Consider the following 40,713-nt stretch of genomic DNA (forward strand, 5'->3'; position numbering starts at 1 on the left):
ATTTACCCCCCCACCCCGCCACACGACATGTAACCGGGTCTGGGGGGCTCGGATATGTTTATACCCGCCCGGGCCGGGGCTGCGCCCCGGACCCCCGACCGCCCTGATTCGTCCGGCTGACGGCCGGCGGGGCGTGGGTAGGGCCCCGCCGCCCGGGGCTACGCCTTGCGGAGGCGGAAGGTGAGGGACAGGCCCTCGTCGGTGAACGGAGCGCCGTAGGTGTCGTCGGCCTCGCCCTGGGCGAAGTCGGTGGCGAGGACCTCGTCGGCGATCAGTGCGGCGTGCTCGTTCAGGGCGGCGATGACGGCCGGGTCGGTGGACGTCCAGCGCAGCGCGATCCGGTCGGCCACGTCGAGGCCGCTGTTCTTGCGGGCCTCCTGGATCAGCCGGATCGCGTCACGGGCGAGGCCCGCCTGCCGCAGCTCCTCGCTGATCTCCAGGTCCAGAGCGACCGTGGCACCCGAGTCGGACGCCACCGACCACCCCTCGCGCGGGGTCTCCGTGATGATGACCTCGTCCGCGGCCAGCGTCACCGTCTCGCCGTCGACCTCGACCGAGGCGGTGCCCTCACGCAGGGCGAGGGAGAGGGCCGCCGCGTCCGTCTCGGCGATCACCTTGGCGACCGCCTGGACGCCCTTGCCGAAGCGCTTGCCCAGCGCGCGGAAGTTCGCCTTGGCCGTGGTGTCGACCAGCGAGCCGCCCACCTCGGAGAGGGAGGCGAGGGAGGTGACGTTCAGCTCTTCGGTGATCTGTGCGTGCAGCTCCCCGTCGAGGGACTCGAAGCCGATCGCCCCGACCAGCGCGCGGGACAACGGCTGGCGCGTCTTGACGCCCGACTCCGCGCGCGTGGCGCGGCCCAGCTCCACGAGACGCCGGACGAGGACCATCTGCCTCGACAGCTCCGGGTCGATGGCGGACAGGTCCGCCTCCGGCCACGAGGACAGGTGTACGGACTCGGGGGCGCCCGGCGTCACGGGGACGATCAGGTCCTGCCAGACCCGCTCGGTGATGAACGGGGTCAGCGGGGCCATCAGCCGCGTGACCGTCTCCACGACCTCGTGCAGGGTCCGCAGCGCGGCCTTGTCGCCCTGCCAGAAGCGGCGGCGGGACCGGCGCACGTACCAGTTCGAGAGGTCGTCGACGAACGCGGAGAGGAGCTTTCCGGCGCGCTGGGTGTCGTACGCCTCCAGCGCCTGTGTGACCTGGTCGGTGAGCGCGTGCAGCTCGGAGAGCAGCCAGCGGTCGAGGACCGGACGGTCGGCCGGGGCGGGATCGGCCTCGGAGGGGGCCCAGTCGGAGGTGCGGGCGTACAGGGCCTGGAAGGCGACCGTGTTCCAGTAGGTCAGGAGCGTCTTGCGCACCACCTCCTGGATGGTGCCGTGGCCGACGCGGCGGGCCGCCCAGGGGGAGCCGCCGGCCGCCATGAACCAGCGCACCGCGTCCGCGCCGTGCTGATCCATCAGCGGGATCGGCTGCAGGATGTTGCCCAGGTGCTTGGACATCTTGCGGCCGTCCTCGGCGAGGATGTGGCCGAGGCACACCACGTTCTCGTACGAGGACTTGTCGAAGACCAGCGTGCCGACGGCCATCAGCGTGTAGAACCAGCCGCGGGTCTGGTCGATGGCCTCGGAGATGAACTGCGCCGGGTAGCGGCTCTCGAAGAGCTCCTTGTTCTTGTACGGGTAGCCCCACTGCGCGAACGGCATCGAACCCGAGTCGTACCAGGCGTCGATGACCTCCGGTACGCGCGTCGCCGTCCGCCCGCAGCCGTCCTGCGGGCACGCGAAGGTGACCTCGTCGATGAACGGGCGGTGCGGGTCCAGGTTCGACTGGTCGGTGCCCGTCAGCTCGGAGAGCTCGGCGCGGGAGCCGACACAGGTGAGATGGCCCTCCTCGCAGCGCCACAGCGGGAGCGGGGTGCCCCAGTAGCGGCTGCGGGACAGCGCCCAGTCGACGTTGTTGTTCAGCCAGTCGCCGAAGCGGCCGTGCTTGACGGAGTCCGGGAACCAGTTGGTCTTCTCGTTCTCCTGGAGGAGACGGTCCTTGATGGCGGTGGTGCGGATGTACCAGGACGGCTGCGCGTAGTAGAGGAGCGCGGTGTGACAGCGCCAGCAGTGCGGGTAGCTGTGCTCGTACGGGATGTGCTTGAAGAGCAGACCGCGCTGCTGGAGGTCCTCGGTGAGCTTTTCGTCCGCCTTCTTGAAGAAGACACCGCCGACGAGCGGGACGCTCTCCTCGAAGGTGCCGTTCGGGCGGACGGGGTTCACCACCGGCAGTCCGTACGCCCGGCAGACCTTGAGGTCGTCCTCGCCGAAGGCGGGGGACTGGTGGACCAGACCCGTACCGTCCTCGGTCGTCACGTACTCGGCGTTGACCACGTAGTGGGCCTCGGCGGGGAACTCGACCAGCTCGAACGGACGTTGATAGGTCCAGCGCTCCATCTCGGCGCCGGTGAAGGTCTCACCGATGGTCTCCCAGCCCTCGCCGAGCGCCTTCTCGACGAGCGGTGCGGCGACGACGAGCTTCTCCTCACCGTTCGTCGCGACGACGTAGGTGACCTCGGGGTGCGCGGCGACCGCGGTGTTGGAGACCAGCGTCCACGGGGTCGTCGTCCACACCAGGAGCGCGGCCTGGCCGGCCAGCGGACCGGAGGTGAGCGGGAAACGGACGTACACGGACGGGTCGACGACCGTCTCGTAGCCCTGCGCCAGCTCGTGGTCCGACAGACCCGTCTCGTCGCGCGGGCACCACGGGGCCACGCGGTAGTCCTGGACCAGCAGACCCTTGTTGAAGATCTCCTTGAGCGACCACCACACGGACTCCACGTACTCGGGGTCCATCGTGCGGTAGGCGTCGTCGAGGTCGACCCAGTAGCCCATGCGGTTCGTGAGCTCGGTGAACGCGTCGGTGTGACGGGTCACGGACTCGCGGCACTTGGCGTTGAACGCGGCGATGCCGTACGCCTCGATGTCCTGCTTGTCGGTGAAGCCGAGCTCCTTCTCCACCGCGAGCTCGACCGGGAGGCCGTGGCAGTCCCAGCCGGCCTTGCGGGCCACGTGATAGCCGCGCATGGTGCGGAAGCGCGGGAAGACGTCCTTGAAGACGCGCGCCTCGATGTGGTGGGCGCCCGGCATGCCGTTCGCGGTGGGCGGGCCCTCGTAGAACACCCATTCAGGGCGGCCCTCGGACTGCTCAAGGCTCTTGGCGAAGATCTTCTGCTCGCGCCAGAAGTCGAGCACGGCGTGCTCAAGGGCGGGCAGGTCGACCTGGGCGGGCACCTGGCGGTACGTCGGCGTTGTCATCAGCGAGCTTCCTCCGGCGGACTTTCTGCCTTCCGTCCGGAGGGACGAGAGCCTGAGCAGCCATCTCCTGGATGCTGCGGACGCCGTGCGCGGCGCGCTCCCGCGGTACCACCCTCCTTGGCTCCCCAGTGCGTGCTGTGCACCAGTGAGCCCCCTCATTGGGGTCGCGATGCCGGTTCTACCGGCCGCTGCTCGCTCGCTGCGGCTTTCTTCCGGCGGCTCCGGGGTGATCTTCGCGTCGCGCTCGCCCCCGGGCTTCCACCGTCCCCGGGTCGCTCTTGGCTGCGTACGCCGCTACTCGTCCCCATCCACGCTTCTCGCTGCGCCCAGTGTACGGCGCCGTGCGGACAGCGGCCGACCGGTTTTCCGGGGTACGCCGCCGGGGCCGCCCGGGGTGGTGCCGCGGCCTGCGCGGTGACCCGAACGGCGAGGTGCGGGCGTCCGGATCCTGGGACGCCGGACCTGGCGGATTACCCGGCGGGGAGCTGGGCACAACGCATGAAGGTTCGTCGCGCGGGACCCGCGGGGCGGACGAAACGTTGGTGGGCCCGGTTGCCGCGGGCCAGAAGTCGATTTATCGTCCCAGCACGATTTGCGCGCAAAATCACAATATGTGAAGGGGCCGCGGCCATGGTGGCGAAGAAGACCGCCGTACAGCAGTCGGCGTCCGGCAGATCCACGGGTCCGGCGGCCAAGGACGTGGGTGGGAAGAAGAGCGCGTCGGTGGCGTCGGTGGCGCACGCAGCGGCCAACCCGGTGAAGACCGCCACGAAGACCGTCACCAAGGCGGCCACGAAAGCCGCTGTCGGCAAGAAGGCGGCGGCCACCGGGAAAGCGGCTGCCGGTAAGGCCGCCGGAGTCGGGAAGACGGCCGCTCCGAAGACCACCACCGGCAAAGCGGCCGCTACGAAGGGAGCCACCAAGAAAACGGTCGCCAAGAAAACGGTGGCCAAGAAAGTGGTGGCCAAGGAAGCCGTGGCTCGGAAGGCGGTGGCCAAGAAGGCCGACGGGAAGAGCGTGGCCAGGAAGAGCACCGGCACGGCAAGGAAAAGCACCAGTACGGCGAAAAAGTCGGTCGCTTCCGCGGCCGAAGGCGCGGCCAAGGCCGCGAAGACGACGGGAGCCACGACGGTGGTTGCGAAGAAGACTCCTGGCACGGCCACGGCGGCGCAGAACCCCACCGCGGTTCCCAAGGCACGGATCGCCGCGGTGGAGCCCGGCGAGCTCGCGGTGCGCCCCGGCGAGGACCCCTGGACTCCGGAGGAGGTCGCGGAGGCGCGCACCGAACTCCAGTCCGAGGCGTTGCGGCTGAGTACCGAGATCTCGTCGTCCGAAGAGGCGATCGCGGGCCTGATGCGCGACTCCGGCGACGGCGCGGGCGACGATCAGGCGGACACCGGCACGAAGAACATCACACGCGAGCACGAGATGGCCCTGGCGGCCAACGCTCGCGAGATGCTGGAGCAGACCGAGCGAGCGCTGGAGCGGCTCGACGCGGGCACGTACGGGCTCTGCGAGAACTGCGGCAACCCCATCGGCAAGGCGCGGATGCAGGCCTTCCCGCGGGCGACCCTGTGCGTCGAGTGCAAGCAGAAGCAGGAACGCCGCTACTGAATGACGCGGGAGGGCTCCTGCGCACGTGGGCGCCGGGGGGTGTGCCGTACCCTCGTCCTCAGTCAGGCACCTAGGTCGAGGGACTCACTCACGTGGCAGAGGCGGAGCGCATCATCGGTACGCCGGATACCCCAGGAGCGGGCGGCGCCGAGCCGGAGCAGTCCGGCGTGGAAGGGGCCGGGGCCCCGGCCGAGGGGCCCAGGGGCAGGCGCAGGATCGCCGTCCTGTTCACCGTCGCCGCCCTGGCGTACGCCCTCGACCTGGTCAGCAAGCTGATCGTGGTCGCGAAGCTGGAGCACCACGCGCCGATCCAGATCATCGGGGACTGGCTGAGGCTCGAGGCGATCCGCAACGCGGGAGCGGCCTTCGGCTTCGGCGAGGCGTTCACGATCATCTTCACGGTGATCGCCGCGGCCGTGATCGTGGTGATCGCGCGGCTCGCGCGCAAGCTCTACAGCCTGCCCTGGGCGATCGCGCTCGGTCTGCTGCTGGGCGGTGCGCTCGGCAACCTGACCGACCGGATCTTCCGCTCGCCCGGGATCTTCGAGGGCGCGGTCGTGGACTTCATCGCGCCCAAGCACTTCGCGGTCTTCAACCTGGCCGACTCGGCGATCGTCTGCGGCGGCATCCTGATCGTGCTGCTGTCCTTCCGCGGGCTCGACCCGGACGGCACGGTCCACAAGGACTGATCCGTCCACAAGGACTGATCGGCCCGCACGGAGTGTCGTACGGGGGCGTCTGGAAGGACTCTGGAAGGACGTCTGGAGGCAGGTCCACGGGCACTGCTGTTCGGGCGATGGTCCGGCGGTGTCCGACCCGTCCGGCATACTCGACGGGTGAGCACCATTCCCGAGATCCGCAACCTGCCCGTGCCCGACGGCCTGGAGGGCGAGCGCGTCGACGCCGCCATCTCCCGCATGTTCGGCTTCTCCCGCACGAAGGCCGCCGAGCTCGCCGCGGCGGGGAAGGTCACGGTCGACGGCTCGGTGGTCGGAAAGTCCGAGCGGGTGCACGGCGGCGCCTGGCTTGAAGTGGAGATGCCGCAGGCTCCCGCCCCCGTGCAGATCGTCGCCGAGCCCGTCGAGGGCATGGAGATCGTGCACGACGACGACGACATCGTCGTGATCATCAAGCCGGTCGGTGTGGCCGCGCACCCGAGCCCCGGCTGGAGCGGTCCGACGGTGATCGGCGGCCTCGCGGCGGCCGGATACCGGATCTCGACCTCGGGTGCCGCCGAGCGGCAGGGCATCGTGCACCGGCTGGACGTCGGCACCTCCGGGCTGATGGTCGTGGCCAAGTCGGAGCGCGCGTACACCTCGCTGAAGCGGCAGTTCAAGGAACGCACGGTCGACAAGCGGTACAACGCGCTGGTCCAGGGGCACCCCGACCCGATGAGCGGCACCATCGACGCGCCCATCGGCCGGCACCCGAACCACGACTACAAGTGGGCGGTGACGGCCGAGGGCAAGCCGTCCGTCACGCACTACGACCTGATCGAGGCGTTCCGCGCGGCCAGCCTGCTCGACATCAAGCTGGAGACCGGCCGAACCCATCAGATCCGTGTCCACATGGCGGCCCACCGCCACCCCTGCGTGGGCGACCTGACCTACGGCGCGGACCCGACGATCGCCAAGCGGCTCGGTCTGACCCGGCAGTGGCTGCATGCGGTGCGGCTCGGCTTCGAGCACCCCGGGGACGGGCAGTGGGCGGAGTTCGAGAGCGACTACCCCGAGGACCTGCAGAAGGCGCTCGACAAGGTGCGTGAGGAGAGCTACGCGTGAGCGGCTCGGGCGGGGCGCGGGGCGGCTCCTACGCGGTGCGGGTGGCCGAGGACGCCGTGGACCGCGAGGCGTGCTTCGCGGTCCGCAAGGAGGTCTTCGTCGGCGAACAGGGCGTCCCTGAGGACATCGAGTACGACGCGTACGACGCCGGTGCCCTGCATGTGCTGGCGATCCGCGAGGACGGGGTGCCGCTGGGCACCGGGCGGCTCCTGTACGGCCCGGAGGCCGCCGCCAAGACCGGCGGCGACCTGACGGTCGGCTCGCTCGGCCGGCTCGCCGTGACGAAGGCGGCGCGCGGGCTCGGCGTCGGCGTGGCCCTCGTGGGGGCCATCGAGGACGCGGCACGCGCGCGTGGGCTCGCCGTGGTGGACCTGCACGCGCAGACGCAGGCGATGGGGTTCTACGAGCGGCTCGGGTACGTGGCGTACGGCGCGGGGTTCCTCGACGCCGGGATCGATCACCGGGCGATGCGCAAGGCTCTGTGAGACGGGGTTCGTCGCACGCGGGTTGCCGGAAGGGCATTGTCGTAGGCGCGTGGCACGCTTGAGGTCTGGCTCTTCCTTGATCGCCCAGACCTAGCCGGAGCGCTGACCGTGGATCAGTTGGCCCTGTTGTTCGTGCTGCTGCTCGGGGCCGTGGTGAGCGTCCCGGTGGGGGACCGGCTCAGGTTGCCGGCGCCCGTCCTGATGACGCTCCTCGGGATCGTGCTGGCCGTCCTGGACTTCGTGCCCAATGTGGACGTCCCGCCTGACCTGATCCTGCCCCTGCTGCTGCCTCCGCTGCTGTACGCCTCGGTGCGGCGCACCTCGTGGAGACAGTTCACCGCCAACAAACGGCCGATCTTCCTGCTCGCCGTGGCGCTGGTGTTCGTCACCACGGCGGCCGTGGCCTTCGTCGCGGGCGCCATCGTGCCGGGGCTGCCGATCGCCGCCGCCGTCGCCCTGGGCGCGCTGGTGGCGCCTCCCGACCCGGTCGCCGCGACGGCCGTCGCGGGACAGCTCGGGCTGCCCCGCCGACTGGTGTCGATCCTGGAGGGCGAGGGGCTCTTCAACGACGTGACGGCCATCGTGCTCTACCACGTCGCGATCGCCGCCGCGGTGAGCGGCACCTTCTCGCCGTGGCGGGCAGGGCTCGATCTCGTGCTGTCCGCCGTGGTCGCGGTCGCCGTCGGGCTGGCGCTGGGGTGGGCGGCGAACAAGCTGATGTCGCTGCTCGGTGACGCCACGTTGCAGATCGGGCTGACGCTGCTGGTGCCCTTCGCGTCGTACGTCCTGGCGGAGGAGTTGCACGGGTCCGGGGTGCTCGCCGTGCTCACCACCGCGATGTTCCTCGCGGAGTACGCCACCGATGCCGACGACGTCATGACACGGCTCGCCGGGTACACGTTCTGGGACGTGGTGGACACGCTCGTCACCGGGGTCGCGTTCGGGCTGATCGGTCTCGAGCTGCACAACGCGATCAGGACGGCGTCCGGGCGGTGGGGGGAGATGCTGGGATGGGCCGCCGCGGTCGTCGCCGTCGTGGTGCTCGTACGGCTGGCGTATCTGATGCCGGCGACGTGGCTGACGAAGCGGCTGCATGCGAAACGGGACTACGACGAGGAGATTCCGACCTCGTGGCGGGAGACCGTGATCATGTGGTGGTCGGGGATGCGCGGGGTCGCGTCCGTGGCCCTCGCGCTGGCCATTCCGCTGAAGATGGACGACGGGTCGCCGTTTCCCGACCGGGACGAGATCATCTTCATCGCGTTCGGGGTGATCATGGCGACGCTGGTGCTCCAGGGGCTCACGCTGCCGTGGCTGGTGCGCAGGCTCGGGGTGCGGGCCGACGAGGATGTCGAGAAGGCGTTCGAGAAGGAGTTGGCGGTTCGGGCCGCGAAGGCGGCGAAGCGGAGGCTCAAGGAGATCGAGGAGGTGGAGGAGCTGCCGGAGGAGTTGTCCGAGCAGCTGATCCGGCGGGCCTTCGACATCGGGACGCGGATCAGTCCGGACCTGGGGGACGAGGAGCGGCGGGAGGCGTATGAGCAGCGGACTCGACGGGTGAAGCGGTTGCGGCGGATTCAGGGGGAGATGTTGAGTGCGGCGCGGCATGAGGTGTTGTCGGCGCGGAGTGAGCCGGGGGCGGATCCGGAGATCGTGGACCGGGTGCTGCGGCACCTGGACGTTCGTAGCCTGCGGTGACGTTGCACTGGGCCTGGGCTGAGCCTGTTCTCCCGCCCGCGCACCGCCCGTTTCCACCCCGCTGACAAGTGACGGTCGCCTGTGGGGGTGATTCGCCGTCGGCGGCTGCGGGGGAGAGATAAATGGATACTCTGCGCGGCCTGCGGGCGGTGCGGGCGGTGCGGAGGGTGCGGGGGTGGGGCCCTGGGGTGGTCAGCCTCGGCCTGGGCCCGTTCGTGGGGGGTCGGGGGTGTGGGGGGTCGTGGAGGCGGCTATCGCGCCGTCGGTGTCGTCGCGGTCCGGGCGGTGGGGGCGGCCGTTGGGCCAGCCCAGGGGCAGGATCGCCTCGGCCGTGTTGACGCGGGGGAGGGCGTAGGGGTGTTCGTCGGTGAGCCAGCGGATCATGCGCTCGCGCACCGTGACCCGTACCGTCCAGATGTCGTCCGCGTCCTTCGCGGTCACCAGGGCGCGCACCTGCATGGTGTTGGGGGTGGAGTCGGTGACGGCGAGGCCGTAGTCGCGGCCGTCCCAGGCCGGGCACTCGCGCAGGATGTCACGGAGATGCTCGCGCATCGCCTCCACGGGCGCCGAGTGATCGACATGGAAGAAGACGATGCCGGTCATCTGGGCGGTGCCACGGGACCAGTTCTCGAAGGGCTTGGAAGTGAAGTACGAGACCGGCATCGTGATCCGGCGCTCGTCCCATGTGCGTACCGTCAGGAACGTCAGTGTGATCTCCTCGACGGTGCCCCACTCGCCGTCCACCACGACCGTGTCACCGAGGCGCACCATGTCGCCGAAGGCGATCTGCAGCCCGGCGAAGAGATTCGCCAGTGTGGACTGGGCGGCGACACCGGCGACGATGCCGAGGATGCCGGCCGAGGCCAGCAGCGAGGCACCGGCCGCGCGCATCGCGGGGAAGGTGAGCAGCATCGAGGCGACGGCCACCACGGTGACGATCGCGGACACCACCCGTTGGATCAGGGTCACTTGTGTGCGCACCCGGCGGACCCGCGCCGGGTCGCGGTGGGCGTTCGCATAGCGGGTGTAGGAGGTCTCGACGATCGCCGTCGCGATGCGGATCACGAGCCACGCGGCGGACCCGATGAGGATCAGGGTCAGGGTGCGGCCGACGCCGACCCGGTGTTCCACGAGCAGCTTCGCCTGGTCGTACGAGCCGCGCAGCAGGGCGGCGAACAACACGAGCTGGAAGGGGACCCGTGCGCGACGCAGAAGGCCCCACAGAGAGGTTTCCTGGTGCCGGGCGTCGGCCTTGCGCAGTACGCGGTCCACGGCCCACCCGATGAGCAGCGTGAGGACGACCGAGCCGCCGACGACGATCAGGGGACGCAGTACGTTCTCCATGCCTGAGACCGTAACCGGCTCGGGGCCGCTCTGAACATGTCGTCCTGGTCCCTGGGCCTCGATCCGGTGTTGTCGGTCCTGGCTGGCACCATGGGGCGCATGAACATCATGCTCTTTCACTCGACCTACGGGCCCCGGCCCGCGGTGCGCGCGGCGGCCGACCGGCTGCGTGCCGCGGGGCACGAGGTGTGGACCCCGGACCTCTTCGAGGGACGCACCTTCGAGACCGTGGAGGAGGGCATGGCCTTCAACGACGGGATCGGCAAGGAGGAGCTGCTCAGACGAGCCGTCCTGGCCGCCGCTCCCTACTCCGAGCGCGGCCTGGTGTACGCGGGATTCTCGCTCGGCGCCTCCATCGCGCAGACCCTGGCGCTCGGCGACGAGAAGGCCCGTGGGCTGCTGCTCCTGCACGGCACGTCGGACATCGCCGAGAGCGCGTCGGTGGACGAGCTGCCGGTCCAGCTGCACGTCGCGGAGCCCGACCCGTTCGAGACGGACGACTGGCTGAGCGCCTGGTACCTGCAGATGGGCAAAGCGGGCGCCGACGTGGAGATCTACCGGTACGCGGGCGCCGGGCACCTTTACACCGACCCCGACCTGCCCGACTACGACGAGGAGGCCGCCGAGGCCACCTGGCGGGTGGCGCTCGGCTTCCTCGACTCGCTGTAGCGGTCCGCCGCACCGGGGCGACAGGCTTCCGACAGACGGGCCCGGGCCATTTGTCGGATGACCCGGGCCTGCCTGTTCACCTTCGACCAGCTGCGACTACCGGCGTTGTGGAACGTCGGAGACCCTAGCCCGGGAAGCACTCCTTGGGCGGGTGCACCTGCGACGGGAAGTGACCGGACCACACCCAGGACGTCGGCTTGGAGTCGTAGATCCTGAACCACCGTTCCCCCGAGGGGGTCTTGGTGGTCGAGCACTGGATCCGCAGGGTCGTGCCCCGCGGCTCCGTGCGGTACCTCGTCGACGAGGAAGTGGGCTGGGCGTATATGGGAGAGCTCTCCGCCGTGGTCAGGTTGACGAACGCCGGTGCCGCTGCCGCCGTGGCTTCCTGCGCCTCGGCGGATGTGGCGGTGAGTCCGGCGAGGGCCAGGGCGGCGCCGAGCACTGCGGTCTTCGTCAGGACACTTTGGGGGGTGGCCATGTGACTCCAATCCTCATGGAACTGACGGATCGTCAGTGTGACGATCCGACAATGCGTGCGACGCTATCAAGATCCTCCTGGCCGCACCCGGAATTGTTTTCTATACCGGGTCGTAGGTGCGCTCGACCTTCTGCGTGCCGGTGCGCGTGCGGTACGAACGAGCCCAGGCCGAGGTCGCGTTGGCGTTCGTGCGGTCGGACAGGACGTAGTAGTCCATCTGCGCGCGGTCGGCGGTGATGTCCAGGACGCCGTATCCGTGGCGGTCGGTGTCGACCCAGTGGACGTGCCGGTTGGCGATCTGGATGAGCGGGGCGGCGACCGCGGAGACCGTGCCCTCGGGGACCTTCACGATGTCGTCGAGGTTGTCCGAGGTCACCGAGGTGATCACGAACTCGGTGGCGGCCGACGCGGACAGCGGGTATGTCCCGGCGTCCACCGGCACGTCGTTGGCCCAGGACATGTGGATGTCGCCGGTGAGGAACACCGTGTTGCCGATCGCGTTCGAGCGCAGATGGGCGAGGAGTTCACGGCGGTCGTCGGTGTAGCCGTCCCACTGGTCGGTGTTGACGCCGATGCCGTCCTGCGGCAGGTCCAGCAGCTTGGCGAGCGGCTTGAGCAGGTCGGCGGTGAGCGAGCCGATGACGAACGGCGCGATCATCACCGAGTTGCCGACCAGTCGCCAAGTGGTGTCGGACGCCTTCAACCCGGCCTTCAGCCAGTCGAGTTGTGCGCGCCCGGTGATCGTACGGTTCGGGTCGTCGACCGAACCGCTGCCCGTGGACGCCTGCTGGGAGCGGAAGGAGCGCAGGTCCAGCAGGGACAGGTCGGCGAGCTTGCCGAAGCGCAGCCGACGGTAGGTGGTGCCCTCGATCGCCGGGCGTACGGGCATCCACTCGAAGTAGGCCTGCTTCGCGGCGGCCTGACGTGCGGTCCAGGTTCCCTCGGCGCCCTCGGTGTGGTTGACCGCGCCGCCGGACCAGGCGTTGTCGGCGAACTCGTGGTCGTCCCAGATCGCGATGACCGGCGCCTTGAGGTGCAGGGCTTGCAGGTCCGGGTCGGTCTTGTACTTGCCGTGCCGGGTGCGGTAGTCGGCGAGCGTGATGATCTCGTTCAGAGGCGCATGCGGCCGTACGACCGTGCCGCGGGCCGCGTACTCGCCGGACTTGTACTCGTAGATGTAGTCCCCGAGGTGCAGCCAGGCGTCCAGGTCGTTGCGGTTCGCGAGATGGCGGTACGACGAGAAGTAGCCCGCCTCCCAGTTGGCGCAGGTGACGACGCCGAAGCGCAGGCCGGAGACGCTCGCGTCCGCCGCCGGCGCGGTGCGGGTGCGCGCCACCGGCGAGTCGGTGCCGCCGGCCGAGAACCGGAACCAGTAGTCGGTGGCAGGCCGTAGACCACGGATGTCGGCCTTCACGGTGTGGTCGGAGGCGGCGGTCGCGGTGAGGGAGCCCTTGGAGACGACGTTCGTCAACGCCTTGTCCGTGGCGACGATCCAGCTGACCTCGGTGTCCGGGCCGAGCCCCGAGCCGGGTATCGCCTCGGAGTCGGGCGTCACCCGGGTCCACAGCAGGACACCGTCGGGCAGCGGGTCGCCGGAGGCGACACCGTGCAGGAAGGCGGGAGTGTCCGTGGCGGCGCGGGCCGGGAGCGCGGCGGCGAGCGGGCCGGCCAGGACAGCGGTCGCCGCCGCGGCCTTGACGACCGTACGGCGGCGGGGCGAGGGAGAGTTGAGGCCCTGAGATGCCTCGGATGATCTGTATCGACTGGTCACGACCGAACAGGTTACTGATCGGTATGCGCGAGAGCGGGCGAACCTCGAAAGTTCGCCCGCTCTTCACGCGGAGGCCGGATTCCCCGTTGGCATCAGCCCTTGAGGGCCGCGTCCACCACCTTGTCGAAGTCGGCCACCGTCAGCAGCGGGGTGCCGCCGTTGAGCTGCTTGCCGTCCATGACGAAGCCCGGAGTGCCGGTCACGCCCTCCTTGTTGTCGTCGAAGGTCTTCGACATGGCCATCGCCCAGGCGTCGTAGGTGCCCTTCTTCACCGCGTTCTGGAACGCGGTGTTGCCCTTCAGCGCGGTAACGGTGTCGGCGACCTTGAGGAGGTAGGCGTCGTCCTTGAACTTGTCGGTCGTCTCGTCCGGGTGCCACTTCGTCGAGTACAGCGCGGTCTTGTACTCGAGGAACGCCTCGGGGCTGACGTTCAGCGCGGCGCCCAGGGCGCTCAGCGCGTTCTTGGAGCCCTGGCCGTTGTCCTTGTCGTCGATGAACGTGGCGCCGACGTACTGGAACTTGAACTTGCCGTCGTCGATGTCCTTCTTCACGGTCGAGCCGACGGTCTGCTCGAACTGGGCGCAGACCGGGCAGCGCGGGTCCTCGTAGACCTTGAGGGTCTTCTTGGCGGTGCTCTTGCCGATGACGACGGTGGTGCCCTTGGTGCCCGTGGTGTTGGCCGGGGCGACGACCTTGGCGTCCTTCAGGCCCGCCCAGTAGCTCGGCTTGTTGTTCTGCACGACCGCGTAGCCGACGCCGCCGGCTATCGCGAGGACGGCGACGATGGAGCCGGCCACGATGGCCTGGCGCTTGACCTTGTCGCGCTTGGCCTGGCGCTCGCGCTCGAGGCGCAGCTTCTCCCGGGCCGCCGTCTTCGCCGCCTGGCTGTTCCGCTTGCTCATGTTGGTGATCTCCATGGGGGACGCGTACACGTCGTACGCGGATACGTATGGGGGACTGCTGGTGCTCAAGGGCTTTCGCGCAGAAGCGATGGCTCAGGCGAAGGCGGCCGAGAGCGGCGGTCCACGCCGTCCCAGGGAGTGCACGAACAGGCGGGTGCGGGCGCCCGCGCTCCGGCGCGCGGGGCGCGGCAGCCGGCGTACCGGGGCGAGCCGTACGGTCACGGCGGCGACCGCGATCAGCAGGGGCCGGAAGGTGGCCGCGGCCACCGCGCGCAGCAGCTGGTCCAGGGCGCGGTCGCCGCGGCGCAGCCAGGCGGCCGCGAGCAGCCCCACGGCGACATGGGCGGCGAGCAGCAGCCAGGCGGCGGTCGGGTCGGTCTGCGCCAGCAGGGCGGCGGCACGGCCGCCGCTGCCGCCGGTCACATGGGCCAGCGGGGTGCCCACGCTGCCGCCGCACAGCACGTCGAATCCGACCGAGCGCAGCGGGCCCGCGACGGGGCCGCCCGCCCTGCCGTAACAGACGTGCTGGCCCGTGGTGAACACGGTGTCGGCGGTCAGCTCCAGCGGGATGAGCAGGGCGGCGATCCGGCCGAAGCCGCGCTCGCGGCCCGCCAGCGCGTACGCGATGACGAAGACGGCCGCGGCGATCGCCGCCACAGTGCCCAGCGGCAGCGGGACCCGGGACAGCAGCACGTGCGACGCGGTGGAGAGCGTCACGACGACAGCCGTGAACAATGCCGCGCGCACGGCTCTGAGCTGGGTCCCGGGTATGTCCATAGCGGAGCCGAGTGTCCCACGTGCTCCCGTAAGGGCCCCCTAAAGGGTTCCTATGTGTTACAGGAGCGTTGTGGCTCCGTCGTCCGGGGTGCCTACAGGCCCGGGATCCGGCCGTTGCGGAACAGGTCGACGAAGATCTGGTGGTCGGCACGCGCGCGTGCGCCGTAGCTGTGCGCGAAGTCCACCAGGAGGCCCGCGAAGCCGTCCTCGTCGGCGGCGATCGCCGCGTCGATGGCCCGCTCGGTGGAGAACGGGACCAGCTCCGAGTGGCCGCTCTCGTCGTCGGCCGCGGCGTGCATGGTGGCCGTGGCCCGGCCGAGGTCGGCGACGACCGAGGCGATCTCCTCCGGGTCGTCGATGTCGCCCCAGTCCAGGTCCACCGCGTACGGCGAGACCTCGGCGACCAGCTGGCCGGCGCCGTCCAGCTCGGTCCAGCCCAGCCACGGGTCGGCGTGCGCCTGCAGGGCGCGCTGGGAGATCACCGTGCGGTGGCCCTCGTGCTGGAAGTACTCGCGGATCGAGGAGTCCGTGATGTGCCGGGAGACGGCCGGGGTCTGGGCCTGCTTGATGTAGATCACGACATCGTTCTCCAGGGCGTCGCTGTTGCCCTCCAGAAGGATGTTGTACGAGGGCAGTCCGGCGGAGCCGATGCCGATGCCGCGGCGGCCGACGACGTCCTTCACCCGGTAGGAGTCCGGGCGGGCCAGGGAGGACTCGGGGAGCGTCTCCAGGTAGCCGTCGAAGGCCGCGAGCACCTTGTAGCGGGTGGCCGCGTCGAGCTCGATGGAGCCGCCGCCGGGCGCGAAACGGCGCTCGAAGTCGCGGATCTCGGTCATCGAGTCGAGCAGCCCGAAGCGGGTCAGCGAGCGGGCGTCACGCAGCGCGTCCAGGAGCGGGCCCTCGGCCGTGTCCAGGGTGAAGGGCGGCACCTCGTCGCTCTTGGCGCCGGTGGCCAGCGCGTGGATGCGCTCGCGGTAGGCGGCCGCGTACACCTTGACCAGCTCGGTGATCTGGTCGTCACTGAGCGCCTTCGCGTACCCGATGAGGGCCACGGAGGCGGCGAATCGCTTGAGGTCCCAGGTGAAGGGGCCGACGTACGCCTCGTCGAAGTCGTTCACGTTGAAGATCAGGCGGCCGTTGGCGTCCATGTACGTGCCGAAGTTCTCGGCGTGCAGGTCGCCGTGGATCCACACGCGGGAGGTGCGCTCGTCCAGGTAGGGTCCGCCGCGCCTCGGCCCGAACCCGATCTCCGCGGTGAGGTCGTGGTAGAAGAGGCCGGCCGTGCCCCGGTAGAACGCGAAGGCGGAGGCCGCCATCTTGCGGAACTTGACGCGGAACGCGGCCGGGTCGGCGGCCAGGAGCTCGCCGAAGGCGGTGTCGAAGACGGCGAGGATCTGCTCGCCGCGTTGCTCGGCGCTGAGCTGCGGGACCGACATCGCTGGGTGCCTCCTGGTGCAGGTGGTGCGTGACATGGGGGAAGGACGTGTCCGTCCGGCGGGACGGTTGCTTCCGTCCTGTCCCAACGGACGAAGGTACGCGGGAGTGCCCGCGCGCCGGGGACGAACGGTACGCGCGCGTGCCGCGCGCCCCGGATGAAGGTACGGGTGATCGGCCCGCCCGTCACCCGACCACCGCCCCTCATTGAGGCGCTTCGCGCCCAGTGTTCGTCTCCAGTGTCAGTGGCGCGTCATAGACTTCGACGCTGTCCCCCCAGACTGTCCGCAGCCTGTCGACGATTGTTCTCCTTGGAGGCCGAAGCCGTGTCAAAGCCGCCGTTCACGCACCTGCACGTCCATACCCAGTACTCGCTGCTGGACGGTGCCGCGCGGCTCAAGGACATGTTCGATGCCTGCAATGAGATGGGCATGACACACATCGCCATGAGTGACCATGGCAACCTCCACGGGGCGTACGACTTCTTCCACACGGCGAAGAAGGCGGGCGTCACGCCGATCATCGGCATCGAGGCGTACGTCGCCCCCGAGTCCCGGCGCAACAAGCGCAAGATCCAGTGGGGTCAGCCCCACCAGAAGCGCGACGACGTGTCCGGTTCGGGTGGTTACACGCACAAGACGATCTGGGCGGCGAACCGGACCGGCCTGCACAACCTCTTCAAGCTCTCCTCGGACGCGTACGCCGAGGGCTGGCTCCAGAAGTGGCCCCGCATGGACAAGGAGACCATCTCCCAGTGGTCCGAGGGGCTCATCGCCTCCACCGGCTGCCCCTCGGGCGAGCTCCAGACCCGCCTGCGCCTCGGCCAGTACGACGAGGCACTGAAGTCGGCCGCCGAGTACCAGGACATTTTCGGCAAGGACCGCTACTTCCTGGAGCTGATGGACCACGGCATCGAGATCGAGCGCCGGGTCCGCGACGGACTACTGGACATCGGCAGGAAGCTCGGCATCCCGCCCCTGGTGACGAACGACTCGCACTACACGTACGCGCACGAGGCGACCGCCCACGACGCCCTGCTGTGCATCCAGACCGGCAAGAACCTTTCCGACCCGGACCGCTTCCGCTTCGACGGCACCGGCTACTACCTGAAGTCCACGGACGAGATGTACGCCGTCGACTCCTCGGACGCCTGGCAGCAGGGCTGCGCCAACACCCTCCTGGTGGCCGAGCAGATCGACACCGCAGGCATGTTCGAGGCGAAGAACCTCATGCCGAAGTTCGACATCCCCGAGGGCTACACCGAGGTCACCTGGTTCCAGGAGGAGGTGCGCCTCGGCATGGAGCGCCGCTTCCCCGGCGGCGTCCCCGAGGACCGCCAGAAGCAGGCCGAGTACGAGATGGACGTCATCATCCAGATGGGGTTCCCGGGGTACTTCCTCGTCGTCGCCGACTTCATCATGTGGGCCAAGAAGCAGGGCATCGCCGTGGGCCCGGGCCGTGGCTCGGCGGCCGGTTCGATCGTCGCGTACGCCATGGGCATCACCGACCTCGACCCGATCCCGCACGGTCTGATCTTCGAGCGGTTCCTGAACCCCGAGCGCGTCTCCATGCCCGACGTCGACATCGACTTCGACGAGCGCAGGCGCGTCGAAGTGATCAGGTACGTGACCGAGAAATACGGCGCCGACAAGGTCGCCATGATCGGCACCTACGGAAAGATCAAGGCGAAGAACGCCATCAAGGACTCCGCGCGCGTCCTGGGCTACCCGTACGCCATGGGCGACCGCCTCACCAAGGCCATGCCCGCAGACGTGCTGGGCAAGGGCATCGACCTCAGCGGCATCACCGACTCCTCGCACCCGCGCTACAGCGAGGCCGGCGAGATCCGCTCGATGTACGAGAACGAGCCGGACGTGAAGAAGGTCATCGACACCGCCAAGGGCGTCGAAGGCCTGGTCCGGCAGATGGGCGTGCACGCCGCCGGCGTCATCATGTCCAGCGAGCCCATCGTCGACCACGCCCCGGTCTGGGTGCGGCACACCGACGGCGTGACCATCACGCAGTGGGACTACCCGCAGTGCGAGTCGCTCGGCCTGCTGAAGATGGACTTCCTCGGCCTGCGCAACCTGACGATCATGGACGACGCCGTCAAGATGGTGAAGTCCAACAAGGGCATCGACCTCGACCTGCTGGCCCTCCCGCTCGACGATCCGACGACCTTCGAACTGCTCCAGCGCGGCGAGACCCTCGGCGTCTTCCAGTTCGACGGCGGCCCCATGCGCTCGCTGCTGCGCCTGATGAAGCCCGACAACTTCGAAGACATCTCCGCCGTCTCTGCGCTCTACCGTCCCGGCCCGATGGGCATGGACTCGCACACGAACTACGCGCTCCGCAAGAACAAGCTGCAGGAGATCACGCCGATCCACAAGGAGCTCGAAGAGCCCCTCCAGGAGGTCCTGGCGGTCACCTACGGCCTGATCGTGTACCAGGAGCAGGTGCAGAAGGCCGCCCAGATCATCGCCGGGTACTCGCTCGGCGAGGCCGACATCCTCCGCCGCGTGATGGGCAAGAAGAAGCCCGACGAGCTGGCGAAGAATTTCACCATCTTCCAGGCCGGCGCCCAGAAGAACGGCTACAGCGACGAGGCGATCCAGGCCCTGTGGGACGTGCTGGTGCCCTTCGCCGGCTACGCCTTCAACAAGGCCCACTCGGCCGCCTACGGACTGGTCTCGTACTGGACCGCCTACCTGAAGGCGAACTACCCCGCCGAGTACATGGCGGGCCTGCTCACCTCGGTCAAGGACGACAAGGACAAGTCCGCGATCTATCTGAACGAGTGCCGGCGCATGGGCATCAAGGTGCTGCCGCCGAACGTGAACGAGTCGGAGCAGAACTTCGCCGCCCAGGGCGACGACGTGATCCTCTTCGGCCTCTCCGCCGTCCGCAACGTCGGCACGAACGTCGTCGAGTCGATCATCAAGAGCCGCAAGGCCAAGGGGAAGTACGCCTCCTTCCCGGACTACCTCGACAAGGTCGAGGCCGTCGCCTGCAACAAGCGCACCACGGAATCGCTGATCAAGGCGGGCGCGTTCGACACCATGGGGCACACCCGCAAGGGCCTCACCGCGCAGTTCGAGCCGATGATCGACAACGTGGTGCAGGTCAAGCGCAAGGAGGCCGAGGGCCAGTTCGACCTCTTCGGCGGCATGGGCGACGAGGACACCAGCGAGCCCGGCTTCGGACTCGACGTGGAGTTCACCACCGACGAGTGGGACAAGGCCTATCTGCTCGCCCAGGAGCGGGAGATGCTCGGTCTGTACGTCTCCGACCACCCGCTCTTCGGCCTGGAGCACGTGCTGTCCGACAAGGCCGACGCGGGCATCTCCCAGCTCACCGGAGGTGAGCACGCGGACGGCGCGGTCGTCACCATCGGCGGCATCATCTCGGGCCTCCAGCGCAAGATGACCAAGCAGGGCAACGCCTGGGCGATCGCCACGGTGGAGGACCTGGCCGGTTCCATCGAGTGCATGTTCTTCCCGGCGACGTACCAGCTGGTGTCGACCCAACTCGTCGAGGACGCGGTCGTCTTCGTCAAGGGACGCCTCGACAAGCGCGAGGACGTGCCACGGCTGGTCGCGATGGAGCTTCAGGTCCCCGACCTGTCGAACGCGGGCACCAACGCACCCGTGATCCTCACGATCCCGGCGCTGAAGGTCACCCCGCCGATGGTGAGCCGCCTCGGCGAGATCCTCAGCCACCACAAGGGCGAGAGCGAGGTGCGCATCAGGCTCCAGGGCCCGCGCAAGACCACCGTGCTGCGGCTCGACCGGCACCGGGTGAAGCCGGATCCGGCGCTGTTCGGTGACTTGAAGGTGCTGCTGGGCCCGTCCTGCCTCGCGGGCTGACGGGATCAGCTGACGGGATCAGATGATGTACGCGAGGGGCGCATCCGTTGTCGGATGCGCCCCTCGGTGTGTGCCTGGGCTTCAACAGCCCTTACGCATGGCCTCAGTTGTGGCCGAAGCGCTTCTGGTGCTTGCGGGCGACGTCCGCGGGGCTGCCCTGGGCCTGCGACATCGGCGTGTGAGCCTCCGTCGAGGACCGGTGCGCCTGCTCCTGCGCACGCTCGGCCTGCGAGGAGCGGTCCTGCTGGCCGCCCTGCTTGCGGTTCTTGTTCTTGGCCATGGTGATTGCCTCCTGTGGGGCCCTAGGGGTCAGGGCCGGATCCAGATTCACATAGCCTGACAAGCAGTGCATTTCGGAGAATTACCGTGCGTAATAAGGCCTGTCGGAGCGTTATCCCCCGATACGCCACGCCGAAGATCGAGTTCGGGCCGTTAACCTCCGCGCCGTCGGGCAGACTCGAAGGAAGCCCGAAGCGAATCTCCCGGAACCGGAAAGAGGGTGGACCGCGTGGACCGCTGCATCGTCCTGGTGGACGCCGGGTATCTGCTCGGGGCTGCCGCCAGTCTCCTCGCCGGGGAGCCTTCGCGATCCCGGATCACCGTCGATCACGCCGCCCTCATCCAGGGCCTGCGCGAGCGCGCCGAGTCCGACACGGAGCGGCCCCTGCTGCGCATCTACTGGTTCGACGGCGCCCCCGACCGCGTACCGCAACCGGAGCACCGCCGGCTGCGCGTGATGCCGCGGGTCACGGTGCGCCTCGGCGCGCTGACCCGCAGCGACGGGCGGTGGGCGCAGAAGGGCGTCGACGCCGCCATGCACGCCGAGCTGACCGAGCTGGCCCGCAACCGCGCCTGCTCCGACGTGGTCCTGGTGACCGGCGACGGGGACCTGCTGCCGGGCATGATGGCCGCCAAGGAGCACGGCGTCGCCGTACACCTGTGGGCCGTACAGGCCGCGGACGGCGACTACAACCAGTCCGAGGACCTGGTCGCCGAGGCCGACGAGCGCCGGGTGCTGGACCGGGCGTGGATCACCAAGGCCGTACGGGCCAAGGACCTCGGCGGGATCTGCGCGCCGCAGCCCGTGCCGCGCCCCGAGATCGCCGCGATCCTCTCCGCGCCGCTGCCCGACTCGTCGCTCGCCGGCGCGGCCGAGCGGCCCTCCGAGGCCGCGGAGCACAGCCCCGTCGCCGAGTCGCAGAACGGGGCCGAGGAGCGGGTTCCCGCCCCCAAGGGGGTGCCCACGCCGAAGGACCTGGCCGCACTGCGCGCACCGGGCGTCCAGGCCCCCCAGCACCCCGCCAGCGCGACGCTGCGGTGGTCGTCCGACAAGGGGTGGATCGAACGCCCCGGGGGTGCCACGGAGTCCACTGAGGCCGCCGCGCTGCCCACGCTCGCCCAGCTCACCTCCGCCGAGCAGCGATGGGCCGACCGCGAGGAGGACATCACCACGGTCGGCGGCGATCCCTACGAGGTGGGGCAGGTCTTCGCGCGCCGCTGGATGGAGCGGCTCACCGACCCGAGCCACCTGCAGAAGCTGTCCACGATGTACCCGCGGGTGCCGCACCGCGTGGACGGCGAGCTGCTGCGCTACGCCGCGCGCTTCGGGCTGCTCGCCCACAAGGACGACCAGATCGACGAGCACGACCGGTATGCGATCAGGGCGGGGTTCTGGCGGGAGATCGATGTGCGTACGGCGGCGGAGCATGCCCCTGCCGGGGAGTGAACCGGGGGAGCGGTTGAACCCCGGGTGTGTTCTTCCGGTACGGGTGGGTGGGAGCGCTTCTTCAGCGCGCCAGACCTTTGAGACCCGGGCCAGGACGGCTCGTGGACCGACTGAGGCGAGGGCCCCGGGCGCATAACGGGGCATCGGACCCCGTAGGCTCGTCCTTCGTGAGTACGCGCACGGCACAGGCAGTCCGGAACGGGCACAGGGGCGATGTCGTGTGCTCGGTGCGCGCGCTGACCAAGACCTACCCGGCGGTCCGTGGACGCCGTGGCAGCCCCGGTACGCCCGAGGTGCGGGCCACCGACGGGGTACGGCTGGACATCCGGCGCGGCGAGATCTTCGGACTGCTCGGGCCGAACGGCGCCGGGAAGTCGACCCTCGTACGCCAGCTGACCGGGCTCATGCGCCCCGACAGCGGCAGCGTCGAGATCCTCGGACACGACATCGTGCGTCACCCCGAACGGGCGGCGCGCATCCTCGCCTACCTCGGACAGGAGTCCACCGCCCTCGACGAGCTGACCGTGTCGCTGGCCGCGGAGACGACCGGGCGGCTGCGCGGGCTCGAACTGCGCGAGGCGCGGGCCGAGCGGGACGCCGTGCTCGACGAGCTGGGCCTCACCCCGATCGCCTCCCGCCCCCTGAAGAAGCTCTCCGGCGGGCAGCGGCGGCTGGCGTGCTTCGCCGCCGCGCTGGTCGGGCGGCGGCCGCTGCTCGTCCTCGACGAGCCGACCACCGGCATGGATCCCGTGGCCCGGCGGGCCGTGTGGTCCGCCGTCGACCGGCGCCGGGCCGAGCACGGCGCCACCGTGCTGCTGGTCACCCACAACGTCATCGAGGCCGAGACCGTGCTCGACCGGGTCGCCGTCCTCGACCGGGGCCGCGTCATCGCCTGCGATACGCCGGCCGGGCTGAAGGAGCGGGTCGCGGGTGAGGTGCGGGTCGAACTCGTCTGGCGCGAGAGCGCCCCGCTGGACGTGCCCGAGGTCGCCGCGCTGCGCGCCCGCGCCGTCGAGTCGGGCCGCCGCTGGACCCTGCGGCTCGCCCCGGAGGAGGCCCGCGCGGCCGTCGCCACGGTCACCGGAGGCGCCGCGTTCGCCGCGCTCGACGACTTCACACTGGCCACGCCGAGCCTGGAGGACGTGTACCTCGCGCTCGGCGGCAATGCGCAGGGGTTGGTGAAGGCGTGAGCGCGCGGGGTCTGGAATCCGTAGGGGAGTCTGTACGGACGGGGAGGGGCGTCGTGGGTGTGGGAGGCGGCGTGGGAATCGGCGTCGACTTTTACGTCGTAAACGTCGTAAACAGGGACAGGACGGCTGCCGGAGTGAAGAGGAGCAGCTCGACGTGAGTGTCGTACCCGCTGAGGTGCTGCCGGGCAGTGCGCTGTCCATGGCCGAGGACGCCGGTGACGCCGCCGAACTCGGGCCGAGGGCGCGGCTGTGGCCCTCCCTCGCCGCCATGTACCGGGCCCAGCTCTCCCGCGCGCGCGTGGCGCGGATTCCGCTGCTGTTCGTGGCCACGGTCCAGTCCGTCGGCATCATGGTCATGATGCGTGGCGTGGTGGACGGCGGGGGCGAGGCCCGGTCCATCGTGGCCGGGGCGTCGGTCCTGGTCGTCGCCTTCGTCGGGCTCAACCTGCTGGCGCAGTACTTCGGACAGCTGCGGGCCGGCGGCGGGCTCGACCACTACGCGACCCTGCCGGTGCCGCCGGCCGCCGTCGTGCTGGGCGTCGCCGGCGCGTACGCGTCCTTCACCGTGCCCGGGACCGTGGTCACCGCCGTCGTCGGCTGTGTCCTCTTCGGGCTGCCGATGGCGCATCTGTGGGTGCTCGTCGCGGTGATCCCGCTCGCCGGCGCCGCGCTCGCCGGGCTCGGGGCGGCGCTCGGACTGCTTGCGCCTCGGCCCGAACTCGCCACGCTGCTCGGACAGCTGGGGATGTCGGCGGCGCTGCTGCTCGGGGTGCTGCCGGCGGACCGGCTGCCCACGGTGGTGCAGTACGGCCGTGATCTGCTGCCCTCCACCTACGGCGTCGAGGCCTTCGCGCGGAGCTTCGGGGCGCACCCCGACTGGGCCTTCGTCGTCGGTGACCTCGCCGTCTGCGCGGGTGTGGGGGTGGCCTCGCTGGCGGTGGCGACCTGGGCGTACCGCCGGGCGGCCGTCCGGTGACGCGGCCGACAGCCGGGCCTGGCACGATGTCAGTGTGACCGCACCGCTGACTCCGCCTCCGCCGCCGCACCAACCGCCCTCCGACGACGCCCATGCCTGGCAGGCTCCGCCCGCCGGGGGCGGCGCGGGGACCGTCGGGTACGAACAGGACGGGCCCGGGATGAAGACCGAAGTGCGGGATGCCGCCGTCGTCACGGTGGCGGTGGCGCTCGCGGGAGTACTGCTCGGCGTGCTGTGGTGGTGGCTGGCGCCGCATGTGCCGCTGATCGCGGACGACAGCGCGGTGTATCTGAAGGACACCGAGGGTGAGCAGGCCATCGGGGTCGACGGGACGTTCACGTTGCTCGCGCTGGCGTTCGGTGCGGTCAGTGCGGTGGTGGTGTTTCTGGTGCGGCGGCGTGGGGGTGTGCCGCTCGTTGTCGCGCTGGCGGTGGGGGGTCTGCTCGGGTCGCTGCTCGCCTGGCGGATCGGGGTCTGGCTCGGGCCGACGCAGAACGTGGTCGCCCACGCCAAGCAAGTGGGCAAGGGGGTGACCTTCTCCGCGCCGTTGAAGCTCGGGGCGAAGGGGGCGTTGCTGGCGTGGTCCCTGGCGGGGCTGGTGGTTCATCTCGGCCTGACCGCGTTGTTCGGTCCCCGGGACCCGGATCCCTACGCGAGCCCGTACGGGGCTCCGACCCCACCGCAGCCGCCGACGGTCTGAACCGGGGGTAGGGGTGGCCTTTCCTCGCCCCCGCCGCCCCTACCCGTCCCATCCCCAGGGGGCTCCGCCCCCTCACCCCCGCCAGGGGCGCTGCGCCCCCTGGACCCCCGCATCGCCCGAAGGGCTCGTCCTCAAACGCCGGACGGGCTGAAGATGCCGGACGGACCGGAGACGCGGGGCGGAGCCCCGTCTCAGGGGCGCGGGGAACTGCGCGCTCAGCCCCCGCCGGGCGTCAGCCGACGGTCCTACCCCAGGGACCGGGCGCGTAGGTCATGGAGGTCGGTGGCCGTGGTTCGAGCGGCCCTTCTTCGTGCGCCACTTGCGTTTGCGGGTTCGTTTCGACATGCCTCTCGTGCTTAACGCAGGACGACGCATCCGTCGAGGGGTCACGCACGGGCGACCGGCGCGGACACCGCTTCCGTGAGGTGCGCCAAGTCGTCGGGGGAGACCTCCACCTCAAGGCCCCGGCGGCCGGCCGAGACGCAGATCGTGGCGTGCCGGAGGGCCGAGGCGTCCAGGACCGTGGGGAGCTTCTTGCGCTGGCCCAGGGGGGAGATGCCGCCGCGGACGTAGCCCGTGGTGCGTTCGGCGGCCGCCGGGTCGGCCATGGCGGCGCGCTTGCCGCCCACCGCCGTGGCCAGGGCCTTCAGGTCCAGGGAGCCCGCGACGGGGACCACGGCGACCACGAGGGAGCCGTCCACGTCCGCGACCAGGGTCTTGAAGACGCGGTCGGGGGAGACGCCCATCGCCTCGGCGGCCTCCTCGCCGTAGGACGGGTGCGCGGGGTCGTGCTCGTAGGCGTGGACCGTGTACGCGACGCCCGCCGCCGTCAGGGCCACCGTCGCGGGCGTGCCCCCGGACTGCTGCTGCTTCTTCGACTTCTTCGCCAAGGTGTCGATGCCTTACATCAATGACGTCGAGTGCGTCAGTTGAGACTTGTCGGGTTGCGCGTCAGTTCCGACGCCGGCAACGACGGCAGATTACGGATGATGGCGGTCTCGGCGCGCAGGAGTTTCAGCTCTTCGTGGAGGCGGGTGGCCGTGTCGGGAGCCTGGAGCAGCTTCTGCTTGGCCGGGATGTCGAGCATCACGGCGGCCGCCACCAGGTAGGAGACCACCGCCGGGTCGTCCGGCAGGTCCGCGCCGGTGGACAGTGAGCGTTCGCGGGCGCCCGCCAGCCGCTTCTGGTACTGGCGGAAGGCCCGCAGGACGCCCTCGGCGAGTGCGCCGGCCTCCTCGCCGGGTTCCTCCGGAAGTTCCTCCAGCTCGGCCGTCAGGAACGGGCCGGTGGCGTCCACGGACAGGAGCCGTACCCGCGTGGTGCCGGTGGCCAGTACCTCGAAACTGCCGTCGGCGCGCTCCCGGATGGTGGCCGCGTCCGCGACGCAGCCCATCTCGTGGAAGGCCTTGAGCGGGTCGTCCCCGAACCCGGCCGTGGGACCGCGCTGCGGCAGCGCCGTCTGGTCCGGCATGCCGGGTGCGGAGGGCGCGACCTCGTGGCCGTCGCGGATGGCGACGACGGCGAACCGGCGCGGTTCGTCCTCGGGGGTCTTCAGCAGTTCGCGCATCATGGCGCGATAGCGCTCCTCGAAAATGTTCAGGGGAAGCACGAGACCCGGGAAAAGTACCGAGTTCAGGGGGAAGAGCGGGAGCCGGACGGTGGTCACGACGCGAAAGCCTAATGGTCGCCGGAGCGGGCACGTCCGCCGTGCTCACTCCGTGGATGGAGGGGGATGTTCGAGGCGACCTCCAGGCGGACTCCGTCGCGCAGCTCCAGGAACTGGCCCAGCGGGTCGTCGGAGACCCGGTCCCAGGGGAACGAGGTCGCGTACGGGCCGATCAGACGGAGCTGGTCCAGGGCGTCCTGCCAGCGCTCCAGCCTGATCAGGACGTAGGTGAGGAGGTTGCGTACCTCCGCGGGCCACGGGTCGGCGGGCGCGTATGCCGCCGAGACCGCGATCGCGAGGTCGGCCGCCTCGTCGAGCCGCTCACGCGGGATGACGGCCCGGCCGCCCTCGGTCAGATAGGCGAAGGCCGCCCGCACCGGAAGCGCCTGTACGAGTGAGCCGGGCAGCGCGTCCTGCGCGGCCCGCTCGGCGAAGTCGAAGCACTCGCGGTGCGAGCCGTACCAGGCGGCCGACAGGTACTTCAGGGCGGCCACATGGCAGCCGTAGTGGTGCGGGGAGCGGCGTACGGCCTCGCCCCACAGCTTCTCGAACTCGGTGTGTCCGGCATTGGTGCCACGGGCGTGGTCGAGCGCGATCCGCCAGGGCACCGGGTCGCGCGGGTCGCCCTCGGCGGCGGCGGCGATCAGCGGGCCGACCTCGCGCAGCAGCTCGGAGCGGGCGGGCGACTCCCACCAGCGGCGCACTGAGAGCTCGGCCTTGACCAGGAGCGCGTCCGGGTCGTGCGGGGACCCGCTCTGCCAGGTCTGGAGCCATTCGTCGCGGGTGCACGCGAAGGCGGCGAGGCGTCTCGCGTAGCGGTCGCGGTTCTCCCACTCGGCGGCCTCGCGGGTGGTGGCGAGCAGTTTGGCCGCGATGTCGTACTCACCGCGGGCCGCCGCGACGAGGGCCGGGGCGAGCCGTTCGTCCGGGGCGTCCAGCAGTACCTCGTCGTCGGCGGGCAGTCCGGCGGCGAGGCGCGAAGTGTTCTTGACCATCCGGGCCGTACGGATGAACGCGCGCAGCAGTGCCATGGTGTCGACCATTGAAAGCCGCAGGTCGGAGCTGTACCAGAGGGTGTGCGGTGACACTTTCGTAACCCTCGTTTGGTTGTATGTCAGTTGGTCAAGGATAGGTAAAAAGTGACTGTTGTTCTACTATTGAACACCTGTCAACAGTATGGCCGGATGCTGTCCCACGGGGCCCCTCAGCTGCGGCGCAGCAGCCGCGTCGCCCCCGCCGCCACCGTCGTCGCCAGGATCCAGCCCAGGAGGATCACCACCGCGGCCAGCCACTGCCAGCCGCCGCGCAGCTGCCAGACGTCCACCTGGCCGAGGTCGATCACCGGCAGCAGCAGGTCGAGGGCGAACAGCGCGGCGTTCCACGGCGGATGCCCGCCGTTCACCGGGGTGCGGGTCGCGTGCGAGAAGGCGATCGAGGAGGCTGCCCACAGCACCGCCATCCACAGGGCCGCCCGGCCGGGCCGGTACCCGTAGGCGACCGTCCAGTCCTGCGCGTACCCCCACAGCTTGGCCGCGAGCGGCAGGGTCTCGCGGCGGCGGCGCTGCTTGGCGAGCAGCACCTCGCGCGCGTCCTCGTCCTCGCCGGAGTCGCGCAGCACGGTGGCCAGCCGCTCGTACGGCTCCGGGCTGTACTCGGCGGTCGCCGCCGCCACCCACTCCAGGCGCCGGGTCAGCGGGAAGGCGCCCTGCGGTACGAGGTTCTCGTAGCTGAAGCCGCCCATGTGGAGGTTGCCGGGGCCCGGCCAGCTGTCCGCCAGGTCGACGAGATTGACGATCCGCGCGCCCGACAGGACCACCTTGCCCCGCTCGGGGCGCTCCCCGAGGAAGCGCAGCTCGGGCGTCTGCACCCGCAGCAGGGACAGCTCCTGGTCGTCGTCGAAGGTGAAACGGGCCCGCTCGAGATCGAGGGCGTCCCCGAACCGTCCGTCGTCGAGGCGGATCCCGCCCTGGCACTCGAAGCGCTGCACCAGCGTCCCGCGCGCCGGGGTGGTGCCGCTGGTCAGCAGGGGATTGCCGAGGCCCGCGGGGGTCATGTAGAGCGTGCGGTTGACGGTCAGCTGCGGAGCGTTCAGAGCCAGCCGCGAGTACGGGTTGTTCAGCTTGCTGCCGCGCAGGCTGAGCGAGACGCCGACGGTGGCGCCGCGCAGGCTCAGCTCGCCGTGCGACTCCAGCATCTCGGCCTGCAGGTCCTGTCCCACGGTCATACCGTCGCCGGTGAGCGAGCGGCCGCGCCGGTCCCGGTAGACCACGGCCTGGTTGAGCAGCAGATCCGTACCGATGTGCGCGTCGGTCAGCCGCACCCCGTTGTGGAAACGGCAGCGGGGCAGATGCAGATCCCCCTCGGTGTGGACCCGGGCCGCCTCCAGGCGCGGCACCGAGCAGTTGACCAGGCGCACGGTCGTGAAGTGCGCCTCCGGCAGCAGGATCTCCTTCTCGAACCGGCAGCCCTTCAGCTCCACGTACGGCACCACCGTGCCGCCCGCGAGGTCGAGGACGTCCGTGATCTGCACGCCGGTCAGCTTCAGGGAAGCGACCCGGCCCTGGAGGGCGGGCGGCCCGTCGAGCAGCAGCCACGCCACGATCCGGGCCCGGACACTGCGCTCGGGCCCCCAGGGATGGCCGCCGTGCGGATCGTCCACGGTCATGTCCCCGCCGCGCAGGTCGTACACGGTGCCGTTGCGGAAGGCCTGCCACATCCCGGCCTCGGCGGCGGTCAACTCGTCCGGCAGGTCCCCACTGCGGAGGCCGGCACCCTCGGTCACGTCACGTCCCTCCCTCCCCAGCTACTCGCGGGTTTCGTACAGCCGTTCATGCCCGCTGTGTGACGGGTCGAACGCTACTGGTGACGGAGATCTCCAGGGGGAGCCTGGGACGGCTTGTATCAGCCATTGATACAGGCGTCCGGCGTCTTATCGCCGTCTGAGAGAATTGGGACCGTGCTGCAATCTCTTCGTATGGCCCGAATCGATCTGCGCGGCGACGCCCTCCCCGAGGGCTCCGCCCTGCGCGACCTGCTGCCCCGAGCCGACTTCGACGTACAGGCCGCCCTGGAGAAGGTGCGTCCGATCTGCGAGGCCGTGCATCATCGTGGGGACGCGGCGCTCATCGACTACGCGGAGAAATTCGACGGGGTGCGGCTGGCATCCGTACGGGTTCCGGCCCAGGCGCTCACCGACGCGCTGGAGCAGCTCGACCCGGCCGTGCGCGCGGCCCTGGAGGAGTCCGTCCGCCGCGCCCGCCTGGTCCACCGCGAGCAGCGCCGCACCGCGCACACCACCCAGGTCGTGCCGGGTGGCTCGGTCACCGAGAAGTGGGTGCCGGTCGAGCGCGTCGGCCTGTACGCGCCCGGTGGACGTTCGGTCTACCCCTCGTCGGTGATCATGAACGCGGTTCCGGCGCAGGAGGCCGGAGTCGCCTCCATGGCGCTCGCCTCCCCGCCGCAGAAGCCCCGTTTCGAGAATGATCCAGCCGGGGGTCTCCCGCACCCCACGATCCTCGCCGCCTGCGCCCTCCTCGGCATCGACGAGGTGTACGCGGTCGGCGGTGCCCAGGCCGTCGCGATGTTCGCGCACGGAACCGAGTCCTGCGCCCCGGCCAACATGGTCACCGGGCCCGGCAACATCTGGGTCGCCGCCGCCAAGCGCTACTTCACGGGCAAGATCGGCATCGACACCGAGGCCGGTCCCACCGAGATCGCGATCCTCGCGGACGAGACCGCCGACCCGGTGCACGTGGCCTCCGACCTGATCAGCCAGGCCGAGCACGACCCGCTCGCCGCCGCCGTCCTCGTCACGGACTCCGTCGAGCTGGCGGAGGCGGTCGAGAAGGAGCTGGAGGCGCAGGTCGCGGCCACCAAGCACATCGAGGACCGGATCGTCCCCGCGCTGCGCGGCAGGCAGTCCGCGATCGTCCTCGTCGACGGCGTGGACGAGGGCCTGCGGGTCGTCGACGCGTACGGCGCCGAGCACCTGGAGATCCAGACGGCGGACGCTGCCGCCGTCGCGGACCGGGTGAAGAACGCGGGCGCGATCTTCGTGGGCGCCTGGGCGCCGGTGTCGCTCGGCGACTACTGCGCGGGCTCCAACCACGTGCTGCCCACCGGCGGCTGCGCCTGCCACTCCTCGGGGCTGAGCGTCCAGTCCTTCCTGCGCGGGATCCACATCGTGGACTACACGCGCGACGCCCTCGCCGAGGTGGCGCACCACGTGGTGACGCTCGCGGAGGCGGAGGACCTGCCGGCCCACGGGGCGGCGATCAAGGCTCGTTTCGGGTGGAAGGTTCCAGAGAGCAAGTGACCGGTATCGACGATCTTCCCGTACGGGACGAGCTGCGCGGCAAGTCCCCCTACGGCGCGCCCCAACTCGACGTGCCCGTACGGCTGAACACCAACGAGAACCCGTACCCGCTGCCCGAACCGCTCGTCGAGCGGATCGCCGAGCGGGTCCGCGAGGCCGCCCGCAACCTCAACCGCTACCCCGACCGCGACGCGGTGGAGCTCCGTACCGAGCTGGCCAAGTACCTGACGAGGACCGGCGGGCACCGGGTCGGCGTCGAGAACGTCTGGGCGGCCAACGGCTCGAACGAGGTCATCCAGCAGCTGCTGCAGACCTTCGGCGGCCCCGGCCGTACGGCGATCGGCTTCGAACCCTCGTACTCGATGCACGCGCTCATCGCGCGCGGCACCGGCACGGCCTGGATCTCGGGCCCCCGCGACGAGGACTTCACGATCGACCTGGCGGCCGCCACACGCGCCATCGCCGAGAACCGCCCGGACGTCGTCTTCATCACCACCCCCAACAACCCCACGGGCAACGCGGTGCCGCGTGAGACGGTCCTCGCGCTGTACGAGGCGGCGCAGGCCGCCAGGCCGTCCATGGTCGTGGTCGACGAGGCGTACATCGAGTTCAGCCACGGCGACTCGCTGCTGCCGCTGATCGAAGGCCGGCCGAATCTCGTCGTGTCGCGGACGATGTCGAAGGCGTTCGGCGCGGCCGGACTGCGCCTCGGCTATCTCGCCGCGCACCCCGCGGTCGTCGACGCGGTCCAGCTCGTACGGCTGCCCTACCACCTGTCGGCCGTCGCGCAGGCCACCGCCCTGGCCGCCCTGGAGCACACCGACACGCTGCTCGGGTACGTCGAGCAGCTGAAGGCCGAGCGGGACCGTCTGGTCGCCGAATTGCGTGCGATCGGGTACGAGGTGACCGAGTCCGACGCGAACTTCGTCCAGTTCGGGCGATTCGACGGCGAGGGTGGCTCCCACGAGGCCTGGCAGAAGATCCTCGACCGGGGCGTCCTGGTCCGGGACAACGGCGTACCGGGATGGCTGCGGGTCTCCGCCGGCACCCCGGCCGAAAACGACGCGTTCCTGGACGCGGTCCGTGAGTTGAAGAAGGAGCAGAGCGCATGAGCCGCGTCGGAAGAGTGGAGCGGACGACCAAGGAGACGTCGGTCCTCGTCGAGATCGATCTCGACGGGTCCGGCAAGGTCGAGGTGTCGACGGGCGTCGGCTTCTACGACCACATGCTCGACCAGCTCGGCCGGCACGGTCTGTTCGACCTGACCGTGAAGACCGAGGGCGACCTGCACATCGACTCGCACCACACCATCGAGGACACCGCCCTCGCGCTCGGCGCCGCCTTCAAGCAGGCACTCGGCGACAAGGTGGGCATCTACCGCTTCGGCAACTGCACGGTCCCGCTGGACGAGTCCCTCGCCCAGGTGACCGTCGACCTGTCGGGCCGCCCGTACCTCGTGCACACCGAGCCCGAGAACATGGCGCCGATGATCGGCGAGTACGACACGACGATGACCCGGCACATCCTGGAGTCCTTCGTCGCCCAGGCCCAGATCGCACTGCACGTGCACGTGCCCTACGGGCGCAACGCGCACCACATCGTGGAGTGCCAGTTCAAGGCGCTCGCCCGGGCGCTGCGGTACGCCTCCGAGCGCGACCCGCGCGCCGCCGGCATCCTCCCCTCCACGAAGGGCGCGCTGTAAAGCCATGACAGGCCTCAACACCATCCTCATCGTCGTCGGACTCTTCCTCCTGGGCGGCGTCTACTCCTTCGTCAAGCAGAAGATGCCCGCGAGCCTCATCGTGCTGCTCTCCATCGGCGCCGCGATGTGTCTGATCGCGGGCGTCATGAGGCTGGAGGTGTGGAATTGACCGCTCCTAAGAAGGTCGTCGTTTTCGACTACGGCTTCGGGAACGTGCGTTCCGCCGAGCGTGCCCTCGCGCGCGCGGGCGCCGAGGTCGAGATAACGCGTGACTTCGACAAGGCCATGAACGCGGACGGGCTGCTGGTGCCCGGCGTCGGCGCCTTCGCCGCCTGCATGAAGGGTCTCAAGGACGCCCGCGGCGACTGGATCATCGGCCGCCGTCTGTCCGGCGGCCGCCCGGTGATGGGCATCTGCGTCGGTATGCAGATCCTCTTCGCGCGCGGCATCGAGCACGGCGTGGAGACCGAGGGCCTCGACGAGTGGCCCGGCACGGTCGAGCCGCTCCAGGCCGACATCGTGCCCCACATGGGCTGGAACACGGTCGACGCCCCGGCCGGCTCCCGGCTCTTCACGGGGCTCGACCCCGAGGCGCGCTTCTACTTCGTGCACTCCTACGCCGTCCACGACTGGTCCCTGGAAGTGGGCAACCCGGCGCTGCGCGCACCCCTGGTGACCTGGTCGACGCACGGCAAGCCCTTCGTGGCGGCCGTCGAGAACGGCCCCCTGTGGGCCACGCAGTTCCACCCCGAGAAGTCCGGCGACGCCGGAGCCCAGCTCCTCACCAACTGGATCGGAACACTGTGAGCAAGCTCGAACTCCTCCCCGCCGTCGACGTCCGCGACGGCCAGGCCGTCCGGCTCGTGCACGGCGAGTCCGGGACGGAAACTTCTTACGGCTCCCCTCTTGAGGCCGCCCTCGCCTGGCAGAGCTCGGGCGCCGAGTGGCTGCACCTCGTCGACCTGGACGCCGCGTTCGGCACCGGCGACAACCGCAAGCTGATCGCCGAGGTCGCCGGCGCCATGGACATCAAGGTCGAGCTGTCCGGCGGCATCCGCGACGACGACACGCTCGCCGCAGCCCTCGCCACCGGCTGCACCCGGGTCAACCTCGGCACCGCCGCCCTGGAGACCCCCGAGTGGGTCGCCAAGGTCATCGCCGAGCACGGCGACAAGATCGCGGTCGGTCTCGACGTACGCGGCACGACGCTGCGCGGCCGCGGCTGGACCCGCGACGGCGGCGACCTCTACGAGACGCTGGAGCGCCTCAACGCCGAGGGCTGCGCGCGCTATGTCGTCACGGACATCGCCAAGGACGGCACGCTGCAGGGCCCGAACCTGGAGCTGCTGCGCACTGTGTGCGCCGCGACGGACCGCCCGGTCGTCGCGTCGGGCGGGGTCTCCTCCCTGGACGACCTGCGCGCCATCGCCGAGCTCGTGCCGCTGGGCGTCGAGGGTTCCATCGTCGGCAAGGCCCTCTACGCCAAGGCGTTCACCCTGGAAGAGGCCCTGGAGGCGGTAGCCAAGTGAGCGACGTACGACGTGTCACGACCGGCGCACCCTGGGAGGACGCCTTCGGCTACTCCCGCGCGGTGGAGCTGCCGAACGGCCTGGTGCTGGTCTCCGGCTGCACCTCCGTGATCGACGGAGCGATCGTCGACGGCGACCCGTACGAGCAGGCGGTCAACTCCTTCAACGTCGCGCTCGCCGCGTTGTGGGAGCTCGGCCTCGGCCGTGACGACGTCGTCCGTACGCGCATGTACATCACCCACGCCCGGGACGTGGAGGAGGTCGGACGCGCCCACAAGGAGCTGTTCGACACCGTCCGCCCCGCCGCGTCCATGATCATCGTCTCCGGCTTCGTGGACTCGCGACTGGTCGTCGAGGTCGAGGTGGAGGCGTTCCGCTCCGGCGGAGAAGACGGAGTGTCCGCAGCATGACCCTTGCCGTACGAGTCATCCCCTGCCTGGACGTGGACAACGGCCGGGTCGTCAAGGGGGTCAACTTCCAGAACCTGCGCGACGCGGGTGACCCCGTCGAGATGGCCAAGGTGTACGACGCCGAGGGCGCCGACGAGCTGACGTTCCTGGACATCACCGCGTCCTCGGGCAACCGCGAGACCACCTACGACGTGGTGCGCCGTACGGCCGAGCAGGTCTTCATCCCGCTCACCGTGGGCGGCGGTGTACGCACCGCCGAGGACGTCGACAAGCTGCTGCGGGCGGGTGCCGACAAGGTCGGGGTCAACACGGCGGCGATCGCGCGGCCCGAACTCATCCGGGAGATCGCGGAGCGGTTCGGGCGGCAGGTGCTGGTGCTGTCGGTGGACGCACGGCGCACTCCCGGGGGGACCTTCGAGGTCACCACCCACGGCGGGCGCAAGGGCACCGGCATCGACGCGATCGAGTGGGCACACCAGGCCGCCGAGCTGGGCGCGGGCGAGATCCTGCTCAACTCGATGGACGCGGACGGCACGAAGGACGGCTACGACATCGAGATGATCGAGGCCGTCCGCAGGCACGTCACCGTGCCGCTCATCGCCAGCGGCGGCGCGGGCCGGCTCGCCGACTTCCCGCCGGCCATCGCCGCGGGCGCCGACGCGGTGCTCGCCGCGTCCGTCTTCCACTTCGGGGATCTGCGGATCGGCCAGGTGAAGGAGGCGCTGCACGGGGCGGGGCACCCCGTTCGCTGACGCGTGGCGGTGCTGCAGGCAGTGTGCTGAGCCCCGGTCACTGGGTGGCCGGGGCTCACTTGTGGGCAGATGCAAAAGATAAGTTGCGCAAAATATGTTGTGCAATTTTTCTTTCGTATCTACGGTCGGGGGCATGGCAAGCAAGGAGAACCGCCGGATCACGGACATGGGCACGCTCAAGGCGCTGGCCCACCCGTTGCGGATGAAGCTCTACCGGGGGCTCATCGTGGCCCGGGTCGCCACCGCCTCCCAGCTGGCGGAACAGGTCGACGAGGCCGTCTCACTGGTCAGCTACCACCTGCGCAAGCTGGCCGAGCACGGCGTGATCGAGGAGGCGCCGGCACAGAGCGCCGACGGCCGGGAGCGCTGGTGGCAGCCCGCCTCGGACGGGGTCAGCATCCGCGACGAGGACTTCCGCGGCGCGCCCGAGAAGGCCGCTGTGTACACCGCGGCCAGTCGGCTCTTCTCCGAGCAGCGCACCGACCTTTACCGCCGGTACCTCGACGAACGCGCTCACTGGACGCCCGAGTGGAACCGCGCCGCAGAGTCCTCCGAGTCCGCGATGCGGCTGACGGCCGGTGAGCTTGCCGAGCTGGTCGCGGACATGCAGGCCCTGTTCAAGGCCTACACGGAGCGGGGCCGGGCCGCCGAGGAGGCCGGTGAGACCGAAGGCCGCGAGAACGTCGCGGTGCACACGTACGCCTTCCCGTTCCGCGTCTGAGACGCAACTCGGCCGCGTCTGAGCCGGGTCTGATCCGCGTCTGAGCCGGGTCTGAGCCGGGTCTGAGAGGACACACTCCATGAGCGTCACCGCGCTGCGGTCGGGCGTGGCCGGCGAACGGCCCGCCCACCGTGACTCCAACGTGCTGCGCTGGCTAGGCGCGTACGCCTCGTCGGCGATCGGCGACAACGTCTACTACATCGCCCTGTCCTGGGCCGCCGTCCAGGCCGGGACGCCCGCGCAGGCCGGGCTCGTGTCGGCCGCCAGTGCCGTGCCCCGCGCCCTGCTGATGCTCGGTGGGGGAGTGGTCGCCGACCGGTTCGGGCCGCGTCGCGTGGTCGTCGGCAGCAGCGCGGTGCGCTGTGCCCTCGTCCTGACCGCCGCAGGGCTGCTCCTGGCGACCAGTCCCGGCCTCTGGGCGCTGGGTGCGGTGGCCGTGCTCTTCGGGGTCGTGGACGCGGTCTTCCTGCCCGCCGCGGGCGCTCTCCCCGCCCTGCTCGCCCCTCGGAGCCAGCTCGCCCGGGTCCAGGGCCTGCGGGGCCTCGCGACCCGGCTCGCCACCGTCCTCGGCGGTCCGCTCGGCGGCCTGGGCGTGGCCCTCGGCGGTACCGCCGGAGCGTTCGCACTGGCCGCGCTGCTGATCGGGGTGTCCCTGCCGATGCTGCTGACCATACGGGTCGGGCAGTTGCCCGTGGACGACGAGAAGGCGCGCGGAGCGGTCATGGCCGAACTCCGGGACGGGCTCCGGCGCATCCGCCGACACCCGGTGCTCCGCCCTTTGGTGCTCGCCATCGCCCTCTCCGACCTGGGGTTCGTCGGACCGATGAACCTCGGCCTGACCCTGCTCTCGCAGCAGCGCGGGTGGGGGTCGTCCGGAATGGGCTGGGTGCTCGCCGGGTTCGGGACCGGCGCCGGCGCCGCGTCCCTGCTGCTCGCCCTGCGGGGGCGGGTGCCCCGCGCCGGACTCGTGATGGCGGTGACGACCGTCGCGGGTTCGGTGGCCATCGGGGGGCTCGCGCAGGTGGCGTCCGTCGCCGCCGGGGCGTGTGTGGCCCTGCTCATCGGACTGCTGGCCGGGCTGGGCGGGGCCGTGAGCGGTGCGCTGGTGCAGGCGCAGACCGAACCCGCCTACGCCGGTCGGGTCATCTCGGTCTCGACCCTGGTCAGCTTCGGCGTCGCGCCGCTCACCTTCCCGGTGGTCGGCTGGGCCGTCGACCGGTGGGGCACCGGCCCGGTCTTCACGGCCTGCGCCGCGATCTGCGCCCTGAGCGGGATCATCGCCCTCTGCTCCCGTCCCCTGCGCCGCGCCGAGCTGCCGCGCTGAGCGGGCCGCTCGGATGCCTGGCAGGTCCGGCGGTTCGGAGCTGCTCCCGGTTCGGTGAGGCCGCTCAGAGACCCAGCTGCTTCGTCTCGCTCAGTTTCGCGATCGCGTCCTTGTCGCCCTCCAGCTCCACGTCGGCCGTCTTCTGCCGGCCGAGGACGAACATCAGCAGCTCCGAGGGCTCGCCGGTCACCGTCACGACCGGTGTGCCCCGGTGGGCGACCGCCGTCTGGCCGTCCGGGCGGCGCAGCACCAGGCCGGTCGGGGCGCCACGGCCGGCGAGGCGGGCGGTGCGCTCCAGGCGGGACCACAGGGCGTCCTGGAAGACCGGGTCCAGCGGGCGCGGCGTCCAGTCCGGCTGGGCCCGCCGCACGTCCTCGGTGTGGACGTAGAACTCGACCGTGTTCGACGCCTCGTCGATCTGCTTCAGCGCGAAGGGCGAGAAGCGTGGCGGGCCCGTACGGATCAGCTGGATCAGCTCCTCGTACGGCTTCTCGGCGAACTCCGCCTGCACCCGCTCCAGACGCGGCGCGAGCTGTTTGACCAGCAGCCCGCCCGCGGCGTCCGCGCGGCGCTCGCGCACCACCACGTGCGCGGCGAGATCACGGGTGTTCCAGCCCTCGCACAGGGTCGGGGCGTCCGGGCCCTCGGCCTCCAACAGGTCGGCGAGGAGAAGTCGTTCACGCTTGGCATGGGTCGACATGCCAGCAAGCCTACGACCGCCCCGGGAGCGCGCACAGTGGACACCGGCGGGCGGGGGAGCACGGTCCGGCCTGTGGACAACCGGCGGGTGCGTCCCACGGGCGCGGCACAATGGTCGGCATGACCAGCACGCCCCCGCCCAGCAGCCCCAGCGGCCTGGATCCCGAGATCGCCGCGCGTCTCAAGCGCAGCACCGACGGACTCGTCCCCGCCATCGCCCAGCAGTACGACACCGGTGAGGTGCTGATGCTCGGCTGGATGGACGACGAGGCGTTGCACCGCACCCTCACCACGGGCCGCTGCACGTACTGGTCGCGCAGCCGCCGGGAGTACTGGGTCAAGGGCGACACCTCCGGCCACTTCCAGTGGGTGAAGTCCGTGGCCCTCGACTGCGACGCCGACACCCTCCTGGTCCAGGTCGACCAGGTGGGCGCCGCCTGCCACACGGGCGCCCGCACCTGCTTCGACGAGGACGTGCTCCTCAAGGAGGCGGCCTCCGTGGACACCCAGGGCGCCGATTCCGGCGTACCGTCACTGGATCAGTAAGGTCAGCCGCCATGGACCTCGAGACGTTCCGCAAGCTGGCCACCGACCGCCGTGTCATCCCCGTCAGCCGCAAGCTCCTCGCCGACGGCGACACGCCGGTCGCGCTCTACCGCAAGCTGGCCGCCGAGCGCCCCGGCACCTTCCTCCTGGAATCCGCCGAGAACGGCCGCGCGTCCTTCTCGTGGTCCCGGTACTCCTTCATCGGCGTCCGCAGCCAAGCCACCCTGACGGAGCGCGACGGGCAGGCCCACTGGCTCGGCACCCCGCCCGTCGGCGTCCCCGCCGACGGGGACCCGCTGGCCGCCCTGCGCGCCACCATCGAGGCCCTGCACACACCGCACGGAGAGGGCCTGCCCCCGTTCACCGGAGGCATGGTCGGCTACCTCGGCTACGACATCGTGCGCCGCCTGGAGAAGATCGGCCCCGGTGAGCAGGACGACCTGAAGCTCCCCGAGCTGACCATGCTGCTCACCAGCGACCTCGCCGTCATGGACCACTGGGACGGCTCGGTCCAGCTGATCGCCAACGCCATCAACCACAACGACCTCGACACGGGAGTCGACGAGGCCTACGCGGACGCGGTCGCCCGTCTCGACGCCATGGAGGCCGACCTCTCCCGCGCGGTCTCCCAGCCGCCCGCCGCGCTCCCGCCCTCCGAGCTGCCCGAGTACACCGCCCTGTGGGGCGGCCCGGACTTCCAGGACGCCGTCGAGGACATCAAGGAGCGCATCCGGGCGGGCGAGGCCTTCCAGGTCGTCCCCTCCCAGCGCTTCGAAACGCCGTGCACGGCAAGCGCGTTGGACGTCTATCGCGTGCTGAGGGCGACCAATCCCTCCCCGTACATGTATCTCTTCCGCTTCGACGGCTTCGACGTCGTCGGCTCGTCTCCCGAGGCCCTGGTCAAGGTCGAGGACGGGCAGGCGATGGTGCACCCCATCGCGGGCACCCGGCCGCGCGGCGCCACCGTCCAGGAGGACCAGGCCCTCGCCGACGAGCTGATCGCCGACCCCAAGGAGCGCGCCGAGCACCTGATGCTCGTCGACCTGGGGCGCAACGACCTGGGGCGGGTCTGCGAGCCCGGCTCCGTCGAGGTCGTCGACTTCATGTCGATCGAGCGCTACTCGCACGTGATGCACATCGTGTCCACCGTGACCGGACGCGTCGCGGCGGGCCGTACGGCCTTCGACGTCCTCACCGCCTGCTTCCCGGCCGGCACCCTCTCCGGCGCCCCCAAGCCGCGCGCGATGCAGATCATCGACGAACTCGAACCGTCCCGGCGGGGACTGTACGGCGGTTGCGTCGGCTACCTCGACTTCGCCGGCGACTCCGACACCGCCATCGCCATCCGTACGGCCCTGCTGCGCGACGGCACCGCGTACGTCCAGGCGGGCGCCGGAATCGTCGCCGACTCGGACCCCGTCGCAGAGGACGACGAGTGCCGCAACAAGGCCGCCGCGGTCCTGCGCGCGGTGCACACCGCCAACCGGCTCGACCGGTAGAAGGCGGCGGAACCCGGGTCCTGCGGTACGAGTTCGGGCAATAGGACGAGGCTCACGTGAACCCCGGGTGACGGTTCGCCCGGGGTTCAGGCGATAGTGGAGTACGTGACAGCTGTACCTCCCCCCCGATCCGAAGCCGCGGGACCCGCCCGGTCCGGCCGCCGCAGCCTCGCCGTCGCCCTGCTCAGCGGCGCCCTCGGCGCGGCCGTGGCGCTGCTCTCCACCCGGCAGAGCTGGTCGGAGGGCACCGCGACGGTGGCCGGCGGCGCCTTCCCGCTGACCGCCAAGGGCAGCGACGTCACGGGCGTGCCCGCGGCGCTCGCCATAGTGGGCCTCGCCGCACTCGTCGCCGTCTTCGCCGTCCGCAGCTCCGGGCGCTTCCTCGTCTCCGCCCTGCTCGCGCTCTCCGGCGCGGGCACGGTCGTGGCGGCGGTGCTCGGCGCGAGCGACAACTCCGCCCTCGACGAGAAGGCCGCGGCCGCCTCCGGCGACACCGCCGCCACCGCGAGCGCCCTCAGCCACACCGGCTGGCCCTACGCGGCCGCGGCGGGTGGCGCGCTCATCCTCCTCGCGGGGCTGCTCGCGCTGCGCTACGGACGGCTGTGGCCCGCGATGTCCGGCCGCTACGAGCGCGACGGGACGCCCCGGCCGCGCAAGGCCAAGCCGGTCGACCCCGACCGGCCCGAGGACATCTGGAAGGCGCTCGACCGGGGCGAGGACCCGACGGGACCGGATCCGGCCGGGACCTAGGTCCTGTCGTCAAATTCCCGTCGTCCGCCCGGAGGGCGGGCCCTGCGGCGTCAGGTGCGTGCTCTCGGCGTGCCGGGCACAGGCCCTCGT

Annotated in this window: 37 protein-coding genes; 24 read left to right on the top strand and 13 right to left on the bottom strand. The window is 70.5% G+C overall.

All coding sequences use genetic code 11. The features are described from left to right. Positions 1–158 precede the first annotated feature (158 nt). Positions 159–3,302: an isoleucine--tRNA ligase gene (ileS, locus tag ACFVWD_RS35710; protein ID WP_389602181.1), complete on the bottom strand. Its 3,144-nt coding sequence runs from the start codon at positions 3,300–3,302 to the stop codon at positions 159–161. A gap of 630 nt (positions 3,303–3,932) precedes the next feature. On the opposite strand from ileS, the gene ACFVWD_RS35715 reads away from it, so the two are divergent. The 5 genes from ACFVWD_RS35715 to ACFVWD_RS35735 all read left to right on the top strand — a co-directional run bounded on the left by ACFVWD_RS35715 (position 3,933) and on the right by ACFVWD_RS35735 (position 8,877). Then, positions 3,933–4,916 carry a TraR/DksA C4-type zinc finger protein gene (locus tag ACFVWD_RS35715; protein ID WP_389602183.1) on the top strand — a complete coding sequence of 328 codons (984 nt, stop codon included), beginning with the start codon at positions 3,933–3,935 and terminating at the stop codon, positions 4,914–4,916. Between the two features lie 92 nt (positions 4,917–5,008). Beyond that, entirely contained in the window at positions 5,009–5,605 is a 597-nt protein-coding gene (gene lspA, locus ACFVWD_RS35720) for a signal peptidase II (protein WP_389602185.1), read from the top strand. A gap of 147 nt (positions 5,606–5,752) precedes the next feature. Continuing rightward, the gene (locus ACFVWD_RS35725) at positions 5,753–6,697 is read left to right on the top strand and encodes an RluA family pseudouridine synthase (RefSeq protein WP_097226191.1); all 945 of its coding nucleotides are present in this window, start codon (positions 5,753–5,755) and stop codon (positions 6,695–6,697) included. Beyond that, a complete protein-coding gene (locus tag ACFVWD_RS35730; protein ID WP_389602187.1) occupies positions 6,694–7,182 on the top strand; it encodes a GNAT family N-acetyltransferase in 489 nt (162 codons plus the stop codon). The genes ACFVWD_RS35725 and ACFVWD_RS35730 overlap by 4 nt, the downstream gene beginning before the upstream one ends. 108 nt (positions 7,183–7,290) lie before the next feature. Then, a complete protein-coding gene (locus tag ACFVWD_RS35735) occupies positions 7,291–8,877 on the top strand; it encodes a Na+/H+ antiporter (protein ID WP_389602188.1) in 1,587 nt (528 codons plus the stop codon). Between the two features lie 192 nt (positions 8,878–9,069). On the opposite strand, the gene ACFVWD_RS35740 is transcribed toward ACFVWD_RS35735, so the two are convergent. After that, positions 9,070–10,221, bottom strand: a complete 1,152-nt coding sequence (locus ACFVWD_RS35740) for a mechanosensitive ion channel family protein (protein ID WP_389602190.1) — start codon at positions 10,219–10,221, stop codon at positions 9,070–9,072. 99 nt (positions 10,222–10,320) lie between these two features. On the opposite strand from ACFVWD_RS35740, the gene ACFVWD_RS35745 reads away from it, so the two are divergent. Further along, positions 10,321–10,890, top strand: coding sequence for a dienelactone hydrolase family protein (locus ACFVWD_RS35745; RefSeq protein ID WP_101405659.1), 570 nt, complete (start codon positions 10,321–10,323; stop codon positions 10,888–10,890). 124 nt (positions 10,891–11,014) lie between these two features. Here ACFVWD_RS35745 and ACFVWD_RS35750 read toward each other — a convergent pair whose 3' ends face one another. From ACFVWD_RS35750 to ACFVWD_RS35770, 5 genes are all read right to left on the bottom strand, one after another. Continuing rightward, positions 11,015–11,368 (bottom strand): hypothetical protein, encoded by a 354-nt coding sequence (locus ACFVWD_RS35750; protein ID WP_054231476.1) that lies wholly within the window; start codon positions 11,366–11,368, stop codon positions 11,015–11,017. Between the two features lie 100 nt (positions 11,369–11,468). Next, entirely contained in the window at positions 11,469–13,139 is a 1,671-nt protein-coding gene (locus tag ACFVWD_RS35755) for an alkaline phosphatase D family protein (RefSeq protein WP_389602192.1), read from the bottom strand. Between the two features lie 92 nt (positions 13,140–13,231). Beyond that, on the bottom strand, positions 13,232–14,041 hold the full coding sequence (locus ACFVWD_RS35760) for a thioredoxin domain-containing protein (protein ID WP_389602225.1): 810 nt from the start codon (positions 14,039–14,041) through the stop codon (positions 13,232–13,234). A gap of 93 nt (positions 14,042–14,134) precedes the next feature. After that, positions 14,135–14,818 carry a hypothetical protein gene (locus tag ACFVWD_RS35765; RefSeq protein ID WP_389602193.1) on the bottom strand — a complete coding sequence of 228 codons (684 nt, stop codon included), beginning with the start codon at positions 14,816–14,818 and terminating at the stop codon, positions 14,135–14,137. 92 nt (positions 14,819–14,910) lie between these two features. Next, positions 14,911–16,254 carry a DUF2252 domain-containing protein gene (locus tag ACFVWD_RS35770; RefSeq protein WP_389602194.1) on the bottom strand — a complete coding sequence of 448 codons (1,344 nt, stop codon included), beginning with the start codon at positions 16,252–16,254 and terminating at the stop codon, positions 14,911–14,913. A 324-nt stretch (positions 16,255–16,578) separates the two neighbouring features. On the opposite strand from ACFVWD_RS35770, the gene dnaE reads away from it, so the two are divergent. Beyond that, positions 16,579–20,118: a DNA polymerase III subunit alpha gene (gene dnaE / locus ACFVWD_RS35775; RefSeq protein WP_389602196.1), complete on the top strand. Its 3,540-nt coding sequence runs from the start codon at positions 16,579–16,581 to the stop codon at positions 20,116–20,118. Positions 20,119–20,221: 103 nt separating this feature from the next. Here the strand turns inward: dnaE and ACFVWD_RS35780 are convergent, their stop codons facing one another. Then, the gene (locus ACFVWD_RS35780) at positions 20,222–20,398 is read right to left on the bottom strand and encodes a hypothetical protein (protein WP_389602198.1); all 177 of its coding nucleotides are present in this window, start codon (positions 20,396–20,398) and stop codon (positions 20,222–20,224) included. A gap of 228 nt (positions 20,399–20,626) precedes the next feature. On the opposite strand from ACFVWD_RS35780, the gene ACFVWD_RS35785 reads away from it, so the two are divergent. The 4 genes from ACFVWD_RS35785 (at position 20,627) to ACFVWD_RS35800 (ending at position 24,710) form a co-directional block, all read left to right on the top strand. Next, a complete protein-coding gene (locus tag ACFVWD_RS35785; protein ID WP_099925734.1) occupies positions 20,627–21,844 on the top strand; it encodes an NYN domain-containing protein in 1,218 nt (405 codons plus the stop codon). A 167-nt stretch (positions 21,845–22,011) separates the two neighbouring features. Then, positions 22,012–23,034 carry an ABC transporter ATP-binding protein gene (locus ACFVWD_RS35790; protein ID WP_179858139.1) on the top strand — a complete coding sequence of 341 codons (1,023 nt, stop codon included), beginning with the start codon at positions 22,012–22,014 and terminating at the stop codon, positions 23,032–23,034. Positions 23,035–23,188: 154 nt separating this feature from the next. Then, positions 23,189–24,010 carry an ABC transporter permease gene (locus ACFVWD_RS35795; RefSeq protein WP_384905902.1) on the top strand — a complete coding sequence of 274 codons (822 nt, stop codon included), beginning with the start codon at positions 23,189–23,191 and terminating at the stop codon, positions 24,008–24,010. A 34-nt stretch (positions 24,011–24,044) separates the two neighbouring features. Further along, positions 24,045–24,710 carry an AAA family ATPase gene (locus tag ACFVWD_RS35800; RefSeq protein WP_389602200.1) on the top strand — a complete coding sequence of 222 codons (666 nt, stop codon included), beginning with the start codon at positions 24,045–24,047 and terminating at the stop codon, positions 24,708–24,710. 386 nt (positions 24,711–25,096) lie between these two features. Here ACFVWD_RS35800 and ybaK read toward each other — a convergent pair whose 3' ends face one another. From ybaK to ACFVWD_RS35820, 4 genes are all read right to left on the bottom strand, one after another. After that, entirely contained in the window at positions 25,097–25,600 is a 504-nt protein-coding gene (gene ybaK / locus ACFVWD_RS35805) for a Cys-tRNA(Pro) deacylase (RefSeq protein WP_389602202.1), read from the bottom strand. Between the two features lie 35 nt (positions 25,601–25,635). Next, positions 25,636–26,376, bottom strand: a complete 741-nt coding sequence (locus ACFVWD_RS35810; RefSeq protein WP_389602204.1) for an LON peptidase substrate-binding domain-containing protein — start codon at positions 26,374–26,376, stop codon at positions 25,636–25,638. An 11-nt stretch (positions 26,377–26,387) separates the two neighbouring features. Beyond that, positions 26,388–27,419 carry a hypothetical protein gene (locus tag ACFVWD_RS35815; protein WP_389602227.1) on the bottom strand — a complete coding sequence of 344 codons (1,032 nt, stop codon included), beginning with the start codon at positions 27,417–27,419 and terminating at the stop codon, positions 26,388–26,390. A gap of 161 nt (positions 27,420–27,580) precedes the next feature. Next, entirely contained in the window at positions 27,581–29,158 is a 1,578-nt protein-coding gene (locus ACFVWD_RS35820; RefSeq protein WP_389602206.1) for an oxidoreductase, read from the bottom strand. Positions 29,159–29,350: 192 nt separating this feature from the next. Between ACFVWD_RS35820 and hisD the strand changes: the two genes are divergently transcribed. The 10 genes from hisD (at position 29,351) to ACFVWD_RS35870 (ending at position 37,129) form a co-directional block, all read left to right on the top strand. Continuing rightward, positions 29,351–30,691 carry a histidinol dehydrogenase gene (gene hisD, locus ACFVWD_RS35825; protein WP_389602207.1) on the top strand — a complete coding sequence of 447 codons (1,341 nt, stop codon included), beginning with the start codon at positions 29,351–29,353 and terminating at the stop codon, positions 30,689–30,691. Then, positions 30,688–31,803, top strand: coding sequence for a histidinol-phosphate transaminase (locus ACFVWD_RS35830; protein ID WP_385387258.1), 1,116 nt, complete (start codon positions 30,688–30,690; stop codon positions 31,801–31,803). The genes hisD and ACFVWD_RS35830 overlap by 4 nt, the downstream gene beginning before the upstream one ends. Continuing rightward, positions 31,800–32,393: an imidazoleglycerol-phosphate dehydratase HisB gene (gene hisB, locus ACFVWD_RS35835; protein ID WP_054217455.1), complete on the top strand. Its 594-nt coding sequence runs from the start codon at positions 31,800–31,802 to the stop codon at positions 32,391–32,393. Before ACFVWD_RS35830 ends, hisB begins: the two co-directional genes overlap by 4 nt. A 4-nt stretch (positions 32,394–32,397) precedes the next feature. Next, positions 32,398–32,562, top strand: coding sequence for a hypothetical protein (locus ACFVWD_RS35840; RefSeq protein WP_054231464.1), 165 nt, complete (start codon positions 32,398–32,400; stop codon positions 32,560–32,562). Continuing rightward, positions 32,553–33,200, top strand: coding sequence for an imidazole glycerol phosphate synthase subunit HisH (gene hisH / locus ACFVWD_RS35845; protein ID WP_389602209.1), 648 nt, complete (start codon positions 32,553–32,555; stop codon positions 33,198–33,200). The genes ACFVWD_RS35840 and hisH overlap by 10 nt, the downstream gene beginning before the upstream one ends. Beyond that, a complete protein-coding gene (priA, locus tag ACFVWD_RS35850) occupies positions 33,197–33,922 on the top strand; it encodes a bifunctional 1-(5-phosphoribosyl)-5-((5-phosphoribosylamino)methylideneamino)imidazole-4-carboxamide isomerase/phosphoribosylanthranilate isomerase PriA (protein WP_054231462.1) in 726 nt (241 codons plus the stop codon). Before hisH ends, priA begins: the two co-directional genes overlap by 4 nt. Continuing rightward, on the top strand, positions 33,919–34,332 hold the full coding sequence (locus ACFVWD_RS35855; RefSeq protein WP_168508165.1) for a RidA family protein: 414 nt from the start codon (positions 33,919–33,921) through the stop codon (positions 34,330–34,332). The genes priA and ACFVWD_RS35855 overlap by 4 nt, the downstream gene beginning before the upstream one ends. Further along, positions 34,329–35,084, top strand: coding sequence for an imidazole glycerol phosphate synthase subunit HisF (gene hisF / locus ACFVWD_RS35860; protein ID WP_389602211.1), 756 nt, complete (start codon positions 34,329–34,331; stop codon positions 35,082–35,084). Before ACFVWD_RS35855 ends, hisF begins: the two co-directional genes overlap by 4 nt. Positions 35,085–35,217: 133 nt before the next feature. Continuing rightward, positions 35,218–35,805, top strand: coding sequence for an ArsR/SmtB family transcription factor (locus ACFVWD_RS35865; RefSeq protein WP_389602213.1), 588 nt, complete (start codon positions 35,218–35,220; stop codon positions 35,803–35,805). A gap of 79 nt (positions 35,806–35,884) precedes the next feature. Beyond that, entirely contained in the window at positions 35,885–37,129 is a 1,245-nt protein-coding gene (locus tag ACFVWD_RS35870; RefSeq protein ID WP_389602214.1) for an MFS transporter, read from the top strand. A gap of 64 nt (positions 37,130–37,193) precedes the next feature. Here the strand turns inward: ACFVWD_RS35870 and ACFVWD_RS35875 are convergent, their stop codons facing one another. Then, complete coding sequence (locus tag ACFVWD_RS35875; RefSeq protein WP_389602216.1) at positions 37,194–37,829, bottom strand: TIGR03085 family metal-binding protein; 636 nt, start codon at positions 37,827–37,829, stop codon at positions 37,194–37,196. A gap of 119 nt (positions 37,830–37,948) precedes the next feature. On the opposite strand from ACFVWD_RS35875, the gene hisI reads away from it, so the two are divergent. The 3 genes from hisI (at position 37,949) to ACFVWD_RS35890 (ending at position 40,623) form a co-directional block, all read left to right on the top strand. Continuing rightward, positions 37,949–38,374, top strand: a complete 426-nt coding sequence (hisI, locus tag ACFVWD_RS35880) for a phosphoribosyl-AMP cyclohydrolase (protein ID WP_389602218.1) — start codon at positions 37,949–37,951, stop codon at positions 38,372–38,374. Positions 38,375–38,385: 11 nt separating this feature from the next. After that, positions 38,386–39,873: an anthranilate synthase component I gene (locus tag ACFVWD_RS35885; protein ID WP_389602220.1), complete on the top strand. Its 1,488-nt coding sequence runs from the start codon at positions 38,386–38,388 to the stop codon at positions 39,871–39,873. A 96-nt stretch (positions 39,874–39,969) separates the two neighbouring features. Then, a complete protein-coding gene (locus ACFVWD_RS35890) occupies positions 39,970–40,623 on the top strand; it encodes a TIGR02234 family membrane protein (protein WP_389602221.1) in 654 nt (217 codons plus the stop codon). The last annotated feature ends 90 nt before the right edge of the window (positions 40,624–40,713 follow it).

It is taken from the genome of Streptomyces sp. NPDC058086 (assembly GCF_042885015.1).
GTDB lineage: Bacteria > Actinomycetota > Actinomycetes > Streptomycetales > Streptomycetaceae > Streptomyces.

Bases quoted from the DNA above. Each gene is read 5' to 3' on its own strand.
- ileS (WP_389602181.1), bottom strand. From the start codon at position 3,302: ATGACAACGCCGACGTACCGCCAGGTGCCCGCCCAGGTCGACCTGCCC.
- ACFVWD_RS35715 (WP_389602183.1), top strand. From the start codon at position 3,933: ATGGTGGCGAAGAAGACCGCCGTACAGCAGTCGGCGTCCGGCAGATCC.
- ACFVWD_RS35740 (WP_389602190.1), bottom strand. From the start codon at position 10,221: ATGGAGAACGTACTGCGTCCCCTGATCGTCGTCGGCGGCTCGGTCGTC.
- ACFVWD_RS35745 (WP_101405659.1), top strand. From the start codon at position 10,321: ATGAACATCATGCTCTTTCACTCGACCTACGGGCCCCGGCCCGCGGTG.
- ACFVWD_RS35750 (WP_054231476.1), bottom strand. From the start codon at position 11,368: ATGGCCACCCCCCAAAGTGTCCTGACGAAGACCGCAGTGCTCGGCGCC.
- ACFVWD_RS35760 (WP_389602225.1), bottom strand. From the start codon at position 14,041: ATGAGCAAGCGGAACAGCCAGGCGGCGAAGACGGCGGCCCGGGAGAAG.
- ACFVWD_RS35765 (WP_389602193.1), bottom strand. From the start codon at position 14,818: ATGGACATACCCGGGACCCAGCTCAGAGCCGTGCGCGCGGCATTGTTC.
- ACFVWD_RS35770 (WP_389602194.1), bottom strand. From the start codon at position 16,254: ATGTCGGTCCCGCAGCTCAGCGCCGAGCAACGCGGCGAGCAGATCCTC.
- ACFVWD_RS35780 (WP_389602198.1), bottom strand. From the start codon at position 20,398: ATGGCCAAGAACAAGAACCGCAAGCAGGGCGGCCAGCAGGACCGCTCC.
- ACFVWD_RS35815 (WP_389602227.1), bottom strand. From the start codon at position 27,419: ATGGTCGACACCATGGCACTGCTGCGCGCGTTCATCCGTACGGCCCGG.
- hisD (WP_389602207.1), top strand. From the start codon at position 29,351: ATGGCCCGAATCGATCTGCGCGGCGACGCCCTCCCCGAGGGCTCCGCC.
- hisB (WP_054217455.1), top strand. From the start codon at position 31,800: ATGAGCCGCGTCGGAAGAGTGGAGCGGACGACCAAGGAGACGTCGGTC.
- ACFVWD_RS35840 (WP_054231464.1), top strand. From the start codon at position 32,398: ATGACAGGCCTCAACACCATCCTCATCGTCGTCGGACTCTTCCTCCTG.
- hisF (WP_389602211.1), top strand. From the start codon at position 34,329: ATGACCCTTGCCGTACGAGTCATCCCCTGCCTGGACGTGGACAACGGC.
- ACFVWD_RS35865 (WP_389602213.1), top strand. From the start codon at position 35,218: ATGGCAAGCAAGGAGAACCGCCGGATCACGGACATGGGCACGCTCAAG.
- ACFVWD_RS35870 (WP_389602214.1), top strand. From the start codon at position 35,885: ATGAGCGTCACCGCGCTGCGGTCGGGCGTGGCCGGCGAACGGCCCGCC.
- ACFVWD_RS35875 (WP_389602216.1), bottom strand. From the start codon at position 37,829: ATGTCGACCCATGCCAAGCGTGAACGACTTCTCCTCGCCGACCTGTTG.
- hisI (WP_389602218.1), top strand. From the start codon at position 37,949: ATGACCAGCACGCCCCCGCCCAGCAGCCCCAGCGGCCTGGATCCCGAG.
- ACFVWD_RS35885 (WP_389602220.1), top strand. From the start codon at position 38,386: ATGGACCTCGAGACGTTCCGCAAGCTGGCCACCGACCGCCGTGTCATC.